Source organism: Pseudomonas viridiflava, assembly GCF_003702045.1.
GTDB classification, from domain to species: Bacteria; Pseudomonadota; Gammaproteobacteria; order Pseudomonadales; family Pseudomonadaceae; genus Aquipseudomonas; species Aquipseudomonas viridiflava_C.
Genome location: NZ_RBTP01000016.1, coordinates 1 through 57087, shown reverse-complemented (window position 1 = coordinate 57087; position 57087 = coordinate 1). Strand labels below are relative to the sequence as shown.

Annotated in this window: 52 protein-coding genes, 2 tRNA genes and 1 pseudogene; 17 read left to right on the top strand and 38 right to left on the bottom strand. The window is 60.3% G+C overall.

Annotated features, from left to right (window positions below; translation table 11 throughout):
- Window positions 1-49 precede the first annotated feature (49 nt).
- Window positions 50-967, top strand: a complete 918-nt coding sequence (locus tag ALP40_RS07390) for a LysR family transcriptional regulator (protein ID WP_122207651.1) — start codon at window positions 50-52, stop codon at window positions 965-967.
- Here ALP40_RS07390 and ALP40_RS07385 read toward each other — a convergent pair.
- Entirely contained in the window at window positions 964-1890 is a 927-nt protein-coding gene (locus ALP40_RS07385) for a LysR family transcriptional regulator (RefSeq protein ID WP_122207650.1), read from the bottom strand. The two genes, ALP40_RS07390 and ALP40_RS07385, sit on opposite strands and share 4 nt — an antisense overlap.
- 141 nt (window positions 1891-2031) lie before the next feature.
- On the opposite strand from ALP40_RS07385, the gene ALP40_RS07380 reads away from it, so the two are divergent.
- Entirely contained in the window at window positions 2032-2433 is a 402-nt protein-coding gene (locus ALP40_RS07380; RefSeq protein ID WP_122207649.1) for a RidA family protein, read from the top strand.
- A gap of 18 nt (window positions 2434-2451) precedes the next feature.
- Here ALP40_RS07380 and ALP40_RS07375 read toward each other — a convergent pair whose 3' ends face one another.
- From ALP40_RS07375 to ALP40_RS07355, 5 genes are all read right to left on the bottom strand, one after another.
- A complete protein-coding gene (locus ALP40_RS07375) occupies window positions 2452-2814 on the bottom strand; it encodes a hypothetical protein (protein ID WP_122207648.1) in 363 nt (120 codons plus the stop codon).
- 230 nt (window positions 2815-3044) lie between these two features.
- Window positions 3045-4280 carry a thiolase family protein gene (locus ALP40_RS07370; RefSeq protein WP_122207647.1) on the bottom strand — a complete coding sequence of 412 codons (1236 nt, stop codon included), beginning with the start codon at window positions 4278-4280 and terminating at the stop codon, window positions 3045-3047.
- Window positions 4277-6163, bottom strand: coding sequence for a feruloyl-CoA synthase (locus ALP40_RS07365; RefSeq protein ID WP_183136014.1), 1887 nt, complete (start codon window positions 6161-6163; stop codon window positions 4277-4279). The genes ALP40_RS07370 and ALP40_RS07365 overlap by 4 nt, the downstream gene beginning before the upstream one ends.
- A 151-nt stretch (window positions 6164-6314) precedes the next feature.
- Entirely contained in the window at window positions 6315-7763 is a 1449-nt protein-coding gene (locus ALP40_RS07360; protein ID WP_122207646.1) for an aldehyde dehydrogenase, read from the bottom strand.
- A 101-nt stretch (window positions 7764-7864) separates the two neighbouring features.
- The gene (locus ALP40_RS07355; protein WP_122207645.1) at window positions 7865-8695 is read right to left on the bottom strand and encodes a p-hydroxycinnamoyl CoA hydratase/lyase; all 831 of its coding nucleotides are present in this window, start codon (window positions 8693-8695) and stop codon (window positions 7865-7867) included.
- 214 nt (window positions 8696-8909) lie between these two features.
- On the opposite strand from ALP40_RS07355, the gene ALP40_RS07350 reads away from it, so the two are divergent.
- The gene (locus ALP40_RS07350; protein ID WP_122207644.1) at window positions 8910-9398 is read left to right on the top strand and encodes a MarR family winged helix-turn-helix transcriptional regulator; all 489 of its coding nucleotides are present in this window, start codon (window positions 8910-8912) and stop codon (window positions 9396-9398) included.
- Window positions 9399-9443: 45 nt separating this feature from the next.
- On the opposite strand, the gene ALP40_RS07345 is transcribed toward ALP40_RS07350, so the two are convergent.
- Complete coding sequence (locus ALP40_RS07345; protein WP_122207643.1) at window positions 9444-10766, bottom strand: OprD family porin; 1323 nt, start codon at window positions 10764-10766, stop codon at window positions 9444-9446.
- Between the two features lie 328 nt (window positions 10767-11094).
- On the opposite strand from ALP40_RS07345, the gene mhpT reads away from it, so the two are divergent.
- On the top strand, window positions 11095-12303 hold the full coding sequence (gene mhpT, locus ALP40_RS07340; RefSeq protein WP_122207642.1) for a 3-(3-hydroxy-phenyl)propionate transporter MhpT: 1209 nt from the start codon (window positions 11095-11097) through the stop codon (window positions 12301-12303).
- Between the two features lie 299 nt (window positions 12304-12602).
- Here the strand turns inward: mhpT and ALP40_RS07335 are convergent, their stop codons facing one another.
- The 3 genes from ALP40_RS07335 to ALP40_RS07325 all read right to left on the bottom strand — a co-directional run bounded on the left by ALP40_RS07335 (window position 12603) and on the right by ALP40_RS07325 (window position 15957).
- Complete coding sequence (locus tag ALP40_RS07335; RefSeq protein ID WP_122207641.1) at window positions 12603-13550, bottom strand: transporter; 948 nt, start codon at window positions 13548-13550, stop codon at window positions 12603-12605.
- Between the two features lie 86 nt (window positions 13551-13636).
- Entirely contained in the window at window positions 13637-14404 is a 768-nt protein-coding gene (locus ALP40_RS07330; RefSeq protein WP_122207640.1) for a coniferyl-alcohol dehydrogenase, read from the bottom strand.
- Window positions 14405-14475: 71 nt separating this feature from the next.
- Entirely contained in the window at window positions 14476-15957 is a 1482-nt protein-coding gene (locus ALP40_RS07325; protein WP_122207639.1) for a benzaldehyde dehydrogenase, read from the bottom strand.
- A 278-nt stretch (window positions 15958-16235) separates the two neighbouring features.
- Here ALP40_RS07325 and ALP40_RS07320 point away from each other — a divergent pair, with 278 nt between their 5' ends.
- Complete coding sequence (locus ALP40_RS07320) at window positions 16236-17993, top strand: sigma-54-dependent Fis family transcriptional regulator (protein ID WP_122207638.1); 1758 nt, start codon at window positions 16236-16238, stop codon at window positions 17991-17993.
- A gap of 165 nt (window positions 17994-18158) precedes the next feature.
- Here ALP40_RS07320 and treS read toward each other — a convergent pair whose 3' ends face one another.
- The 4 genes from treS to ALP40_RS07300 form a co-directional block, all read right to left on the bottom strand.
- A complete protein-coding gene (treS, locus tag ALP40_RS07315; RefSeq protein ID WP_122207637.1) occupies window positions 18159-20225 on the bottom strand; it encodes a maltose alpha-D-glucosyltransferase in 2067 nt (688 codons plus the stop codon).
- Between the two features lie 279 nt (window positions 20226-20504).
- The gene (locus tag ALP40_RS07310) at window positions 20505-21089 is read right to left on the bottom strand and encodes a LysR family transcriptional regulator substrate-binding protein (protein WP_122207636.1); all 585 of its coding nucleotides are present in this window, start codon (window positions 21087-21089) and stop codon (window positions 20505-20507) included.
- A gap of 32 nt (window positions 21090-21121) precedes the next feature.
- Window positions 21122-21370, bottom strand: coding sequence for a LysR family transcriptional regulator (locus ALP40_RS07305; RefSeq protein ID WP_122207635.1), 249 nt, complete (start codon window positions 21368-21370; stop codon window positions 21122-21124).
- A 300-nt stretch (window positions 21371-21670) separates the two neighbouring features.
- Window positions 21671-22276, bottom strand: coding sequence for a DJ-1/PfpI family protein (locus ALP40_RS07300; protein WP_122207634.1), 606 nt, complete (start codon window positions 22274-22276; stop codon window positions 21671-21673).
- 132 nt (window positions 22277-22408) lie between these two features.
- Between ALP40_RS07300 and ftrA the strand changes: the two genes are divergently transcribed.
- On the top strand, window positions 22409-23362 hold the full coding sequence (ftrA, locus tag ALP40_RS07295) for a transcriptional regulator FtrA (protein WP_122207633.1): 954 nt from the start codon (window positions 22409-22411) through the stop codon (window positions 23360-23362).
- A 164-nt stretch (window positions 23363-23526) separates the two neighbouring features.
- Here ftrA and ALP40_RS07290 read toward each other — a convergent pair whose 3' ends face one another.
- From ALP40_RS07290 to ALP40_RS07230, 13 genes are all read right to left on the bottom strand, one after another.
- The gene (locus tag ALP40_RS07290) at window positions 23527-24669 is read right to left on the bottom strand and encodes a serine hydrolase (RefSeq protein ID WP_122207632.1); all 1143 of its coding nucleotides are present in this window, start codon (window positions 24667-24669) and stop codon (window positions 23527-23529) included.
- Between the two features lie 3 nt (window positions 24670-24672).
- Window positions 24673-25827, bottom strand: a complete 1155-nt coding sequence (locus tag ALP40_RS07285) for an iron-containing alcohol dehydrogenase (RefSeq protein ID WP_122207631.1) — start codon at window positions 25825-25827, stop codon at window positions 24673-24675.
- Between the two features lie 16 nt (window positions 25828-25843).
- The gene (locus ALP40_RS07280) at window positions 25844-26488 is read right to left on the bottom strand and encodes a LysE family transporter (RefSeq protein ID WP_122207630.1); all 645 of its coding nucleotides are present in this window, start codon (window positions 26486-26488) and stop codon (window positions 25844-25846) included.
- 14 nt (window positions 26489-26502) lie between these two features.
- On the bottom strand, window positions 26503-28305 hold the full coding sequence (locus tag ALP40_RS07275) for an FAD/NAD(P)-binding domain-containing protein (protein ID WP_122207664.1): 1803 nt from the start codon (window positions 28303-28305) through the stop codon (window positions 26503-26505).
- A gap of 5 nt (window positions 28306-28310) precedes the next feature.
- Window positions 28311-30320, bottom strand: a complete 2010-nt coding sequence (gene sbnB, locus ALP40_RS07270; protein WP_122207629.1) for a 2,3-diaminopropionate biosynthesis protein SbnB — start codon at window positions 30318-30320, stop codon at window positions 28311-28313.
- A 5-nt stretch (window positions 30321-30325) separates the two neighbouring features.
- Window positions 30326-31648 (bottom strand): lysine N(6)-hydroxylase/L-ornithine N(5)-oxygenase family protein, encoded by a 1323-nt coding sequence (locus ALP40_RS07265; protein WP_122207628.1) that lies wholly within the window; start codon window positions 31646-31648, stop codon window positions 30326-30328.
- Window positions 31649-31700: 52 nt separating this feature from the next.
- Entirely contained in the window at window positions 31701-32660 is a 960-nt protein-coding gene (locus ALP40_RS07260) for an ABC transporter substrate-binding protein (protein WP_122207627.1), read from the bottom strand.
- Window positions 32657-33799 (bottom strand): FAD-binding oxidoreductase, encoded by a 1143-nt coding sequence (locus ALP40_RS07255; protein WP_122207626.1) that lies wholly within the window; start codon window positions 33797-33799, stop codon window positions 32657-32659. The genes ALP40_RS07260 and ALP40_RS07255 overlap by 4 nt, the downstream gene beginning before the upstream one ends.
- A 14-nt stretch (window positions 33800-33813) precedes the next feature.
- Window positions 33814-35313 carry a methionine--tRNA ligase gene (locus ALP40_RS07250; protein WP_122207625.1) on the bottom strand — a complete coding sequence of 500 codons (1500 nt, stop codon included), beginning with the start codon at window positions 35311-35313 and terminating at the stop codon, window positions 33814-33816.
- Window positions 35306-35698, bottom strand: coding sequence for a cupin domain-containing protein (locus tag ALP40_RS07245; protein WP_122207663.1), 393 nt, complete (start codon window positions 35696-35698; stop codon window positions 35306-35308). The genes ALP40_RS07250 and ALP40_RS07245 overlap by 8 nt, the downstream gene beginning before the upstream one ends.
- A 519-nt stretch (window positions 35699-36217) precedes the next feature.
- Window positions 36218-37183, bottom strand: a complete 966-nt coding sequence (xerC, locus tag ALP40_RS07240; protein WP_122207624.1) for a tyrosine recombinase XerC — start codon at window positions 37181-37183, stop codon at window positions 36218-36220.
- A gap of 119 nt (window positions 37184-37302) precedes the next feature.
- The gene (locus ALP40_RS07235) at window positions 37303-38298 is read right to left on the bottom strand and encodes an MDR family oxidoreductase (RefSeq protein WP_122207623.1); all 996 of its coding nucleotides are present in this window, start codon (window positions 38296-38298) and stop codon (window positions 37303-37305) included.
- Window positions 38299-38344: 46 nt separating this feature from the next.
- The gene (locus tag ALP40_RS07230) at window positions 38345-38989 is read right to left on the bottom strand and encodes a TetR/AcrR family transcriptional regulator (RefSeq protein ID WP_122207662.1); all 645 of its coding nucleotides are present in this window, start codon (window positions 38987-38989) and stop codon (window positions 38345-38347) included.
- Between the two features lie 320 nt (window positions 38990-39309).
- Here ALP40_RS07230 and modA point away from each other — a divergent pair, with 320 nt between their 5' ends.
- The 4 genes from modA (at window position 39310) to ALP40_RS07210 (ending at window position 42993) form a co-directional block, all read left to right on the top strand.
- Entirely contained in the window at window positions 39310-40077 is a 768-nt protein-coding gene (gene modA, locus ALP40_RS07225) for a molybdate ABC transporter substrate-binding protein (protein ID WP_122207622.1), read from the top strand.
- Window positions 40078-40758, top strand: coding sequence for a molybdate ABC transporter permease subunit (modB, locus tag ALP40_RS07220; RefSeq protein ID WP_122207621.1), 681 nt, complete (start codon window positions 40078-40080; stop codon window positions 40756-40758). It begins immediately after the preceding gene.
- Between the two features lie 3 nt (window positions 40759-40761).
- The gene (gene modC / locus ALP40_RS07215; RefSeq protein ID WP_122207620.1) at window positions 40762-41850 is read left to right on the top strand and encodes a molybdenum ABC transporter ATP-binding protein; all 1089 of its coding nucleotides are present in this window, start codon (window positions 40762-40764) and stop codon (window positions 41848-41850) included.
- Window positions 41851-41937: 87 nt separating this feature from the next.
- A complete protein-coding gene (locus ALP40_RS07210; protein WP_122207619.1) occupies window positions 41938-42993 on the top strand; it encodes a DNA topoisomerase IB in 1056 nt (351 codons plus the stop codon).
- A 26-nt stretch (window positions 42994-43019) separates the two neighbouring features.
- Here the strand turns inward: ALP40_RS07210 and ALP40_RS07205 are convergent, their stop codons facing one another.
- Window positions 43020-43412, bottom strand: coding sequence for a helix-turn-helix domain-containing protein (locus tag ALP40_RS07205; RefSeq protein WP_122207618.1), 393 nt, complete (start codon window positions 43410-43412; stop codon window positions 43020-43022).
- A 419-nt stretch (window positions 43413-43831) separates the two neighbouring features.
- Here ALP40_RS07205 and ALP40_RS07200 point away from each other — a divergent pair.
- A tRNA-Leu gene (locus tag ALP40_RS07200) sits at window positions 43832-43917 on the top strand.
- A gap of 478 nt (window positions 43918-44395) precedes the next feature.
- On the top strand, window positions 44396-44761 hold the full coding sequence (locus ALP40_RS07195; RefSeq protein ID WP_122207617.1) for a hypothetical protein: 366 nt from the start codon (window positions 44396-44398) through the stop codon (window positions 44759-44761).
- Between the two features lie 200 nt (window positions 44762-44961).
- On the opposite strand, the gene ALP40_RS07190 is transcribed toward ALP40_RS07195, so the two are convergent.
- The 6 genes from ALP40_RS07190 to ALP40_RS07165 form a co-directional block, all read right to left on the bottom strand.
- Entirely contained in the window at window positions 44962-46413 is a 1452-nt protein-coding gene (locus ALP40_RS07190) for an amidase family protein (protein WP_122207616.1), read from the bottom strand.
- A 16-nt stretch (window positions 46414-46429) separates the two neighbouring features.
- Window positions 46430-47662, bottom strand: a complete 1233-nt coding sequence (locus ALP40_RS07185) for an MFS transporter (protein ID WP_122207615.1) — start codon at window positions 47660-47662, stop codon at window positions 46430-46432.
- A gap of 10 nt (window positions 47663-47672) precedes the next feature.
- On the bottom strand, window positions 47673-48605 hold the full coding sequence (locus ALP40_RS07180; protein ID WP_183136012.1) for a transporter: 933 nt from the start codon (window positions 48603-48605) through the stop codon (window positions 47673-47675).
- A gap of 66 nt (window positions 48606-48671) precedes the next feature.
- Window positions 48672-49664 (bottom strand): helix-turn-helix domain-containing protein, encoded by a 993-nt coding sequence (locus ALP40_RS07175; protein WP_122207614.1) that lies wholly within the window; start codon window positions 49662-49664, stop codon window positions 48672-48674.
- Window positions 49665-49900: 236 nt separating this feature from the next.
- Window positions 49901-50119: a hypothetical protein gene (locus tag ALP40_RS07170; RefSeq protein ID WP_122207613.1), complete on the bottom strand. Its 219-nt coding sequence runs from the start codon at window positions 50117-50119 to the stop codon at window positions 49901-49903.
- A gap of 145 nt (window positions 50120-50264) precedes the next feature.
- Window positions 50265-51011, bottom strand: a complete 747-nt coding sequence (locus tag ALP40_RS07165) for an NADPH-dependent F420 reductase (protein ID WP_122207612.1) — start codon at window positions 51009-51011, stop codon at window positions 50265-50267.
- Between the two features lie 101 nt (window positions 51012-51112).
- On the opposite strand from ALP40_RS07165, the gene ALP40_RS07160 reads away from it, so the two are divergent.
- Both ALP40_RS07160 and ALP40_RS07155 read left to right on the top strand, forming a co-directional pair.
- On the top strand, window positions 51113-51478 hold the full coding sequence (locus tag ALP40_RS07160) for a helix-turn-helix domain-containing protein (protein WP_122207611.1): 366 nt from the start codon (window positions 51113-51115) through the stop codon (window positions 51476-51478).
- Window positions 51479-51517: 39 nt separating this feature from the next.
- Window positions 51518-51757 (top strand): hypothetical protein, encoded by a 240-nt coding sequence (locus tag ALP40_RS07155; protein ID WP_122207610.1) that lies wholly within the window; start codon window positions 51518-51520, stop codon window positions 51755-51757.
- Between the two features lie 46 nt (window positions 51758-51803).
- Here the strand turns inward: ALP40_RS07155 and ALP40_RS07150 are convergent, their stop codons facing one another.
- The gene (locus ALP40_RS07150; protein ID WP_122207609.1) at window positions 51804-52007 is read right to left on the bottom strand and encodes a hypothetical protein; all 204 of its coding nucleotides are present in this window, start codon (window positions 52005-52007) and stop codon (window positions 51804-51806) included.
- Window positions 52008-52276: 269 nt separating this feature from the next.
- Here ALP40_RS07150 and ALP40_RS07145 point away from each other — a divergent pair, with 269 nt between their 5' ends.
- From ALP40_RS07145 to ALP40_RS07135, 3 genes are all read left to right on the top strand, one after another.
- On the top strand, window positions 52277-52483 hold the full coding sequence (locus tag ALP40_RS07145; RefSeq protein WP_122207608.1) for a hypothetical protein: 207 nt from the start codon (window positions 52277-52279) through the stop codon (window positions 52481-52483).
- Window positions 52484-52588: 105 nt separating this feature from the next.
- Complete coding sequence (locus ALP40_RS07140; protein ID WP_122207607.1) at window positions 52589-52858, top strand: DUF6388 family protein; 270 nt, start codon at window positions 52589-52591, stop codon at window positions 52856-52858.
- A gap of 283 nt (window positions 52859-53141) precedes the next feature.
- Window positions 53142-53215, top strand: a tRNA-Cys gene (locus ALP40_RS07135).
- 227 nt (window positions 53216-53442) lie between these two features.
- Here ALP40_RS07135 and ALP40_RS07130 read toward each other — a convergent pair.
- The 3 genes and pseudogenes from ALP40_RS07130 to ALP40_RS07120 all read right to left on the bottom strand — a co-directional run.
- Entirely contained in the window at window positions 53443-55194 is a 1752-nt protein-coding gene (locus ALP40_RS07130) for a tannase/feruloyl esterase family alpha/beta hydrolase (protein WP_122207606.1), read from the bottom strand.
- Between the two features lie 402 nt (window positions 55195-55596).
- The gene (locus tag ALP40_RS07125) at window positions 55597-56997 is read right to left on the bottom strand and encodes an LLM class flavin-dependent oxidoreductase (RefSeq protein WP_122207605.1); all 1401 of its coding nucleotides are present in this window, start codon (window positions 56995-56997) and stop codon (window positions 55597-55599) included.
- 4 nt (window positions 56998-57001) lie between these two features.
- A pseudogene (locus ALP40_RS07120) lies at window positions 57002-57087 on the bottom strand (acyl-CoA dehydrogenase); the annotation flags it as partial.

The following is a 57087-nucleotide window of genomic DNA, read 5'->3' as shown; positions in this document are numbered from 1 at the left end:
CAGATAACCCATTATCTATAAATCAGATAGCCCGACCGACGGATAAGCCATGTCCCTGACCCTTCGCCAGATTCGCTATTTCGTCGCTACCGCAGAGATCGGGCAGATATCACAGGCTGCGATTCACCTGAACATTTCGCAATCTGCGGTGACCACGGCGATCAAGGAGCTGGAACACATTGTGGGCAGCCTGTTGTTTCAACGCTCGGCCCAAGGCATGACCCTGACCGATGCAGGACGGCACTTTCTCAACCGCGCCTACGTGATACTGCGTAGCGTCGACGATGCCCTGAACAGCCCGTTACCTGATGTGCGAGCCAGCGGGGTGTTGCGACTGGCCGCCAGCTACACCGTCATTGGCTACTTCCTGCCCCACCATCTCCAGCGGCTGGAGCATTGGCACCCGGACGTCTCGATCCAGGTGCATGAACAGGAGCGCCAGTCCATTGAACAGGGGTTGCTGGAGGGTTGCTTCGACATGGCGGTGGTGCTCACGGAAAACATCACCCACCCGGATATTGTGTCGGAAACGCTGTTCAACTCGGAGCGACGCCTGTGGCTGCCCAGCCATCATCCGCTGTGCCAGCGCGATGTCGTCAGCCTCGCCGACGTCGCCAAAGAGCCGTACATCCTGCTGACCGTCGATGAAGCCGAACAGAGCGCCATGCGCTACTGGCAAATGGCGCACCAGACACCCAACGTGCGGGTCCGCACCAGTTCGGTCGAGGCGGTGCGCAGCATGGTCGCCAATGGCAGCGGCGTGGCGATCCTTTCGGACCTGGTACACCGTCCTTGGTCGCTGGAAGGCAAACGCATCGAAACCATGACTCTGACCGACAAGGTCACTGCGATGAGTGTGGGCCTTGCCTGGCATCGTGAACGCCACTTCAGCCCCGCGATGCAGGCGTTTCGTCAGTATTTCCACGATGCTTTTCTGGCCCCGCAACAACTGTCGGCGCGTCGTTAAGGTCGCTCACGTATTCTGAGCGGCGCATGTTCGGCGAGCAGTTCGGCGACCCAGTCGATGAACGCCCGAACCTTGACGCTGACATTCCGATTGGGCGGAAACGCCACGTACATCGGCATCGAATCCATTTGCCAGTCTTCGAACAGCCTCACCAGACCACCGCTGGCCAAGTGAGGCCTGGCCATGTAATCAGGAAGCCAGAGGACGCCCATGCCCGCAAGTCCGGCAGCCAGATAGGCATTGCCATCGTCCACTGCCAGTACGTAACGGCCGTGAACATGCAGGCTCTCTTCGCCACGGCGCATGGCATACGGCAACGCCTTGCCAGTACGCGCCCACAGATAGCCGACGATACGGTGATGCGAGTTCTCAAGGTCCTGCGGATGGGCTGGCGTTCCCATTCGCTGCACATAACCAGGAGTGGCGTAAACGCCCAGCAGCAGATCCCCGACCCGTCGCGCGATCAGGGACTGATCGGTGATTTCGCCGCCGCGTAATACACAGTCCACGTTCTCGCGCACCAGATCGACGACGCGGTCGCTGGCGCCCATGTCGATCTGGATGTCAGGGTAACGCGCATGGAAGTCAGGCAACGCCGGCATCAGCAAGAGGCTGGCAAACGGGCTGGGCACATCGACCCGCAATCTGCCTCGGGGCAACGCGGCCGCACCAGACAGGCTGGTTTCGGCGTCGTCCATATCGGCCAGCAACCTGACCACACGCTCGTAATACACCGCACCGTCAGCGGTCACGTTGACCTTGCGGGTGGTGCGGTTGAGCAACTTGACCCGCAAACGTGCCTCCAACTGTTGCACCAGTTGCGTCACACTGGTCTTGCTCATGTGCAGAGTGCCTGCGGCCTTGGTGAAACTGCCGGTTTCCACCACTCGTGCAAACGCCTGCATCGCATCGAACCGATCCATCTTCGCTCCGTGTCCACGCCGGATTGTTTGCGATCAGCAAACAGTGATACCTACAGTTGCGCGTTTATCCGGTCAGCACAAGCACCTAAAGTCGATCCATCGTTAACGACCGGTCATTGCGACCTTCCGATGGAGACAACCATGACACAGCGAGACGTAGTATTTCCGGCAGGCCGCCAGGCCCTTTACGAACGCAACCGCTATTCGCCAGCGGTGCGCACCAACGGTCTTCTGTTTGTTTCAGGCCAGGTCGGTAGCCGCGAAGACGGCTCACCCGAACCAGACCTGGAAAAACAGGTTCAGCTCGCCTTTCGCAACCTGAATGCAATTCTGCAGGCAGCCGGTTGCACATTCGATGATGTACAAGACGTCACACTGTTCATCGTCAATCCGGACACCAGGTTCGAGTACATCTGGAACACCGTCGTGCCGCAGTTCTGGGGACAGGCGCCCTACCCGACCGTCACCGCGGTTGGCGTCACCTGGCTTTACGGTTTTGAGTTTGAAATCAAGGTCATTGCGAGATTGCCCGAGGGCCAATAAGAGCTATCAACGGCTGGCCTAGCGCTGGCCGCCTTTTCGATAGCCACGAATCGGCACGACACGGTGGTGGTCGTCAGGCACCGACGGATCCTCGAAACGGCTGAAAAACTCGCCGGATATCACGTCATCCAGGAACTGTTTCTGATCGTCCGTCGCACGCTGCACGGGTGAGTGTCCGCTGGCTTCAGCCCCGCTCAGCAAGACGGCCCGGCGCTCGATTGCCACAGTGATGAACGCCCTTCTTTCTTCATCCGACAGGGCCGTCAGGTGATCACACTGCCCCTCCAGCATCCGGACAGCCAGATCCTGCTCAAGCTGATCCTCTTCCGCGAACATCAGATGCCAGATGAAATCGAAGGAAAGTTCGGCGAGGGTGCGCATGGTCAGGCAATCGTGGCTTATAGAACGGTGAGCGTCGCGGTTCGGCACGGTTTGGTCAAGCTATAAAAAAGTATGACAAACGACATCATCACACCGTTTCAAAATCGTTGATCTGCGTCAATATTCAGTAGCGTTTTACACACTTTCATCTTGCTATTGGGCTGCTTCGGACGGGAACTTCGGACGGGAGGCGTCTCGCTACGAGCCACCTGTCAGCCAGGCGCAGGTGCTTACTCATGAAACGCAGGATTCTCGATCAGCAGCGCCATGCCCTGCCCACCTCCAACGCACGCCGCAGCAATGCCATAGCGTAGATTCCGGTCGCGCAACTGGCGAGCCAGGGTCATGACCAGCCGCAGGCCGGTCGCGGCCAACGGATGCCCTAGACCAAGTGAGCCGCCTCGCACATTCAATCGCTCAATGTCGAGTTCGAGCGTCCGGGCAACCGCCAACACTTGGGCTGCCTGCGCTTCGTTGATTTCGACGCGTCCGATCTCCTCCAGGCTCAACCCGCTGCGCTGTAACAGCAGCTGGATGGCCGGAGCTGGACCGATGCCCATGCATTCGGGCGCAACCCCCACCACCGAGCTGGCCAACAGATGCGCCAGCACCGGACGGCCCGCTTCCGATGCCTTGCCCACCAGCGCCGCCGCAGCGCCGTCGACCACTGCACAGCTGTTGCCAGCGGTCTGCACGCCGTTGGCATGGATGGCGCGTAGCCGCGACAGCGCCGCCAATTGGGTGGGACGGGGATGGCTGTCTTGCGACACGCTGTCCACGCCACGCGGCAGCTGGATCGTTCTGGGCTGATACCCGTGCAGCTCAAACTGCTCTCGCGTCACGGCCACGATTTCCGGAGCGAGCCACCCCGAGGCCTGAGCCTGCAGCACGCGTTGATGACTCAGTAAGGCGTAACTGTCCGCCTCTTCACGGCTCAACCCATGCTCACGGGCGAGATGATCGGCAGTGGCAATCATGTCCATGTCCGGGGCCGGGTCGTACAGCGCTTCCCAGAGAAAGTCCTTGAACTGCACACCGGCACCCAGACGAAATCCGTCGCGATGGGTATACGCTGCAATGGGGTTGCGCGACATCGATTCAGCCGCCACGCACAACGCCAATTGCCCGCCTGATTCCACATGCCGGGCCGCCTGACGAAGCAGCTCAAAGCCAGTGGCGCAAATACGCTGCACGCCAAGCGCAGGAACGCTGTACGCCACGCCGCTGTACAGACCGATGTGCCTGGGCAGTAGATAAGCGTCGAAACTGGCCTGCGCCATTGAGCCGGCCAGCACGGTGTCGACATTGGCAGCATCGACCCCGGCACGCGACACCACTTCCCGGCCTACCTTGATCCCCAGGTCGATAGGCGATACCTGCGCCAGTGCGCCGCCAAGATCGACCCACGGCGTGCGCACTGACTCGATGATGGCGACGTCATTGAACGCCGAGTACTGCCCATTCATTTCAAGGGACCGGCACGGATGACGTCCGGGTTCTCGCCGCGATAAAGCGCCTCGACTGTCGCTGCGCGCCATTGCAGAACGGCGCGCTGGTTGATCGAGCCCTTGTCGGTGATTTCACCTCGGTCAATCGACGCGGGCTCCGTGAGCAAAACGATCCACTCCAGGCGACTGGCATTACCGCTGGCATTACGATTCAGGCGAGCCAGCCAGTCCGTAAACCATTGGCGCACCGGGGCGCTGGCCAAGACCTCAGCATCGCTGGCGTCGGCCTTCAGCCCTGCCAGTTGCCGACAGTCATGCACCCGCGGGAAAACCAGCGCGCCCAGGCATTCGCGATCCGGCGCAGCGATCACCACGTCCTGTACATAGGGCGAACCATCCAGCACCGCACGATTGCGCATCGGGCCGACGCTGACGAACACGCCGGACGACAGCTTGAAGTCTTCAGCCAGTCGGCCATCGAACATCAAACCCAGCTCAGGCGCTGCAGGGTCAGCGAGCTTGATCGCATCACCGGAGCAATAGAACCCGTCTTCATCGAACACCTCGGCGGTCTGCTGCGGCGAGCGCCAGTAGCCTGGCATGATGTGCGGTCCTCGAAACCGACCTTCCAGCTTGCCGTCCACCGGCACCAGGCGCACTTCGCAGCCCGGTGCAGGCAGGCCGATGTAACCGGCCATCGACAATGGCCCAGTGGTGAAGGTGCAGGAAGGCGCGGCTTCGGTCATGCCCAGCCCGGCCATCATGCGGATACGCTCGCCACAGTGCTGCTCGGCCACGCGGTCAAGCCGGTCCCAAATGCTTTGCGAGAGGCCGGCCGCGGCGAAGAAGAACAGCTTCATGCGTGTGAAAAATCGGGCCCGCAGATCGGCGTCCTGTTCCAGCGCGTTGACCAGTTCCTCCCAACCTTTGGGCACGGTGAGGTAGGCCGTGGGCGAGATCTCCTTGAGGTTACGCAGGGTTTCGGCAAAGCCCTGGGCGGTGGGCTTGCCGTTATCCAGATAAAACGTTCCGCCGTTGTACAGCACGATCCCCACGTTATGGCTGCCACCAAAGGTGTGGTTCCACGGCAGCCAGTCCACCAGCACTGGCGGCTCTTCCCCGAACACCGGAAAGGTCTGCAACAGCATCTGCTGGTTGGCACACAGCATGCGCTGGGTTGTGACCACCGCCTTGGGTAGCTTGGTAGAGCCGGAGGTAAACAGGAATTTGGCGATGGTGTCCGGCCCGGTTGAGTCGAACGCGGCCTCGGCCTCGGCACCGCCAGGCTGTTCGAGCAGCGTGTCGAAACGAATCTGGCGGCGGCCATCGAGTTGGCCGCGCACCGTCATGATCGGCGTGTCGGCGGGAATCACCGCATCAATGGCGCGCTGGAAAGGTGCAGCGTCACTGACAAACACCAGACCCGGCTGCAGCACTTCGCAGACATGGCGCAGCTTGGCAAAATCCTGGGACAGCACCGAATAGGCTGGTGATACCGGGCAGTAAGGAATACCGGCGTACATGGCACCCAGTGCGATCTGCAGATGTTCGATATCGTTGCCTGAGAGCAGCGCGAGGGGCTTTTCGGCCGACAGATCGTACTTGAGCAGGCCTTGTGCGATGGCGCGCACGCTGTCCAGCATGTCGGCGTAACTGACGGTGCGCCAACCGCCCAGGTTATCGCGGGCGGCCAGAAAGGTCTGTTGCGGGCGAACCTCGGCCCAATGCACAAGCCGCTCGAGCAACCGTCTCGGCAATTCGGCCAGCGGCTCCAGTGCGCGCATGTGAAGGATGCCCTTTTCCTCGCGCACTTCAACGGCGGGATGGCCAATGCTCACCTGGCGGTAGCGAGGCGGTTTGATTTCGGGGTGCGGCGTTGAGGATTCTGGTTCGGAACTCACGAGCGTCTCTCCGTCAAGGCACGCGGCCACCGAACCGCACACGGCGGTTCGTGATGAGCGTGGCAGCGGCTGGCTGCGGCCTTGTTATTGTTATGACTGGCTTGTCACCGCAGCGCCCTGACTGAGGACGACCGGGTGGACGTGAACAGCGTCAGATCGGGTAATGCCGTGGACCGTTCTGCAACGTCACCCAGCGCAACTGGGTGAAGTGCTCAATTGATGTCTTGCCACCAAAACTGCCATAACCACTGGACTTGACCCCGCCAAACGGCATCTGCGCTTCGTCCTGAACGGTGGGCCCGTTGATGTGACAAATGCCCGACTCGACTCGCTGTGCCAATGCCAGCGCGCGGCTGGTATCACGGCTGAAGATGGCCGCCGAGAGGCCGAACTCTGAATCGTTGGCCAGGCGCAGCAGTTCCTCGTCGCCGTCGCCCCGAATCAATACCGCGACAGGCCCGAAGGACTCTTCGCGATACAGGCGCATGCTGTCGGTCACCCCGTCCAGCAAGGTGGGTTGCAGAATGCTGCCTTGCAGTTGCCCGCCTGCGATCAGCGTCGCGCCCAGATCGAGCGCGTCATCGATCAACGCCTTGATCCGCGTTCCCGCGCCGACATCCACCAGCGAACCCAGTACCGACGTGCTGTCGTCGGGATTGCCTGCACGCAGCGTTTCGATCTTGGCCGCCAGTTTGGCAACGAACACATCCGCCACTTTCCGATCAACGATCAGACGCTCTGTGGACAGGCAGATCTGGCCCTGATTGAAATAGGCCCCGAAAGCCGCTGCTTCGACCGCAGCGTCCAGATCGGCGTCATCGAGCACCAAAAAGGGTGCCTTACCGCCCAGTTCCAGCAATGCAGGTTTCAGATGGCGAGCCGAGAGCTCACCAACGATGCGCCCCACGTGAGTGGAGCCGGTGAAATTGACCCGACGTACGGCGGGATTGGCAATCAGCCGCTCGACAATCGCCGGAGCATCGGCCGGTGCGTTACTGATTACATTGACCACGCCATCGCCCAACCCGGCATCCTGCAACACCTGGCCGATCAGGCGATGCACGGCGGGGCTCAGTTCTGACGCCTTGAGCACCACCGTATTGCCGCACGCCAGCGGCATGGCGATGGCACGTGTGGCCAGAATCACGGGCGCGTTCCAGGGCGCAATGCCCAGTACCACGCCGCACGGCTGGCGCAGAGCCATAGCGAAATTGCCGGGTACATTGGAAGGAATGATCTCGCCGGTGATCTGAGTGGTCATCGACGCCGCTTCGCGCAGCATGTTGGCCGCCAACTGCACATTGAAGCCGTACCAATTGGCCATCGCCCCGGTTTCGCCAGCAGCAGCAATAAATTCGGCCATACGCGCCTGCAACTGCTCGGCCGCCTGCATCAGACGCGCACGGCGCTCACCCGGCGCCATCGCAGCCCAGGCGGGAAACGCCGCCTGAGCTGCGGCAACCGCCGCGTCTGCGTCTTCAAGGGTTGCTGCGGCGACACGGGACACGACTTCGCCCGTCACCGGATTGCGACGTTCAAACGTACGTCCATCGCGCGCGGGGCACGACTGGCCGCCAATCAACAGGGGCACGTCCAGCATGGTGATTCCTCTTTAGTTATCTTTGTCGGGAATACAGCTCAGCGTTCATACACAGTAACGGTGTCAGGCCATCCGGCATAGCCAGCCATGCCGGTGGTGAGTCAACGCTTGTAGGCCTGCAGCCCCGGCTTGATGCTCTTGTCGTCCAGGAACTGCTTCATCCCCTGCTCCCGCCCGCCTTCCTTGTCCAGCAGACGCGATTGATCAAGCTTGGCGTAGAGGTAATCCTCATTCTGCTCCCAGGTCAGCTCGCGGCAACGCTTGAAGCCGTGCTTGGCGGCGCGCAGCACAACCGGATTCTTTTCCAGCAGGTTGAGGGCCAGATCGATGGTCACCTGACGCAGTTGCGCCAATGGCACGCTTTCGTTGACGAGCCCCATTTCCGCCGCCTTACGGCCATCGAAGGTCTTGCCGGTCATGATGTAGTACAGCGACTGACGGTGGCCTACGGTGTCGGCCATCGCTTTGCTCACCAGGTTGCCCGGCGGAATGCCCCAGTTGATTTCCGAAAGACCGAAGGTTGCTTCGTCGGCGCAAATGGCCAGATCACACGCGACCAATGGGCTGAAACCGCCACCGAAACACCAGCCATTGACCATCGCGATGGTCGGTTTGGCGTACATGCGCAGCAGTTTCCATTGCCACTGGGACGCTTCGCGGCGGATTTTCTCTTGAAGGATTTCCGGGCCTGCATCCACTTCGCGGAAATACTCCTTGAGGTCCATGCCGGCCGTCCAGGCTTCACCGGCACCGGTCAAGACCAGCACGCCCGCCTCAGGGTCCTGTTCGAGTGTTTCCAGCACATCGACCATCTCCCGGTTCAGCGTCGGGCTCATCGCGTTGCGCTTTTCCGGGCGGTTGAGAATCACCCAGGCGATGCCTTGCTCGATCTCGACCTTTACCGTTGACCAGCGGCCTTCGTAAGTGCTCATGGCAGTGCTCTCTTGTTATTGACTGGAAGATGAGCCAAACCTAAACCGCAAAACTAGTTATGTCAATTAACTGTTATTAATATTAATTAACATTTTTAGCACTCCATTCGGATATGCTGGTCACATTCCTGAATGCCGATAGCCTTCATTCGAGAACACCGGCACACTGCCATGCCTTCACCTTACCCATCACCCTAAAGGACTGGATTTTTCAATGGCCAAGCCATCCGACATCGCCACCCTCTGCCCAACTCAGGCACAGGCTACCGACGCGTCGCTGCCCATGGACTCCGCACTGGACGATCTGATTGGTTACGCCATGCGTCGGGCACAACTCAAACTGTTTCAAAATCTCATCGCACGCCTGTCGACCCATGATCTGCGTCCCGCACAATTTTCGGCGCTGGCGATCATTGAGAAGAACCCTGGCCTCATGCAGGCGGATCTGGCCAAGGCCTTGGCCATCGAGCCACCACAGGTGGTGCCGCTGCTGAACAAACTGGAAAGCCGTGCACTGGCAGTCCGCCTGCGGTGCAAACCGGACAAACGGTCGTACGGGATTTTCCTCAGCAAGACCGGCGAAACCCTGCTCAAAGAGCTGAAACAGATCGCTGCTGAAAGCGACCTGGATTCCACGTCAGCCTTGAACGGCCAGGAACGCGAGGAGTTGCTGCGCCTGTTGAAGAAGGTCTATCAAGCCTGATGCGCACGCGTCGACGACTCGCCTGAATCGTCGGCGCTGTTTCGATCACCAGAGTGGCACCGCGTACTGGACCACGAAGCGGGTCTGGTTTTCATCGCGAAACGCAGCACTGGCCGGAAAATCGTTGCGGTAGATCGACTTTCTCGCCAGCAGGCTGATGTTCTTCAAAGGTCCGCTCTGGATCACATAGCCCAGCTCCATCTGGAACTCACGCTCTGTGCGATCGTCCGCGTTCAAGGCGGCTAACTCGATGTTGTCGCCACGCACGTAACGAAGGCGGCTGCGCAAGCCGACGATGCCCACGGCAGTAAAATCGTAATCGTAGATGGCTTGCCAGGTGTGTTCCTTGGCGTTGAGAAAGTCCGAACTCATGGTCAATTCACTCAACCCCATCAATTCGGTGCCAGACAAGTAAGGCGTCGCCGTGTCGCCACTGGAATGCATGTAGCCCAGACTCACGCTGTGACCACCCCACTTGTAGCCCACCAGCGCCGACAGGTTCTGGTTATCGACTTCGCCCGCCTTGGCCCTGCCCGTGTCCTGGCTGAAGAAGCTGCGCAGATCCGTGGTCAGCAGACCATTGCCCAACGGCAGTTGATGGAGCAAGGCCAGCGTGTTTTGAGTGTACAGATCGTCCACTTCGGCATGGTAAGCGCGCAGGCTGAGATGCGTGTTCACCTGATAATCGCCACCGGCGTATGCCATATGCGAGGCGGTGGCGGCACCGTTGAAGCGCCTGTTGGGCGAGGCGATGGCAAGCGCCTGATAGTCGGTTGAATCACGCTTGTTCACCCGGTCGATGTACCCCGCGTTGAACGTCAGGCCGTCCAGTTCCTTTGAGGAAAGCGTGGTGCCCCGAAAGGTCTGCGGCAGCAGACGGGATGGACTGGCAAACGCGAAGGGCAGAAAGATCGAAACATCGCCGGTTTTGATCGTGGTCTGGCTGAAACGCATCTTGCCGGTCAGCGCCAGTCGTGAATAGTCATCGGCCGCCCGACCGGTGCTGGCCGATACCGGAAGCAGCTCGGTGCCGCTTCGGTCTGGCGCAGAGTCGAGCTTTACACCGACCAACCCCCGCGCATCCAGACCGAAGCCCAGCTTGCCGGGGGTGAAACCGGACTCCACGTTCATCATGAAGCCCTGTGCCCATTCTCGGGCGGCGGTCTTGGCACCGTCGTCCTTGTAGTCGCGGTCCAGATAATAGTTACGCAACGTCAAGGTGCCGTGGCTATCGTCCCGCAGCCCCTCGGCCAGCAGTGGCGTCGGCACCAGACTGATGCCCAACAGCCCCAGCGCGACATTGCGTGTTGCCCCGAAACACGGTGAAGCAGGTCCCGCCCTCTCGGCATCCCTGGAAAGTGTTGGCATGTTCGATGTCCACTTATTGTTGTTGTTTTTTGACGTCGGCCGTTCGCTTCAAGCAGAGGCCGCAGCACAGAATTGAGATATCTGACGATGAACGTCAATCCAGAATGGCCGATAATCGAACGTTAAATCAGTTAACTACTTTACGATCACATGGATAACAGGAACGTAATTCTTTGTATTTAAACGTTTAAATCGATAATTTCAGCCACATCCGTTCACGCATTCTATTTTTAGTTATTTTTGTTACCTTAATCCTCACTGATGCACTGCGGCCCAAGGTGCAGGCGTCAGGCTGCTGACCACAACAAAAACAACAGTGAGGCTTGCCATGAATAACTCGTTGCGTCGTTCGACGCTGACCATCGTCTTGTGTTTTATCGTTGCGCTCATCGAAGGCTTCGACTTGCAGGCCGCGGGCACTGCCGCTGCGGGCCTGCGCAAGACCTTTGCCCTGGACCCGAAGATGATGGGATGGGTGTTCAGCGCCGGCATCATCGGCTTGCTGCCGGGCGCTTTTTTCGGTGGCTGGATTGCCGACCGAATCGGCCGCAAGAAAATCCTGGTCAGCGCCGTGCTGCTGTTTGGCGTGTTCTCCCTGGCAACCGCTTACGTCGAAACCTTTTACGGACTGTTGACGGTGCGTTTCATGACCGGGTTGGGCCTGGGTGCCGCCCTGCCCAACCTCATTGCACTGTGCGCCGAAGCGGTGGGCGAGCGTCATCGTGGGGTCGCGATCAGCGTGATGTATTCCGGCGTCCCGCTGGGTGGAGCGCTGGCGGCGGTGGTGGCGATGTTCACAAGTGAGCATTGGCAGACCACGTTCATCATCGGCGGTCTGGCCCCCTTGGTCGTCGTGCCGTTGATGATAACGCTGCTGCCCGAATCCAATGCGTTTCGCCGACAGACCGCGACAGCGCAGGTGCGTCATTCCACAGCCGATGCGCTGTTTAGTGAAGGCCGGGGGCGCACGACGCTGGCGTTGTGGCTGGGCTACTTTTTCACCCTGACCGTGATGTACATGCTGCTCAACTGGCTGCCATCGCTATTGATCGCACAGGGTTTCAGTAAACCTCAGGCCGGGATGGTGCAAATGCTGTTCAACATCGGCGGCGCACTGGGATCGTTGCTGGGTGGCGTACTGCTGGATCGTTGTGACGGCGTCAAAGTCGTGCTGTTCGTGTACGCAGGTTTGCTCGCAGCGCTGGCCGGCGTCGGCTTATCGGTCGGGATAGTGCCGATGGCAATCGCCGGATTCGCCGCCGGTGTATTCGTCATGGCCGCGCAGTTGGTGCTGTATGCGCTGGCCCCGCCGTCGTACCCGACTGCAGTACGGGCAACCGGCGTCGGCGCTGCCGTTGCAATCGGCCGATTGGGTTCCGTCGCAGGCCCGCTGGCGGCGGGTCAACTGCTGGGGGCTGGAGCTGGCACGGCGGGTGTGCTGCTGGCGACATCTCCGGGGCTGGTGATTGCCGCGCTTGCAGCGATGACCGTGCTGTCCCGCTCGGCAGGCGTTGCAAAGGTCAAGACGGCAACCTGATGGCCGACGCCGACAGTTGCTATACCGCCTACAAAACCGCATTACCGGCACGCCGCCTCCCACAAAGGGCGCTTATTCAACAGATGACGTGTCGTCTGGATCAAAACCGGCTGATGATCATACCCATCGCTCTGCGTGGGCACGCTCCCCCTCCCCTGACACTCCACGTATCAACTGGCGCTGGCTCTCGATCCCGAGAGCCAGGCGCTGGGCGTAAGGTCACCGTTGTAACCTTACGCCGCAATCGTCGGCGCTCCCGCTAGCGTGTTGGAAAAGCGCGCTCTGCCAACACAGCCCCCCTACAACTTATGCAGGAAATTCAGCACCACCTTGTTCCCTTCCGTTCGGTTTTCAGCGCCTTGTTCGAAGTAGCTGTTGACCGTCAACACGTTTTCCTTGTTGAACGCGTACAGGAATCCCGGCCCGATGGCCCAGACTTTTTCCTTACGTCCACTGACGTCATGCCCGTCCACTTGGGTGTCGGTGAACTGCTTGAGCCAGTAGCCATTCAGGCCCACTGACAACTGCTCGCTGACGGCGTATTGCAATGTCAGGTTGGCGTGCAATGCCTGGCCGGCCTGAGTATCGGAGGCGTTGCCAAAGCCCGCCTGCGGGTCGTCGTTCTTACCGTTCCACAAGTACATGAAGCGTCCGCTGGCCGACCACTTGGGTGAAAACCAGTAGGTTGCGGCGTAGTACGGGTTGAAAGACCAGAAATTGCTTCCGGGGTTGATCGAACGATTGCGGTCATACGAGCCCACTGGAATGGCAATGTCTGCCTCGACACGCTGGGTCAACAGCGGACTTCCATCGGCATTCGATATCGTGGGCAGTTGCAGAAACGGACCTATGATCAAATCCCCAAACCCTGCCCGTGAACTGAGGGCCGAGTTGCCAAGGCCGTCATCCACATCAACGTGAGCCAGAGAGGTGTTGATGGCCGTGATGCCCGGCATTGCGCCGTTGGCCAACGGGGGGGCGACGTAAATGAGCTGGGTGGTCAGCGCCAGCACTTCGACTTCCTGTTTGGGCAACTGAAGTTTGTCGCCATTGACGTCGTTGAAGCGATCGGCCTTGGCGAAGTTCATGTACTCCTCCAGATACCAGCCAGGCCCTGCGGGCGCGGGAGAGCCGTCATAGAAACTGGTATTGCCCAGGTTAAGGCCGGGCAAGTCGTAAGCGTGGGCGTTAATGGAAAGGCCGACCAATGATGCGGCCACGACGGTACGCAAGACAGACTTCTGCATCTTGAAATTCCTTTGGCTTTTTATTGTTGTTCTTTCAAAGCCCCGACCTCACGGCTGTGTGATCGGGGTGTATCAACCGAGTCCGTTCAAACGTAAGTAGCTGCCAGCCCTCCATCGACCGGCAAGTTGACACCGTTGATCCAGCGCGAAGCGTCGGAGCACAGGAATGCGATCACTTCGGCAACTTCGTCCGCCTGCGCGGGGCGCGTCATTCGAGCGCCGTCACTGGCGACGCGCGCCTCGCCCAGCATGCTGACGAAATCACCCAGAATGGGCGTGAACACCGGGCCCGGCGCCACGCAGTTGATGCGTATCGACTGATCACGAAACAGCGCCTGGGATTGCTGGAATGTCCAGACAATCAGCGCTTCCTTGAAGTATTGGTAGCAGGTGTCCTGCGCAACCGGATTGGCTGCCAGCCACTCCAGCCCCTCGTGATAGCCGTCCGTCGCGGACAGGGCCTTGTGCAACTCAAGACGCTCAGGCCATTGCGCGCCAAGAACGGAAGCCACATTGACGATGCTCCCTGCGGGGGCGATCCGAGGTATCACACGCTGGGTGAGGTGACGCAACCCCAGATAATTGACCCTGGCTACCATCTCGGTCGGCGCAGTGCCGGGCACGCCGGCAATATTGCACAACGCGTCGATCTGCCTGGGCAGTTGTTCGACCAGCGCATTGATGCTGTCGGGATCCCCCAGATCGGCCTTGAAAAAGCGGTTCACGGTCAGTTGCGGTTCATGACGATCGACGCCAATGACGGTGGCACCTTGAAAGCGCGCCAGTCTCGCCAATTCGGCACCGATGCCGGAAGAAACACCGGTGACCACCACGGTCTTGTTATTCAGGTTCATAGTCGTGCGCTCTTCTTATTGTGGGTTGACGCCTGCATTGTTCAGCGTGTCGGTATTCACGTTACCGGTACTCAGAACGGATAAACCGGGGGCTGGTTCTTGACCGTGACCCACTGCCACTGCGAGTACTCATCCCAGTCGGACGGGCTGCCTACGCTACCACCATTGCCCGAGGCGCCGCGCCCGCTGAATGAGTTGATGCATTCATCGGCCACGGTTTGATCGTTGATGTGCAGCAAACCGCAGTTGAGACGGTCGCCGATGGCCATCGCGCGCCCCACGTCTGGCGAGATGACTGCCGCTGCCAAGCCGTATTCGCTGCGATTGGCCAGCTCGATCGCCTCTTCATCCGTGGCGAATGTCGCGATCACTGCGACCGGCCCGAACACTTCTTCCTCAAAGACCCGCATGCCGGGTTTCACGTTACTCAGTACGGTGGGGCGATAAAACAGGCCGTCGTACTCACCCCCGGTTTCAAGCTGCGCGCCAGCCTCGATACTTTCGCTGACCAGCGCATGCACATGCTGCACCTGACGCGCGTTAATGAGCGGCCCCAGTGCCGCTTCGCCGCGCGCCGCATTACCGACAGTCAGTGCGCGCGCCTTGTCGGCCAGCTTGCGCGTCAATGCAGGCGCAATGGACTCATGCACCAGAATCAGCCCCGTGGCCATGCAGATCTGCCCTTGATGCAGCCAGGCTCCGAACGCTGCGTTGCTGGCGGCCAGGTCCAGATCGGCATCTTCAAGGATGATCAGCGGGTTTTTGCCGCCCAGCTCCAGCGACACCTTCTTGAGGTTGCGCCCTGCGGTCTCCCCCACCTTGCGCCCTGCTGCGGTGGAACCGGTGAAGGTGATCATGTGCACATTGCGATCACTGCACAGTGCTTCACCCGCGTCCGCAGCGCCGGGCAGTACGTGCAGCAGACCTTTGGGCAAACCGGCTTGTTCGAACAGGCGGGCGATCAGAAAGCCGCCGCTGACCGGGGTCTGTGGATCGGGCTTGAGTACCACCGCGTTGCCCGCCGCCAATGCTGGAGCGACCGTGCGCAGCGACAGCACCAGTGGAAAGTTGAACGGTGAAATCATGCCGATCACGCCATGCGGCACGCGCCGCGCATAGGACATTCGCCCCGCTGCACTGGGTAGCATGACGCCGTGGCCGTGGGCCTGGGACAGCATACCGGCGGCCTGTCGCAGCAGCACGATGGCTTCACGCACCTCGTGCTCGCCTTTGTGCAGGCTGCCACCGGTTTCCCGAGCGACGTACAACGACAACTCGTCGAACGAGCAGACTGCCACGTCGGCGGCCAACAGAAAGATTTCCGCCTTCTCACGAGGCCCCATTGCGGCCCATGCGGGTTGGGCCAGCGATGCTTCGCGACAGGCTACGGCGATGTCGGCGGGGTTCGCCATTGCGGCATGCATCAGCAGCTCACCGGTGGCCGGCTCGATGACAGCGCGCAAGGGGGCTGATGAAGGTATCCAGTTGCCATTGAAAATGCAGTTGGCAACGACTGCGGGCTGCAACAGAGAAACAGGCTCAGACACTGACATAGTGAAACTCCGGCTTTTATGGTTGTAATCGCTGCGCCCTGGACGGGTTCGCATGCGCCGTACTCACTCCAGAGCAAGCGCTGTGCCGTGTCTGCCATCATGCTGTCATGTTTTTTCGAAACCGCTCTGCCTCGGGCATCATCGGCCTGTTCTTTCAGTGATCCCGATCACATCCGAATGAATGCATAGTATGGCGGGCTTGTTCATTTGATTAAGTTATGTTTAATAACTATCTCATCGCTTCATCATTTCGATCACTGCTGGCCCGGGGCATAACAATGACCAATCCTCATCGCCACGTTCATGAACACGCACCTGCAACAGAACGCTTCGCCCCCAGAGGCGACAGCGCTCAATCGAACGCCAGCCAGTCCCCCACGGCCGAAGAACTGACGGGATGCCTGTTCTTTTCGCCCGATGACGGCCGTATCTGGCTCAACGATCAGCGCATGCTCCTGCTGCACAGCTCGTCTTTCGGCACCCTGCGCCGCGAAATAATCGAACGTCTGGGCCTTGAGCAGGCACGCGGCATGTTCACCCGCGCCGGTTACCTGTCCGGCGCACGCGATGCCAGGCTGATCCGCGAACGCTGGCCGCATGCCGATGCCACGGCCGTTTTCCGTGCCGGTACACACCTGCACACGCTGGAGGGCATGGCCAAGGTCGAGCCGCTGCATTTCAAGTTCGATGCCGAGTCCGGGTTTTACGAGGGCGAATTCCTCTGGCATCACTCCTGCGAAGCCGATGAGCACCTCGCCTCCTACGGTGTCGGTCAGGACCCGGTGTGCTGGACGGAAGTCGGCTATGCCATCGGTTTCGTCAGCGGCCTGTTCGGCCAACTGGTGATCTTTCGCGAGGTGGAGTGCCGCGGCATGGGGCACGGTGCGTGCCGGGTGGTTGGTAAAACGGCCGAGCAGTGGGGCGATGTCGAGCGTGACCTTGGCTACCTGAGTGTCGTTTCGCCTACCGCTCCCCTCCATCAGCCGCCAGCATCAACTGCCCCCTATCAGCCTGGCACGCCTGCCGGGACAGAGCACCCGCTGATTGGTGCCAGTGCAGCGTTCAATGCTGCAAGCCAGGCGCTTCAGCGCGTCGCGATGACCCCGGCCACGGTTCTGATCAGTGGCGAATCCGGCGTGGGTAAAGAGATGTTTGCGCGTCAGTTGCATCAGCTCAGTCGTCACCGGGACGGGCCTTTCGTGGCCCTCAACTGCGCGGCCATCCCGGACAATCTGATCGAAGCCGAGCTGTTCGGCGTCGAACGCGGTGCTTACACAGGCGCCACCCATTCACGTCCCGGGCGCTTCGAACGCGCCAACGGCGGCACCCTGTTTCTCGATGAGATCACCTGCCTGAGCCTGGCCGGACAGAGCAAGCTGTTGCGCGCCCTCCAGGAACGGGAAATAGAACGCGTAGGCGGCGGGCATGGCATCAAGGTCAATGTCCGGGTCGTTGCGGCGACCAACATCGATTTGCGCGAGGCCGTGGCGCGGGGTGATTTTCGTGAAGACCTGTTCTATCGTCTGAACGTCTACCCGATCGCCCTGCCCCCGCTTCGCCAGCGTAGGGATGACGTGCCACTGTTGATCAACGCGTTTCTCAAGCGGTTTTGTGCCGACTATGAGCGAACCCCGGCGGGGTTGACGATGCGCGCCTTGAAAACCCTGTTGCGCTATGACTTTCCGGGCAACGTGCGCGAACTGCAAAACCTGATCGAGCGCGGCCTGATTGCCAGCGAAGACGGCCAGCCTATCGACCTGATGCACATCTTCCGTAATGAGCCGCTGCCAGAGGAGTCGTATTCGCTGAATCATCAGGGAGCTTTGTCGCTGGGCTCGCAGGCTGAACAAACGCCCGTGCCTACGCTGCTGGACACGCTGAGTCAGGCTGAGGGGTTTTCCATCGACGACCTTGAACAGCGTCTGATCAATGAGGCCATAGGCAAAAGTCAGGGCAACCTGGCCGCTGCGTCACGACTGTTGGGGCTCAGCCGTGCGCAGTTTGCCTACAGACTCAAAAAGCATCGAGGGGAGTGAAGACAGGCGCGAGACGTCGCAGGTCACTGCGAAATCTCGCTAGATGCTCTGTGGGAGCAGACTGGAAGGTGTTCCGTTTACCCGCAAAACAGCGTTTCAGCAACTGAAGGTTCAGGGGCTGAAGCGCAGCATTCGCGGACAAGTCCGCTCCCATCAATGCCTGTATCAAATCATCGGCAAGGTGCTCACAACCCGCAACGCCAGGCCTTCATAAGCATCCAGCGTGATGGTGAATTCACCCTGCTCGGTGAGATCGCCTTCCACACGCTCGTTGATGATGTCCACCACCGGCCCCGGTGCGATGTCGGGCAGGTGAAGGGTCTCGACAATGGTTTCGGCGCTGAAGTTGAGCGCAGTGATCTGCGTCCCCTTACCCGCTGGAAGCTCATGCACCATCACCAACAGCCCAGGATGCTCTACATCGGGAATCAGAATCTGGCGACTGGCAGCGATGTCGTAAGCGCGACGCACCGCCAGGATCTTCTTCAACTGCGATGCGAAGGAGTCGGGACGTTTCAACTGGCTCACGAGGCTGCCATACAGCGATCTCGCACGCGGCATGCCGCCTTCGGACAGCTCGGCGTCCGGGTCGAGGTCGGCCAGGTCGTAGGCGCCGCGATGCACCCAGCGGGTGTCTCCGTCTTCCATCAAATGCTGAACCTGCTCGGCCGGCAGGGTCAACGCCCCCACCAGGTCCCAGCCAGACAAGGCAAACACACCGGGCTGCATCGCGTTGTACATCACCAACAGCAAGTGAATGTGCTGGATCTGCTGGATGTCGGCGTCAGTGATCAGGCTCAGGTCACGAATGCCCAGCGCCGCAGTGATGATGCTCGCGGTGGTGCAGGACACGCCGTTGGTGACGAATTTCAGGTTGTACGGCGCATGCTCGCCCGTCAGCCGCTCGTACATCTCTTCACGAATGTGCTCGCGAAGAATGTTGCCGGGGAAGGTTTGCCCTTGATAGAGGTAGGTGTCGTGGGCATGCAGTGTCCAGAAATGCACCAGCTCCAGCGTCAGCTCGTCATGGTTTTGCAGCGCATGAATCAGCGACGCAGGGTCGATACCGAACGCGTGGACCTGACGCAGCATCAGGCGCAGGAACTCCGTCGTGCCGGTCAGCAGCGCATGCTGGTAGGCCGGTCGCGTGATGAAGTCGTAGGACAGGTCAGCGCCGCCATTGCCCATTGACGCGATATCGTCCAGCGTCAGGTTCAACTCCTGGAAACTGAAACCGCCCGCTTTGCGAATTGCGCCGGCCAGCAGTTGGTTGCCGGTGATCGACAGGGGATGACCTTCCGACCAGGCCGCACCTTCGGCACGACGCTCGACGCCCAGGAACCCGTTGGCATCCAGCCGCAGCACGCGCGCACCGGACACATCGATCGCGTGCAGCGCGTCACCAATGATCATTTGCTGCGCGGCAAAACTGGGGTCCAGCCAGTTCAGAGAAGGCTGACCTTCCTTGAAATAATGCAGGTACACCCAGCGCCGGGCCTTGCCATCGACGCCTTGCACCACATCGGTGGCACTCCAGTCGGTTTCCTTGACGCCGGGCTCGAAGAAAATCACCCGTTGCAACTGACCCACGATGTAGTGCTTGTCGCGCAGTTGGTCAACGACATCGGGCGTCAGGTTGACCGCATCGCGGCCCACAGGCACGTCAGGCAACAGTTGCCAGTCTTCCTCGCGAATCTCGACCATGTGGTAAAGGCCCGGGTAATCCTCGTACGCCATCTCGGCAAGCCTGAAGTCGGCGCCCTTACCGGTGTGCGACGGGATCACGTCGTCAATGATTACCGCGTTGTGAGCCGCCGCAATGCGCGTCAAGCTCAACAGCTGGCCGTCAGTGCCCAAATCGGGGTCGATGCCGAAGCTGATACGGTCGAAATTGCCATCGATACTTGGGGTGCGGGTACGGCCCTGCAAACCGCCAGACAGCTTGAGCGGTCCGTTGTGGATGCCTTGAATACCGATTTCCGACAGCGCATGCCACAGCGTCTCATCGCCCAACGCCTCAAGCACCGAACAGCCTTCACGTGTGACGATCGACGCCGGGTACGCGGTGAACCAGACCGAGGAAATGGCCGACGCGTCCCTCGGACGAGCCTGTGCGAACGGCCGCTGCCAAAGCCTGCCCTGCCCTGAATAGGTCTTGGCGCGTTGCCGCGCAGCGTTCAGCATCGATTGCTCGACCAGCCAGTCCACGTACTGCTTGTCCGGTATCGTCATAGCGTCCAGTTATCCTCTCGAATCGGCGGCGTTGGACGCTTGCGAACAAGCGCCCCGAATGTATTACCTATGGGTATGAGCCCTGTTAGAGCGATTCGTTGCATCGCAAGAAGCCTCTATCTCTCTGATACAGGCTATCGCGCACCAAACAGAGAGTCCGAGGCAAGCGACGTGCTCGCAAAGAGATCAGCCCAAACGCTGCACAGGCGGCGGTTGTAAAAGACATTCGCGAGCAAGCTAGCGCCCACCTAACCTGAACTGTCCAGGCCCTATGCGTGCTCAATACCGCTGAGCACCCGGCACACGCGGCTTCTTCAAGGCCTGGATCACCGCATTGGCGGCATTGGACAGCAGCGAGGTCGGTCGGGCGACGACGCTGATGTGCCTCATGATCGTCACGGGCAACGGAATCTGCTCGAATTCCCGCAAACGGCCACGCAGCAATGCGCTGGGCAGGATGGAAATGCAGTGCTGCTTGCCAATCAGCTCAAGCAGCGTTTCAAGGCACGAAAGCTCGCCGCGGTGGCTGAGCCGTACTTGAGCGGAGGCCAGCTGTTGATGCAGCCGGTCCACGCCAGGATGCCGCCAGGCCACGTAACGTGAGGTCTGCGAGAGTTCAAGAAACGTGCGCGGCGCAGCCTGGGAGCCCTTGGCGGTCACCAACACATAGTGATCGGACCAGTGATGATGCTCCAGGTAATGCTCACTCAACACCGTGCTGGGCAAAATCAGGATATCCGCGGTTTCCTTTATAAGGGGTTCGAGCGAGGGATGCTGTTCGCTGCCATGCAGCACATTGAGATGGATATCCGGGTAATGACGGGCAAGAAAATCCAGCGCTGTGCCTAAGCTGGTTTCCTGAATGTGGGTGTGATAGTGGAGGGTTACGCTGCCACTTACCCCATTTTTTTTAGTTGTTCAAGCGTCGCCATGATGCCGCTCAGGGTCTGTGAAATCACCTTGCCATCCGGCGTCAGCGTGCACCCGGAACGACTGCGGATAAACAGACGCTTTTCGAAGAAGTCTTCAACTTCCTTGATGGCGTAGCTGATGTTCGACTGACTGCAGCCCAGAATGGCCGCAGCTTCCGAGAACGAACCGTGCTGAGCAACGGTTTGAACGATTTTGAAGAAATGGGTTTTCATCTGTCCTGCACTCTGGATAGGGCGATAGTAGGTGCATCTGTCGCTGACGGGAGAGAGTCGAAAATGAAAGAACCCCCGAGAACCGGCCCTTGTGCACACGTATCGGCAGCACGAAGAGATCGGTCAGTCGGGGGTACATGCAACCGCTTGAATTTCTGGGAAGAGCCATGCCTACATGCGTCAGTGCGCATGCCTTGATGGCAGAACCCCAGACAAGGCAGAAAGTCTGTCAGTCACTCTGGGTATCAGGTCCGATGTTTCCTGAAAGCGTGGCAAATCACGGTGGGCGCAGGGCCTGAATCAGTCGTTCTCGGTCCAGTCGAAATCCAGTTGCAGCGCAGTACGCTCGGCCAGTTCACGGCTGTGCAGACGCTCGACCAAGTGCAGGCTCATGTCAATGCCCGCCGAAATGCCCGCCGAGGTCACGAACGAACCTTCGTCCACCCAGCGCAGGGTGCTCAGCACGTCGACCGCGGGGAACATCTCCTTGAGATCGGCAATGTCTTCCCAATGCGTGGTGACCTGCTTGCCGGCCAGCTTGCCGGTCTTGGCGAGCATGAACGCGCCGGTACACACCGCCGCAACCACGCGCCCCGGCTCAGACTGATCGCTGATCCAGCGAATGACATCGGTTTTTTCCAGTTCGGCGTTGACCACGCCACCGGGCACGATCAGGCAGTCCATCGCCGGGTGATCGTTGATCGAGAAATCCGGATCGACCTTCAAACCTGCCCGTGCGCGAACCGGGGCAGTGCTGCGGCCGACGGTGAAGACATTGAACAACTGCTTGTCGTTACGGCTGTTGCGCGCATGCATACGGGTGGCGGTGGTGAACACTTCGTAGGGGCCCGCGAAGTCGAGAACTTCGACGTCGTCGTATACGTAGATACCAATATTGAGGGACACGAAATGGCTCCTGGGTCCAATTGCCGGACCACATGCAAGGTTAAGGATTCACCTGAGTGACAGCGTGCAGGTTACCCAGTAGCATCAGCACGAACCACTGTCCGAAATGCCAATATCCGGTAACATCGCGCCATGAAAAATCATCTCGTCGTCGCCCTGATCTATAACCAGCTCTGCACGTTCGAATTTGGCTGTACGGTCGAGGTGTTCGCCTTGAAACGGCCCGAGCTGGGTGTGGCCTGGTATGAATTCGCGACGTTCCCGGTAGATGACGGCCCGATTACCGCCGCAGGTGGAATTACCATCGTGCCGACACCCGGCGAAGTGCTGCTGGAAAACGCCGACACCATTATCGTGCCTGGCTGGCGCGGGGTTGAATCCCAAGTGCCTCAGCGTCTGATCGAGCAGCTTCAGGCCGCTCATGCCCGCGGGGCGCGCATCTGTTCGATCTGCACCGGCGCGTTCGTGCTGGCGGCTGCCGGACTGCTCGATGGGCACAAGGTCACCACTCATTGGCGTTACACCGATCTGCTGGCCACCATGTACCCGGGCCTGACCATCCAGCCCAACGAGCTTTATGTCGATCAGGGCACCATCGTCACGGCGGCCGGTTCTGCGGCCGGGCTGGACATGATGCTGCACTTGGTCCGCAACGACCACGGCTCACGCGTCGCCAACATGGTGGCACAGCGCATGGTGATTCCTCCCCATCGCGAAGGGGGCCAGTCGCAGTACGCCTCCCGGCAACTGGTGTCGGCCAGCGACGGGCCGATTTCAAACCTGATGGACTGGATTCGCAGCGACCTTAACCGGCCGCACACGATCAAGGAAATGGCCGCTCGCGCCGCCGTCAGCACCCGCACCCTGCACCGCAGTTTCATGGAAAGCACGGGGCTCACGCCTTACGACTGGTTGCTGGGCGAGCGCGTGGCGTATGCCAAGGAATTGCTGGAATCGTCGAAGTTGCGTTTGAATGAGGTGGTGGACAGGACCGGCTTCGGCTCCGAAGAGTCGTTCAGACGGCACTTCCGCAATCTGGTGGGGGTCAGCCCGAGCAGCTATCGCAAGCAGTTCGCGCGGGTTTGATTGCGATTGAGCGCTTGCAGCAGGCACAGACTGTGGAAGGCAACTTGCCGGCGATGACGTCAGGCCAACCACTGCCATGTGGCCTGTGAAACCCGAATCGCCAGCAAGCCGCCGCCCACAAGTTACCCCTGTCAACTTTTCTCCACGCCTGGAGCGTCCGCCTTTCAGGACCGATAAACCGCGCCTACCAACGCATCCGCGAACCCGCCCCAAGCGCCCGCCACAGCGGTATTGGTCAGTACGACCAGGCTGGTGTCCGAGACCGGATCGACCCAGTAATGACTGCCATACACACCACACCATGACCAGGTGCCCACGCCCTGCCGGTGTCCGGCGGCCACTGGGTCGGCGAGGATCACCGGCCCCAGTCCGAACGTCCAGCCAGCGCCCCTGCTCTTGAGCGCCACCTTGCCGATGGCATTGCCCAGTAACGCCGCCGTACCTATGGAAGACAACAGCGGCGCACCGCCCAACCGCAGGCATTCCAGCAGTTTCAGATAATCATCCGCCGTACCCAGCATGCCTGCGCCGCCCGACTCATAGGCCTGCGCATCATAGACCCGGCCAGACGAAACCCTGGCCACGCCGCTGTCGAGCATCAGGCGGTCGTCGTCACCGATACGGTCGGGAAAAACGGCACCGTCCTTGTAGGCACGTGCCAAGCGACCCCGATCGTGCCTGAACGACGTCGACTCCATGCCCAACGGTTTCGTCACCTGCTCGGCAATGACCTGCGACAACGTAACACCCGTGCTCTGCTCGATCACCGCACCCAACACATCGGTGGCCAGTGAATACGCCCAGGCAGTGCCCGGCTCGAACAGCAAAGGCAGGCTTGCCAGTCGGCTCAGGTTTTCGTGCAGATCAAAGGCCACACGGTTCAGACCGTCCGACACACCCGCCCGCTGATACGCATTGCCGCACGGTTGTTCGAAGCCATAACTCAGGCCCGCGCTGTGCGACAGCAGATGACGCAGGGTAATCACAGGCTCGCGGCCATCACCCAAGCGAGGCCGAAAGGCGGGCAACCAGTCCGTCACCGGCGCCTCCAGGCTCAGTACCTGTTGTTCGCAGAGCCGCAGCACCGTCACCGACGTGAGCAACTTGGTCAGCGACGCCAAACGAAAACGTGTTTCGCGCGTTACACAGACGCGCCGTTCACGGTCAGCCCAGCCCCGCGCGCTGGCGTACCGCAGAGTTCCCGACTGCGCCACGAGCAACACACCGCCGACGATCCGCCCCGAATCGACCCAGCCTTGCCACACCTCGGCCAGACGGTAAGCCACCCGTTCGTCCACCTGCGTCATGGATCACTGCCCCTTCACCGCCCGGCTGAAAATCCCGGCATACACCTCAGCCGAATGACGAATGGGATTGGTGTGCGAACAACCGTCGGCGAACGCCATCTGCCCGACGCGATCCGCCTCACGATCGTCGATACCGATGGCGGCCAGCGTGTGCGGAATACCGATCTGCTCACGCAAGCTCAGCACCCACTCCATCACGCCGCTGAAGCCGGGTGTGGGCAACCGCAGGTAAACCGCCAGATCGTCCATTTGCGGCAGCAGCGCCGCGCGGTTAGCCTCCAGCACATAGGGCAGCAGAATCGCGTTGAGCAAACCATGATGCTGGTCGTACAGCGCACCCAGACTTTGCGCAATCGCATGCACGCCGCCCAGCCCCCGCTGAAATGCCGCCGCGCCCAGGCTGGACGCCACCAACATCTGCTGGCGCGCCTCCAGGTCCCGTCCGTCCGCGACGACGCGAGGCAAGTGGGCCTTGATCATCTGCATCCCTTTGACCGAAACCGCTTCGGCCATCGGGTGCCAGACCGGCGAACACCAGGATTCCATGCAATGGGTCAAGGCATCGGCACCGGTCGCAGCGGTCAGGTGAGTCGGCAGGCCCAGTGTCAGGTTGGCGTCCAGAATCGCGATACGCGGCATCATGCGGGCGTGCAGGATGGTGCGTTTGACCTGCGCCTGCTCGTCCGTGATCACCGACGCCCTGCCCACTTCCGAGCCCGTCCCCGCCGTAGTGGGCAACGCGATGACCGGGGCGATGCCCGAGGCATTGGCGCGCAGGTGATTGTGGCCGATGTCTTCGAAGTCCCACAGCGGCCGGGTCTGCCCCGCCATCAGGGCCACCGCCTTGGCAGCGTCCAGCGCCGAACCGCCGCCGAACGCGATCACCCCGTCGTGATCGCCTGCCTTATAGGCTTCCAGCCCGTCAGCCACATTGGTGCCGGTCGGGTTGCCCTTGACCCGGTCGAACAGGTCGCAATGGCCCAACTGCTTCCGGCAATCGTCTACCGCGCTGCGGATCATGTCGGTGCTGCCCAGAAATTGATCGGTGATCAGCAGCGGGCGTTTGATACCGGTCACCCGGCAGGCATCAGCCAGTTCGGCAGCGCGTCCGGCACCAGCGCGAATGGAGGTAGGGTAATGCCAGTCATTGTTGTGCATGCTCATGCTCCCTGGATCAGTTGATCAAACCGGCGGGCAACAAACCGATCAGCAGACGGATACCGAAAGCGATCATGAAAAACCCGGTCACGATGTCGATGGCCTTCTTCATTCGCTGATAACGGACCTGCACCGCAGGGATCGAGAACAGCGTGGCCAGCAGCACGAACCAGGAAACCGCCAGAACGGCGATGATCGATACGCCGGCCGTGCGGACCCACATCGGCATGCCGGGCGTCGTGACGGTGGTGAACACGCTGGTGTAAAACGCCAGTGCCTTGGAGTTGGTCAGGTTGGTGAACAGGCCGAAGCGATAGGCTCGCGTCAAACTGCCGATGCCCAACGCACCAATGTCACGGGGTTTGGGCTGACTGCCCGCACTGCGCAAGCTCTTGGTGCCCAGCCACGTCAAGTACGCGCCGCCGAGCAGTTGCAGCGCCGGTTGCAGCCACGGCAGCTGCTGGAAAATCAGGCCCAGACCGGTGGCGGCCAGTAATGCCCAGAGGATGCTGCCGGAGGCTACACCCAGTCCGGCGCAGATGCCTTGTTGCCGGGACTGGCTGAAAGACAGTTGGGTGATGACCAGAAAATTCGGGCCGGGGCTAATGATCAGGACAATGAAAGCGCCGGCAAGCGCCGTCAGCAGAGTGATCTCGTACATGAAAGCAGTTCCTTTTAAAGAGGTGAAAAAGAGGTCTTGGAAAGGGAGTCGCACCGACTGACGGAGAGCGCAGCGAGGCACGTCTGGGCCACCTGCCGCGCCTCGATCAGCGCACGGCAGGTCGGGTCTGGCGTGGGTATGTAGTGGTTGTAGAAGGTGCAGCCTTCGACACTCGGGCCCAACGCCCAAAGCATTGGGTGGACGGTGCCGTCTGCGCGCACGACCCGCCCGGAAGGGCCGGTGTCGATGCCATCGGCGGGGTACGCATGAGCCGGGCGAATAAGGCCCTGACGCAGCAAGCCGTTCAGCAGCGGATCACGACTGGCAGACAGGCCGCGATGGCCCACACGTGCCGGAATCAGCGTGTCGTAAGGCACCGGCGAGCAGGACGGGTCATCCATCGGCGGCAGGATCGTCACGACACCGGCCTGAATCAGCGCCAGCAAGTCTTCGTAACGCTCTTTCTGCGGCCCGCCGACCAGCCGGTTCGACAGAGCGGCCCACGTGCCGTAAAACGCGAGCGTCGATTGCTCGGTCAGGCCGTTGCGATCCGCCACGAGCCGCAACAGATCGCGATAATCGCGCCACACTTCCAGCGCCTGACGAATCGGGCTGTCCACAGTGCCCAATCGACTCAACGCCAGTTCGCGCTCGATCCAGTGCTCGAACCACTGCGCATATCCTTCTTTATCGCCAGACCCGCGTTCGGTGGCCAGCCATTGCTCCGGTTCGAAATCGCCCCACTGTTCTGCCAGCGCCTTGAACAGCGCCGGGCGCGACGTCGAATCAGACGCACGACGAAGCGTTCGCTGTAGCGACAGCAATGCCTGCGGCGCGTCGAGCCGCGCTGTGGCTTGCCAGAACACCGCACGCATTTCGTCCTTGATCAGCGGCAGTACATCGCTCTCGAAGTCCAGCCGCCCGGCCGACCGCTGTTGACGAAGGCCGACGATGGCCTGGGCGGTGAAGAAGGTCCTTGGCAACGCAGCATGGACAGACGCCTGCCACTGTGGCCGGGCATGGAACGGCAGGCCGGAGCGCGAGTACAGCGCTATCGCAGGCTCCAGTCCAGAACGCAGATAGCGCCAACCCGCAACGCCCGGATCGCGCACATAACGTCCACCGCGCCCCTGGGTCAGCCCGGCCAGCGTGTCCATCGCCGTCAGGCCCAGCCCTTCAATCAACACCGAGTCACCAATGGCAGGTGTCCCGTCTTGGGCCGATGAATGCCCGCACGTCAGCACTACCGCATCAACGTCCAGCTCGCGAACCGGCGTTTGCAGGCGAAACCCTGCATCAGAGGACCGCTCACGACAGCCCGTGACCACCTCGGCGTGATAGTGCACTTCGACCTGCGCGGGGCACTGCCGAATCAGATAGCGGTAACTGTCCTGTAGATAACGCCCCAGCAGTTTGCGCGGCACGAAATCACCGAATTCGACCGGCCTGCCCTGCCCCATCTCGCTGACATGGCCGCGCTCATCGAGATGGATGGCGTTGGCCTGGCACCACTGCAAAAATGTCCAGCCTGCGGGCTCGCAGGAAGGAAATGCCGACGAGAACGCCGAGAGCTGACCCGCCATTGTGTTGAGCATCAGGTAGTCGGGTTGTTCGGCATGGTGCAAGCCGCTGCCGGGCGATTGAGGATCGAACACCTCGATGCGCAACCGGCCCGCACCGGCCGTGCGGCTGATACCGATCAGTTGCTCCAGAACGCCCAGGCCTCGTGAACCCATGCCAATGATCGCAATTGAGCGCCGTTCAGGTTCGGACGGCCGGACAGGCCGCTCGACCCGGTCAAGAGAAAGTGTTTGCATGCCCATCACCAGCGGTTCGATTCGAAGAAAAACTGCGGCACCGGCAACGCACTGCCCTCGGCCACGGCTTGGCCGTAAATCCGTTGCCCGACAGCCAGATCGAGCACACCCAGGCCGAATGGCGAGAAAATCGACGCCCGATCCGGGCTCAGTTCCACTTGCCCGGTCATCAGTTGCGCCAGTGTGCCGGTGATGAACGAGCGGTCCTGATACTGCTGCACCGCCAGCTCCGGCGACGTCTGGGCCTTCAGGCAGTGCTCGACGTCATCCAGAATGTTGTTGGCGTCGGCAATCACCTCGGGTCCCAAGTCACGCAGCGAGATGTTCAGCACCAACTGTCCCGGACGAAACGACGGTTCCAGCACATAAGGACTGGCCGCCGTGGTGGCGAACACCACCACATCGGCCTGCAAACTGCTGTTCAGATCAGCCCGTTCACTGGTCAACTGGTGGCCATTCACGGCGTGGTGGACCAGCGCCTGCGCCGATTCAGGGTGCAGGTCAAACACGCTCACGGCGTCCAGCGTCCAGCCGTCACTGATGAACATGTCCAGAATGGTGCGCGCAATGAAGCCTGCGCCCACGAACGCCATTCGCCCGACGTGCTTGCGATGGCGGTTCATCCAGCGGGCACCCAGCACGGCCGAAGCCGCGGTGCGCATGGCACTGATCCGCGAGGCTTCCAGGCAGGCGAAGGCGTAGCCGGTCTGCGGGTCGTTGAGAATCAGCACCGCCGACGCACGCTGAAGACCTGAATCGGTATTGCCGGGAAAGCTGGAGATCCATTTGATGCCACTGACCGGCTGCTCCCCGCTCAGGCTGGCGGGCAAGGCGATGATGCGGTTGGCTGGCGCCTCGGGGAAACGCAAAAAGTAGCTGTCGGGGTTGATCGTCCGGCCGGCTTCGTGGGCCAGATAAGCCTGCTCGACGTCATGGATGCAGGCTTGTGGGTCAGCCGCCAGCAGCCGCGCAACCACCTCGCCATCGATCACATGAAACGGCACCTTGCGCAGGCGCTCGGCCGCCAGGTAGGTGGTCCAGTGCGGCATGATCGGCATGTCTGCCAGGGTTATGTCGAGCACATCGCTGCCGAAATGCCGCTCGACCCACTGGTCGTCATACAGCGTGTCCAGATAGCGCTCGCCCCAGTCCGGCGACAAGGCCACCACCACTGAACCGGGCTCGATGCGCTCACGCCAGGCGTGCACCGCCGCCACCACCGTGGCCGTCGAACCGCCGACCAGCAGGCCTTTGGTGCGCGCCAGGATTCGACACATGGCGACGGTGCGCGCTTCAGGGACCATTTCCAGCGCATGCACGCCGTCTGCATTGAAAATGGGCGGACGCTGGCTGGTGCCCAGGCCCGGGATGTAGCGACGGCTGGCGGGCGTGTTGAAAGTCACCGAGCCAACGCTGTCCACGGCAATGATTTTCGTCGCCGGGTGATGCTGCCGAAAGTGCTGCAGGCAGCCCATTAACGTGCCGGTGGTGCCTGCACCGACAAACAGGTAATCGACGTGCCCGAAATGCTGGGTGATGGAGCGCGCGGTGGTGCGGGCATGGGCGCGGGGGTTGGCGGCGTTTTCGTACTGGTTGAGCCACACGTAGCGCGGGTCGCTGCCGATCTTTTCGCGAATCAGCGCGATGCGTGTGCCGAGAAAGCCGCCGTTGTCATCCGGCGTCTCGACGCGGATCACTTCGGCACCGTAGGTGCGCATCATGCGAATGTTGTGGTTGGAGCTGTTGGGGTCGACGACGCAGGTGAAACGAATCCCGCGTTCGGCGCAGAGCATGGCCAGCGCCACACCCAGATTGCCCGACGAAGACTCGATCAGAATCGTGTCCGGCCCTATCAGGCCGCGTGTCTGCAGGTCATCCACCAGGCCAACGGCGGTTTTGAGTTTGATCGAACCGGCGGGGTTGAGCGACTCCATTTTCAAGAAGAAGTCATGCCCCAGACCCGACACTTTCAGAAAGGTCCGGTCGTGAACGATGTCGCAGATTGTGTCGTACATGAAGGTCACTTCCACTGTGCCATTAAGGGTGCATGGGCCGTCTGCCCGACGGCCTGCTCAAGCCCGTTGGCGATGCGCTCGGCGCGCAGGGCCATGAGGGAGAACGACTGGCTGTCGCTGATGCCGTGACTGCGCTCGGAAAGACCGTTGACCCAGATATTCACGTCGCAATCGTCCTGTAGGGCGACGTGGTAGTCCCGGTCGATCAGCAGACCGCCATCCAGATCCGCCTTCAGCCAGGGTTGCAGCCCGCTGAGCAGCGGCGGAATCAGGTACTGCTCGTAACCGGTGCCCAGCACCACGGCATCGACTTCCAGGACCTGAGTGCGCTGACTGAAGGTGTCTGTGAGCGCAACGCGATAACCGGTTTCAACCGGTTCGATGGACGAGACGACGCTGTAGGCATAGGTCTGCAAGCGCTTACGGCCCGCGATGGCATCTTCGTACGTCAACGAAAACAGCTTCTGGCTTTCGTCCGGGTCGATGCCTGCGTAGTTGGTCGAGCGGCTCCAGTCCAGAAACCGATGCCGCGCCGCGTGGCCGAGGCTGTGGAAGTAATCGACATGGTCCGGGGCGAAGACCCGATTGGGGAACTGGCCCAGTTGCGTGAGCTTGAAACCGGCGGAGCGGTGCACGGAATGCACGTCGATTGCCTCATCACGTGACACCAGTTCCAGCACCGATTCACTGGCGCTCTGCCCCGAACCCAAGACCAGCCAACGTTTGGGCAGGGCGTTGCCGAAGGCTTGCAAACGGGTCAGAAACTGCGAGGTATGGAAGACGTCAGGGCCGATCAGCGATTGAAACGCAGCCGGAATACGCGGCGCGCTACCGCTCGACAACACCACATTGCGGGTGGTGAAGCAGGCATCGGGGGTGCGCACCTTCAGCTCGCACAGCCGACCGCCACGGATCACCGGGGCGATTTCCGTCACTGGCGTATTGAAATAGGTATGGGCGTCGACCTGATCCGACACCCAGGCCACGTAATCCGACCACTCACGGCGGCTGGCTGGCCGGCCGAGCAGGCCGAAATCGAACAGCCGGCCTTTGCTTTTCAAGTACATGGCGAACGAAAAACGGCTGCGTGGATTGCGCGGTGTCACCAGATCGCGAAACACATGGTGGTTGATGTCAGTCCCGGCCAGCAGCAGTTCGCGGTGCCATTGGGTGTCTTGTGCAGCTTCGAGGTAACGAACAGAAAGGCTTGCCGACGGACCGTTCACGTCCTGCGCGTCTGCAAACGCACAGGCCAGCGCGATGCCCGCCGGGCCGAAGCCGATGCACACAGCGTCCGATTGATAAGGGTGTGGCGTTGAATGATCCATGAAAAAATCCCGTCCTTAGCGTGGGTGTAAAGCGTTGAAGCGGTTGCGGATATCAGCGAAGTGCCGGAGTCAGCCCCTGCGGGCCCAGCCTCCAGACACGGTTGAATGCGCCCCGGTGTTCGCCCTGATCGAAGCGGACTGCGCCCAGCGGGGTGTTAAATGTCGTGTGGGTCAGGGCGTCCAGCAGCTGTTCCCGACGCCGGGTGGTGTTGGCCAACACCGACAGCACGTAAAACATCAGCAGGCTCTCCCGGTAATAGGTCGGCGGCGGGACGCCAAACAGCGACCGGTGCCAGGCATCTGCGGTCACGCTGTCTGGCGGATCGTCCGGCACGCCGAAACCGATGACATAGGTGTTGCGGTCATCCGCCGACGCACGGCCCAGATGTGGCGAGGCTGCGTCGTCGGTCAGTACCAGAGGCCGTGTACTGCCTGCCTGACGCCGTGCCCGCCAATGCTCGCGGCTGGTGCGCAGACGCCCGGCAAACACCTCGACATCGGCCTGCTCGTACTCGCCCACCAGGCACAGCCCCGCTGACTCAAGCGCAGCGTCAATAGCCCGCACCAGCGCCTGCCCGTGCGCACTGCCATCCGCCTGAAGATGCACCGTCTGCCACCGACGCGCCGACAACCACTGCGTGAGGTCTGCGGCCAATTGCCGATCCGAGGGACAAAGGCGAAACACGTTGAGGTGCTCGGCCGTCAGCCGATCAATCGTGGCCGCCGGCGTCAGCAGCGCGATACCGGCCTGCTGATACAGCGGTGCTGCACCGATAGCGGCATCGGACGAGAAATGACCGATGACCAGATCGGCCTCCCAGTCGATCATCTGCTGCGCCACGTCTGCACCTCGGCAGACATTGGCACCGTCGTCGAGGAAGTGCCACTGCACCCTACCCAGCCCCGGTATGATATTGCGCGCCACGGCCATCGCTCTCAGAAAGGTCCGGGCATGGGGCGTGTCATCCGGGTCGAACAAGGCGCTGACCCCGACTCGCAACGCGGCGCTCATGGCTGAACACCTTGTCGAGGGCTGCCTTTCATCAGACGCCCGGGTGACAGCGCCGACCAGTCAGGGCAGCGTGAAGACTGCCCCGACAAGCGATGGCGCAACTGATCGAACGCAATGTGCGCAACGCCCGGCGCGAACTTGAAGCCCAGTCCAGACATGCCGGCCGCTACATAGATCGGGCTCTGCTCATCGCAAAAGCCCAGCACCGGCCGACCGTCGGCGCTGTAGCTGTCGAAGCCCGGCAACACGTCCAGCACGCGGACCTGTGCGGCCCAGGTGTCGGACAGCTGCACGACCCGCTTGCAGGCGTCTTCGGCATGCCGGGCATCCGGCGGCGCCAACTGCTCCGGCAGAACGCTCTTGTCGCGCAGGCCGCATCCGGTCTGCACGATGTTGCCGGTCAAAGGGATACCGTAGCTCTGGGTCACCGCATCGATCACCGGCATGGACCAATCACTGCCAGTCATCACCCGCGCCAGCGGGATCGAGCGCGCTTGCAGCTCCAGTTGAGGCACAAGGCGCTGAGTCCACGCCCCGGCGGCGACCACCACGGCGCGGCACCGCAAGGTCACGTCGCCCAACTCGATGTGCACCCGATCACGAGACTGGCAATCGATTGACTTGATCTCACGGTGTTCCAGGAGCAAACCCCGCTGACGCACCACCCCACACAACGCCGCCACTGCCTGCCGGACATTGCCAACGCAGGCATGCGGCTCGAACAAGTTGATCCGTGCTTCGTCCGCACAATGCGGATACTGGCTGGCGTCCAGCTCGCGACGGGTGAGCAGACGCATCGGATAGCGTTCGCCTCCATACTGCTCGATGGCACGGCACAGGTTTTCCCGTTGCTCGTGGGCAGCCCGGTAGATCACCCCGGTGCGGCTCAGTGCCTGAGCGTAGGAGGACGCGAACACGCCCTCTTCCATCAGGCCGATGGAATACGCCGCCAGCGCCATTAACAGCGGATCGTCGTCGTACAGGCGCACCAGCCCGCCCGAATACCCGCTGGCTCCCAGGCTGCCTGCCGCGCCCTTGTCGATCAGCGCGACCGACATTCCTGCACTGCACAGCTTGGCCGCGATACTGGCGCCGGTAATCCCGGCACCGATGACCGCAATTTCGTAATCGATGAACATCGTGGTGAATCCGTTCAGATGGAGTATTCAGCGGCCGAGCCGGACAGGACCGTGGCGTTGACCCGTTCCTGGGGCAAATCGAAGGCGGTGACGATCCGGGCGGACATCTCTGGAATCAGTGCCCTGCCGATCACGGCAATGAACGCCGCCAGATGGCTCACCGGGCGGCCTTCCGCCAGCCGGGCGCGGGTAATGGCGATCACATCCAGCAGCACCTGGGCCATGCCTTTCATGGAGAAGTGTTCAGGCTCGCACGCCTTGGTCCATTGCAGCCGCAGCGCCTCCAGCAATCCGGCATCCGCGCCGCAGATTCCGCTCCACCAACTGTTGTCCCGCCGCTCACCTGCCGTGAGCAACGCCGGGAAGAACTGCCCGAAGACACCTTCACGCCAGTGCAGGAAGTGCTGCAGGCGAAAATCTCCCTCGCTTTGCTCTGGGGCAATGCTGGCCAGGTAAAGCCGGGCGCTGTCGGCGCAAGCCTGACGCGCCAGATCCCCAACCCAGATCGCGTGGTTGCGGCTGGTCGACAGGTTGAGCCCGTCGAGTTTGAGAAACTGGTTGGGCACGAAACGCTGCTGGACCCTGACGTGGTCCATGACCGATAGCTGTGCGGGGTACACGACGGCATGGCTGAAGACGCAATCGAAGCCGAGAAAATGCACCAGCGTGCCCTGCCCCGACTGCCAATACTGACGAAACAGCTCAGGGCGACCGATGCGGTCGGCGTACTCGCGAAACGCCGCCATGTAACCCGGCAACCCCATGAACCAGGTGTGCACCCGACAGGAGCCGTCAGGTTGCAAATCCAGGCCGCCATCGTGCGGACGGGTGACGCCCCAATCGTGGACGTGATCCAGCGTGTCGCGCAGCCAGGCATTGAGCGGGCTGCGCCATTGGTGGTCGAGCAGACGATCACGCAGCGCAGGCTTGCAGGCTGCCAGTTTCAAAAACGCGCGGTGTGCGGTTTTCCACTGTGAAGGCTCCTTGCACAGTTTGCAGTGCAAGTCGCCCATCAAGTGCGCATCCGGCGCCTGGGCGCAGTTTTCGCACTGACTGGCGTCCGACTCCGCGCCGCAGTAGTTGCAGGTGCCCCGCGCGAAGGCTTCGTAACCCCACACATCGCAGTCGGGACAATAAGGTTCGCTCGAATCGCGAAACTCGATCAGCCCTGCGTCGCGCACCTTGTCGAACACCTCGGCCACGGCCTCAGCGAACCAGTGGTTGCCGTAAGGCCGCATCCAGTTGTCAGGCTGGATGTTAATCGCAGCCAGCGAAGCCTCTATCCGGTCCGAATTGCGATGGGCAAGTTCCACCGGATCGACACCAGTCTCCAGGCCTTTGCGCAGCATGTACGACTGGTAATCGTCCGAATAGGACAACAGCACGCATTCATGACCTCGCTGCCGTTGTACGCGGGTGAAGACATCCGCAGCCAGAAACGGACCTGCAATATGGCCGATGTGCAGATCACCATTCGGCGTGGGAGGCGTGATGGTGACAATGTACTTAGTCATTGAGGCACCCCGTGGTTTCGCAGTGCTGCTCGACGAAGGCGTTGACGTAGTTCATGTCCCACCACACCACGTAGAAATGAAAGTCCTCATCGGAATCATTGATGACGTAGTGAGGGGTGTGTTTCGGAATTGCCGCGATATCGCCCACGTTGAAGGGCATGACCTTGCCGCCCACCACCAACCGGGCGCAGCCCTTGATGGCGATGAAGATTTCCTGATCAATCTGGGTATGCGCCTCGCTGCTTGTACCCGGACGCACGACACACCAGCCGCCGGCGAACGGCATCGGGTAGCCGTCCCAAGGCAGCAGACGACTGCCGTCGAGCCCATACTCATGTACCAGGGCATCGAAGTTGGTTTTGCGGTGTATATCGAACTTTTCCATGCTCAGACCCGTGTGCTGTGAATGGGGCAAAGCATGAAATGTGCGCATAAAACTGGCTATCCGATCCCTCGATACGTGGCGTGCACAGTATCGATTTTTCGGATCGTTCAGCGCGTCGCGGTGTAGCGCCAGGGTCTTCAGACGCGCCGAAGACTCAGGCCGTTGGCAGGCGTTTTTCGCGTTAATTAAAGTGTTTCTGGAATCGCTCGATAACAACGCAACGTCATTGCCTTCGCGCTGGATAGAGGCCTGTTCAGATGATGAAACGTGCACTGGTTGTGCGCGTTAGAGGTCGGCTTAGTGCAATGAGGCAGCACGTTACGCACGGTGATAGTCACTATCGACAATGCTGATAATCGGTTTTTGTTGATGAGTGGTAACGTTGCCGTCGATGACTGAACTTGTTTCAACGTACGGCGAATCCGCATCGCGGTACCGACGAATACTTGCTCTTCTTCATCACTCCTTTGGTTAGATATTTAGGCCACCCCACCTCACGGTGAGGTGGCCTTTTTTTGCCTAAAGATCGAAGCGATCCACGACATTGCGCCGCTCATTTTCACTGCGCATGTCGTAGCTGGCGGTGGTTGCGATGTGGGTGTGATGGGCCAGCTTCTGAGCAATCGACAGATCGTACTCTTCGATGACGCGCGTGATGAACGAACGGCGAAAATCGTGAGGCATGATGTTGACGCCCACCTGCTGTCCGCGTTGTTTGGCAATGAAATAGATCGCGTGCTTGGTGATCCGCTCGCGGGTGATGTTGCTGCCACGGCGTATCCGATTGAACAGAAACGGATCATCGGCCTGCCCCGGTGGCAGACAGGAGCGGCGCAGTTCAAGCCAGTCATTCAACGCGCCGAAGGCCCATTCGGGCGCGTACTTGACCAGTTGTTTGTTGCCCTTGCCCATCACCCGCAGGCTGCGTTCGGAAAAATCGACTTGATCAAGATCCAGATTGACCGATTCCGATTTGCGCATCCCGGAGCCGTACAGAATCGCAATGATCGCCGCGTCCCGTCGACCCTGAGGCCTGGGGTCGGCGGCGCAGGCTTCCATCAGTTCGCGGATCAGGGTACGGCGGATGTTTCGCCCCTTGTGCAGGCGTGTGCCACTGACGGGCTTGATTGAGCGGATCTTCAGCAAGTGATCGTGGCTGATCAGGTCGTGCCGCCAGGCTTCGTTCATTACCCCACGGATCGCATTGACGTAAAGCGACGTGGTATTGGGTGCATAGTCATCTTCACGCAACGCCGCCACCAGCGCAGTGATATGGCCCGGTTGCAACGTATGCCAGGGGATTTCGAACAGATCGACATCGGCCAGCCCAAGACGGTCGGCAGCGTCTTGCAGCACGTACTTCATGGTCAGACGGCTGGACGGCGCAAGACGGGCAAGATAGAGCTGCAGCGGGTTGCTGACGTCTGGCAGCGAAGGCGATTGCCGGACGCCTGCAGCCTGGTCGGAAGGTGGATCATGCGACATGTCGAGCAAGGCCTTTGTAATGCAAGTACCAGCGAAACAGCCTGGCACTTTTCGATCTCTTCAAAGCACCGACTTTAACACGCTCACTGGTGCAAGCCTTGTGCTTAACGCCTTCTCGCCTACCAGCCGGTATCGACCACCACCCGACCGCGCACCTGCCCGGCAATCAACTGAGGCGCGATGTCGATGACTTCGCTCAACCCGATCTCATGGCTGATCAGCGGCAGCAGCGCAGTGTCCAGATCGCGGGCCAGTCTGGCCCAAGCCTCAAGGCGGTCGGCACGAGGACGCGTAACGCTGTCGATCCCGGCGAGCGTCACGCCCCGCAGAATGAACGGCGCAACTGAGCCTGGGAAATCCATTCCCTGTGCAAGGCCGCACGCAGCGACAATGCCGCGATACTGAATCCCGGCGCAGACATTGACCAACGTGTGACTGCCCACTGAATCGACAGCCGCCGCCCATTGCTCTTTAGCCAGCGGACGACCGGGCGCCGAGAGGGTTGCCCTGTCGATGATCCGCGCCGCGCCGAGCGTGCTGAGGTAATCGCTCTCGGCCACGCGTCCCGTTGAAGCGACCACCTGATAGCCCAGTTTCGCAAGGATGGCGATAGCGAAGCTGCCCACACCGCCATTGGCGCCCGTCACCAGCACTTCGCCGTCTTCAGGCTGCACACCATGTTTCTCCAGCGCGATCACGCTGAGCATCGCCGTGTAACCTGCCGTGCCGATGGCCATCGCCTGGCTGGGTGTAAACGCTTCAGGCAACGGAATCAGCCAGTCACTGTTCAGGCGGGCCATCTGCGCAAGGCCGCCCCAATGCCCTTCGCCTACGCCCCATCCGTTGAGCAGCACCTTGTCGCCCTTCTTGAATTCGGAGGATTCGGTTTCAACGACCGTTCCGGCCAGATCAATGCCCGGCACCATTGGAAAACTGCGAACGATCGGGCTCTTGCCGGTCAGGGCCAGTGCGTCCTTGTAGTTGAGCGTGCTGTGGGAAACCTGCACGGTCACGTCGCCTGACGGTAGGCTGGCCGGGTCCAGTTGCGTCAGCTTCACGTGGTAACCGGACTCGTCCTTATCAATCACAATGGCATTGAAGGTGTTCGAAGGCATGGGTCGCTCCAATTTAGACCGATCGTCTTTAAATAGACGAAAAAGCTCATTGCGGCAGTCCGCGAAGAAAACCGGCAATGAACGTGTTCAACGGGGTGTCGCTTTTGACCAACCGGGCGCGCAACACTGCGCCTTCCCAGCCAATCCAGAAAAATGCGGCCAGCTCGTTGCAGTTCGCGTCGCGGGCAAGCTCGCGATGATCCTTGGCCGCCTCAAGGCATACGGCGAGTCGCGCCTGCCAATCCAACAGCGTCTGCTCCAGCACGCCCCGAAAAACTTCGGGTAAGACGCTGATCTCCTGCCCCAGATTACCCACCATGCACCCGCGCCGATAATCATGACGGGCCATGCCCGCCTTGGCGCTTTGTACAAAGCCCACGAGTCGTTCCAGCGGCGACAGGCGTTCATCCAGCAAGAAGCGATCAAGGCGCTCGGCGAAGTAACGGCAGTACTCATCCAGCACAGCACGGCCAAACGCTTCCTTGCTGGGGAAGTAGTGGTAGAACGAGCCTTTGGGAACGCCCACTTCCTTGAGAATGTAATCAATGCCGGTCGCCGAGAAACCCTGCTCCGTCAGCACTTCAAGGCCGCGACGCAGCAGTGTCTCACGGGTTTCAAGGTTGTCCCGGTCCACTTTGGGCGGACGGCCGGGACGACGGGGCTGAACATTCTGGGTAGGTAAAATAGTCATGCAGAGGATATTAGACCGATCGTCTTTTATGTCAACCAGAGGGTACGCAATCGCCATTTTTATCTGAAGCGTCGACTGCCGGATCCTGATTGCCAACCGCTAATGGCGTATTCAAATGACGGGCCTCCTTACGTTAATGATCAGAAGCCCCGCCTGTTTGGGCACAGCCAGACTCATCCGGAAGTGGCCAAACAGGCGCTGTGGATACTGACCTCGCCCTAAATCATTACTTCCGGAAATCAGCAGGTTCGCTATATATTTGAATATATAGCGAAACGTCTCCTGCACGGCGGCGCGCCCTCAACCACATGGAGCTGTACATGCACGCGTCCCCGCTGCGAACCTTTTTGAAGTCCACTGTCATTGTTATATCCGCGTCGGGGGCGCCCTGCGTCTTGGCCGACGAAGTTCAAGTCGCTGTTGCCGCCAACTTCACAGCGCCCATCCAGGTTATCGCCAAGGATTTCGAGCGCGATACCGGTCACAAGCTGGTGGCGGCCTTTGGTGCGACGGGTCAGTTCTACACCCAGATTAAAAACGGTGCGCCATTCGAAGTATTCCTGTCGGCCGATGACGTCACGCCCAAAAAACTCGAGCAGGAGGGCGCTACCGTCTTGGGCTCGCGTTTTACCTACGCAACCGGGACGCTTGCGCTGTGGTCGGCGAAAGAAGGCTACATCGATGCACGGGGGGACGTACTCAAGGGCAATGAGTACCAGCACCTGTCCATCGCCAACCCCAAAACCGCGCCCTATGGCCTTGCCGCCACTCAGGTGCTGAACACATTGGGACTGACCGACGCCACCAAGGCGAAAATTGTCGAAGGCCAAAGCATTACTCAAGCCTATCAATTCGTGTCCACTGGCAATGCGGAGCTGGGTTTCGTTGCCCTGTCGCAAATCTACAAGGACGGCAAACTCACCGGAGGCTCGGCCTGGATCGTACCGGCAGCGCTGCATGACCCCATCAAGCAGGACGCCGTGATTCTTGAAAAAGGCAAGGACAGCGCTGCCGCCAAAGCGCTGGTCGAGTACCTGAAAGGCCCGCAAGCGGCGGCCGTCATCAAATCGTTCGGATACCAGTTGTAAATGCCACTGGGAAGCGCCGATATCGCGGCGATCTGGCTGACCCTGAAGCTGGCGTCGCTGACCACCGTGATTCTACTGATCGTCGGCACACCTGTCGCACTGTGGCTGGCGCGCACCGACTCGTGGCTCAAAGGCCCGGTCGGGGCTGTCGTCGCCCTGCCCCTGGTGCTGCCGCCGACTGTCATCGGGTTTTACCTGCTGTTGCTGCTGGGGCCTAACGGGGCCGTTGGTCAGTTGACGCAGAGCCTAGGGCTGGGAACATTGACGTTCAGCTTCACCGGGCTGGTCATCGGCTCGGTGCTGTACTCGATGCCTTTTGTGGTTCAGCCGTTGCAGAACGCTTTTTTCGCCATTGGCACCCGACCTTTGGAAGTGGCCGCGACCTTGCGCGCCGGTCCGTGGGATACCTTCTTCAGCGTGATTCTGCCCCTCGCCAAACCCGGCTTTATTACCGCTGCGATTTTAGGGTTCGCTCACACCGTCGGGGAATTCGGGGTGGTATTAATGATTGGCGGCAACATTCCGGAGAAGACTCGCGTGGTTTCCGTGCAGATTTTCGACCACGTCGAATCGATGGAGTACCTGCAAGCGCACTGGCTGGCTGGCGCAATGCTGGTGTTTTCATTTCTGGTGCTGCTGGCGCTCTATTCCAGCGGAAAATCCAGAACGGGATGGCGTTGAGTCATGGCCTCATCGATTGACATTCGCCTGCAGATGGCCTACCCCGATTTCCAGGTGGACGTCGACCTGACCTTGCCGGGCTCAGGGGTCACAGCCCTGTACGGCCCGTCCGGTTCGGGCAAGACCACTTGCCTGCGCTGTATCGCGGGCCTGGAAAAGGCCAGTCACGGCTTTATCCGGATCAACGATGAAGTCTGGCAAGACAGCCAAAAAGGCCGCTTTCTCGCTGCGCACAAACGCGCGATCGGCTACGTCTTTCAGGAGGCCAGTCTGTTTGCACATCTGTCCGTCAAGGACAACTTGCAGTTCGGCCTCAAGCGCATCGCGCCCCAGGAGCGCACGCTCCAGTTGTCTCAGGCTGCCGAGTTGCTGGGGATCGATCACTTGCTTGAAAGGCATCCAGAGAAGCTGTCAGGCGGCGAACGTCAGCGGGTTGGCATTGCCCGGGCGCTGCTGACCAGCCCTCGCCTGTTGCTCCTCGATGAACCCTTGTCGGCCCTGGACAGCAGGCGCAAACGCGAAATTCTGCCGTATCTGGAGCGTCTGCACAGAGAGCTGGACATCCCCATGTTGTATGTAAGCCATGCACAGGACGAAGTCGCCCGGCTGGCCGACCATTTGGTGGTGCTCGAAGCCGGTCGCGTGCTGGCCAGCGGACCTATCGGCGAAACACTGGCGCGCCTCGATCTGCCGCTGGCGATGGGCGACGACGCGGGCGTCGTGATCGAGGGTGAAGTCAGTGCATACGACGAGCATTATCAGCTCCTGACCATCAGGCTGCCTGGCAGCGAGCTTGCCATGCGCGTTCCCCATGCACGGATGCAGCCTGGTACGACCTTGCGTATCAAGGTCCAGGCCCGGGACATAAGCCTGAGTCTTGAGCCTGATCACCAGAGCAGCATTCTCAATCGGTTGCCGGTGGTGGTGATCGAAGAAATGGTCGCCGACAATCCGGCACACGTGCTTGTCAGGCTGGATGCGGGCGGCACGCCATTGCTGGCCCGCATCACGCGTTATTCCAGCGATCAATTGCAGCTCCATCGAGGGCAATCGCTGTGGGCGCAGATCAAGGCGGTGGCGGTGCTGGCCTGAAACCGGCAGTGCATGGCGAAGCGCAAATAAACGGCACCACCGCATCGGGCAGCGGTCAGTGTTTTTAACTGCCTCTGGAATTTCGCCATGCCTGACTCGACGATCATCAGCCCACTCGCCAGCGACCTGCATTACGTAGACGACACCCAACCGGGTTTCACGCGCAAAATCCTGCGCGGCAAGTTCGCCTACTTCAACACCAAGGGCGAGCGCATCAAGGACGAGGCCGAGATCAAGCGCATAAACGCACTGGCCGTGCCGCCCGCCTACACCGACGTCTGGATCTGTGCCGATCCCAATGGCCATTTGCAGGCTACCGGTCGCGACGCTCGGGGTCGCAAGCAGTATCGCTACCACCCCCGCTGGCGCGAAATACGCGATCAGGACAAGTATTCGCGCATGATCGAGTTTGGCCACGCCCTGCCCAAGGTGCGCAAGCAAATCGAGGCGCAACTGGCGCAGCCTGGCATGGGCCGGGAAAAAGTCATGGCGACTGTCGTCTCACTGCTGGACGCCACGCTGATTCGTATCGGTAACAGCCAGTACGCCAAGGAAAACCGCTCTTATGGCCTGACCACGTTGCGTAACAAGCATGTGGAAGTGAAAGGCGGTCAAATCATGTTTGAGTTTCGCGGCAAGAGCGGTGTCGAGCACTCCGTCACGGTGAAAGATCGCCGCCTGGCCAATGTGATCAAGCGCTGCATGGAGCTGCCTGGACAGAACCTGTTTCAGTACCTGGACGATGATGGTGTGCGCCACACAGTCACCTCATCGGACATCAATGCCTACCTGCAAAGCCTCACCGGATCGGACTTCACCGCCAAAGACTATCGGACCTGGGCTGCGAGCGCGCTGGCGCTGGCCACCCTGCAGAAGCTGCACTGGGAACCTGAAGCTGATGCCAAAAAACATATTGTCGACATGGTCAAGGCTGTTTCCAAACAACTGGGCAACACGCCTGCCATCTGCCGCAAATGCTACATCCACCCGGCGGTGCTTGAGGGTTTCCTGCTAGGCAATCTGGCAAAGCTTCCGCGCCTGAGGCAACGCAAAGGGTTACGCCTTGAGGAAGTCGCGCTGGCGAGCTATCTGCGCACCCTGGCAGACCGCATCGAGGCGCAGGCCGCCAAAGTTAAACCCTGACGCTTTCTCAGCAGCTAGCGGCCCGGTCACCGCTCTGCGGTAACCGGGTCCCTCAGCGCAGTGTCCTGAGGCTGTCTGCTTGTATCGTACGTCGTGGACAGCTCCTCAATCGTCGTCACCAGATGCCTGACCGCGTGCTGGACCTCGATAAAAATGTCGTCCGGCGGGTGCCCTGCACCACTCATGCGATTAATGACAGTGTCCAGTTCCATCCCGGCCATGCGCTTGCAGGTCAATACGTAGAGAACGTCCACGCCTACATTGGCGACCGCCGCCAGGTAATCGGCCTTGGGCACCCGCTCACCACTTTCGTATTTTCCCTGTGCATTGGCGGCCACTCCTCCGAAGTGCCCCAGTTCGCGCTGTGAAAGCCCCAGACGCTTACGCTCCTGCTTCAACCTTGTGCCTATGCCACTCATCGTCCTGACCGTCCATACCCGCTTGCAAGTCCACTGTTCAACATCAGCCTTCGAAACACCTCGTACTGCCCATAGTGACCAGAACTCTGACAGTGCCTGTCATCGTGGCTGATGACGCATGGACGTTTCTCCTACATCGATAAAGGATTTCAACTGGCACTTATCGGATCGCCGCTTGCAGACCTGCGTAATATGTCCGAAAAGCTGTCAGCCTGAGCACAGCTTAGACCCGCCTCTATCGACGTGGTGGCATTTGTTCAGGCACAGAAAACCCGCGTATTTGGCTTCGGCACATCGTAGCTTCATGATTTACCGGGGAAATTTTCGACGCCCGTCAGTCACATCTTGTCCCATCTGACGCACCTGCAAGCTTGCTTCGCGGTGGCGAGGTGTATATATTCCCCGCTCTTGGCGCTACCGCCCCGATGGCGAAATTGGTAGACGCAAGGGACTTAAAATCCCTCGTCCTCTGGACGTGCCGGTTCGACCCCGGCTCGGGGCACCACATATAAAACAAGGGCTTGCGTGCTTTCAGTGCGCAGGCCCTTTGTTTTGAAATTGCCGCAATTTCAGAATCTTGCCGCAATTCTTGATTTTCCCCCTCCTCTGCGTCCTGCCGACGAACACCACTCCCCAAATCCGAAACTGTTGAGCAGCCGTTACGTGATGGTCAACGGTGATCGCTCACGATTGGCTGATTGTTAAGGAGACGCGATCAATGCCGATAGCCTTCTACTGCATGTCGCAGTGCAAGGAGGCTGTATGAAAAAAATCCTTATCGCCGGACTCGTCGTATTCCTTTCAGTCGTTTCAGTCTCTGCCTCCGCGTGCCCAAAAGGCACGCACCCAACAGGCGGGACAGGCTCGCATCATAAGGGCGGGACGTGTAAATAGAACAATCGGGAAGCACCGGATTGTCTCGCTGAGTTCAGGGAACTATCGCTACACAAAATACCCATGCCCAACACAACGGAATCTGCTTCATGCACGCCCCTAAATTCCTATTTGCCGCCTTCGCAAGTGCGTCTTTTTTTGTACACGCGACCCCAGCCACTGACGAAAATGTGGAGTGTTCGGCGTATTTTGAAATTTTGTCAGTTGCTGGAGACCAGCCAGATATCACCCGGCCGCAAGCATCGAAACTGTTCTATGTGTTCTTGGCACGCGCTGGTGATACCCCGGAAAACCAAGATGCCGTCGCCCACAAAATGGTCGAACTTTCCAAAGAGGTGCCGCGAGGAAAGATGACCTCAGCCTCCATCGCGCCGCTCAGAGCCAGGCTTGACGCCAAATGCAAGGCCTTACTGACCCCATCATCGCCTGACGCCTCTTCACAGCAGCGCAGTTGATAATTCGATGTATTCGCAGCATCTCGACCTTAATTTTGCACCTTCAACTGACCCAGAGAGCCATGAGCGGGAACGCCTCATCTTCGCTCGGGACTGCGCAGCCCAACGCGGGGCAAGCCCGCTCGCCACAGGTTACTGGTTGCCGTTCTATCTCTTAATTGACCGGCATTGGGTCAAGGGCTGCCAATCCAACCGTTCGGTCAGCGCGCGGCACAGGCATTGATCGGCGGTATCCGCCGCCGCCAGGGCTGTGCCCGCTCCAACTGTGCGGCGAGGGCGAACAGGGTATGTTCCTCACCAAAACGAGCGGCGAAGTGCGCGCCCATCGGCAGGCCGGCCGCGCTCCAGTGCAACGGTACCGACATCGCCGGTTGCCCGCTGGCATTGAACAGCGCGGTGAACGGCGAGTAGCTATGGAAGCGCTCGATCAACTCATCCAGGCTCAGGCGGTCGTCCTGCAGGTCCAGCTCGCCGATCGGTAAGGGTTCACGGGCCAGGGTGGGTGTCAGGATCAGGTCGTAGTCCTGCATGAACACCGCCAGTTGACGGCCCAGGGCATGGATCCATTCCACTGCGCCGGCGTACTGCGCACCGCTGACCTCGCCCTTGCTGCGCAGGATGATCCGGGTACGGGCTTCCAGTTCCTCAGGCTGCACTGGGAAGCCACGCATCCGGCCCAAGACGTCGACATAGTGACGGGTGCTGGCGCCAATGATGGTAAAGACCTGATCGAGAAACTCCGGCAGCACCACTGGCAGGTTCACCGGCTCGACACGGTGGCCAAGGGATTCGCACAGCCTGGCCGCCGCGCGCACGGACTCCAGCGCCGTGCTGGACGTCGACCACGGCCCGAGTTGCTCCACCAGCGCGATACGCAGCGGCTGTGGATCACGTTGCAGTGCCGAGACATAGGGCTGTGCCTGCAGGGGCGCGGCATACGGCGCGCCCAGGTCGATACCCGCCGTCGCATCCAGCAACGCGGCACTGTCCCGGACCGACAAGGTGATGGCATGGGGCGTGCCCATCCCCGCCCAGCCTTCGCCAATCATCGGCCCCGAAGGCAACAACCCGCGACTCGGCTTGAGGCCGAACACCCCACAGCAGGAGGCCGGCACGCGCAACGAGCCACCGCCATCGTTGCCATGAGCAAACGGCACGACGCGCGCCGCCACCAGAGCCGCCGCGCCGCCGCTGGAGCCGCCCGCGCTGTGGCTAAGGTTCCAGGGGTTGCGGGTAGCACCAAAGCGGTTGGACTCGGTGGAGTACGAGGTACCGAATTCGGGCGAGGTGCTGGTGCCGGCAATCACACAACCGGCACGGCGCAAACGCGTCACGAGTTCTGCGTCGAAGTCGGCGCGCGCGCCTCCCAGCGACCAGGAACCATTGGTCATGGCGGCGCCGTTGACCGGTGAGAAAAGGTCCTTGATCAAGGTCGGCACCCCGGCAAACATGCCGTCACCGGGCCGTGCTGTACGTGCGGTCTCACGAGCCGAATCGTACAGGCGCTCGGCCACGGCGTTGAGCTGCGGCTCGACCCGTTCGACGCGGTCGATGACCGCCTCCAGCAGCTCGCCGGGTTGTAGCTCGCCGCGCCGGAGCCACTCGGCCAATCCCGTGGCGTCCTCGGTGTCCAGCAGGTTCTGGATGTCCATGTGCATGTCCTCTTGATTACGAATGACTTGAGCCCAACGTTCGGGTGAGCGCCTTGCGCCGCGCTTGCAGACCGGCCAGCGCCCAAACCAGGGCCGAGGCCACACTGGCGAGCGCCAGCCACTGGATGGAAAGGCGCAGGTCGCCCGAGTAGGCACCCAGCAGCGCCACCACCAGCGGGCTGACAAACTGGCCGACATACAGGCAGGCAGTGAATCCGCCCAGGCCGCGTCCGCGGGTGCTGGCGCTCAGAGCATTCATGACCGGCGCCATCGCGTTGGGTACCAACAGCCCGGCGCCCAGGCCGTGAACCAGTATGGCCAGCAGTAATGCGTTGTAGTTTTGCCCGCGCGTCAGCAGCCACAGCCCCACCCCCAGCAATGTCAGCAACACTGCATTGCAGCCGGCGACACCGATACGACGTCGCAACAGCGGCCAGGCTAACGAACCACCCAAAGTCGACAGCAGGCTCAGGCCCGCCGCCAGTCCGATCAGGGTGCTGGAGGTCACGCCCATGCCCACCAGCAGAACCGGCGCCTGGATCGGCACGACAGACGTCAGGACCATGCCGCTGAAAATCAGCAGGTAACCCAGCACCAGGGGCAGGATCGCCACCCTCCCTGCATCGGGCATGTCGATCGGCTGCCGGCTGGCCGCAGGCTCCCACAGCACTTTCATCATCGCCGGCACCAGCAGCAATGGCAGCAGGTACAGCAGAAACGGCTGACGCCAGGAATGTTCCCCCAGCACCCCGCCCACCACGAAGAACAGCGCGCCCACCAGACCGATGGTCACCACTTGCCGGTTGATATAGCGCATGCGCTCCTCGCCGTGCCAATAGTCGGCGATCAGCGCGGCGCAGCAGGTCATGACCGCGGCTTCGGCGCAGCCGAACAACATGCGTATACCGACGATGGCCGGCAAGTTATCCAGCACTGCCGGCAGCGCGCCGAGAACGCCATACAGCAGGGTGGCGATGATCAGCAAGGTCTTGCGCCCGACCCGGTCGGCCAACCATCCGGCCAGCGGCGCGCACAACGCAATCGCCAGTGCCGGCCCGGTGACCACCAGCGGCACCAGCAAGTCAGCGTGCGCGTCCAGCGGGCCGAACTCGGCGCCAAGCTTGGGCAGGACAGGTGCCACCATGACGGCGCCCATGATGGTCAGGCTGCTACCCAGCATCAGCACCAGCCCTTCACGGCGTCCGGTGGCCTGGAGGGGTAATGTGGAATCAGAACGTAATGGGTTCATGGTCAGCCCCTTAGAAACTTTGAGAAATACGCAGTGCCACGGTGTAACCCTCGGCTCGATTGCGGGCAGCGGTTTCCTTGTAGACATGCAGCCAGATGGGTGGCAGGCCGGGCTTGAAGTAACTCACCGCCGGCCCGACGGCCAACGCCCGTGCGCGATTGCCCGACTGCAGCCCCGGCGCGTCGTCATCGCTGAACTGGCGGTAGTAGTAGCCGCCCAGGCCCAGGGTCCACAGCCCTACATGTTGGCCGACGGCAAATTCGTGGCGGTATTCGACACCGTTTTTGTAGTCGGTCGCAGGGTTGCGAGTGTTGACGTCGACCTGAAGGCTTGATGACACCTCAAAGCCGCTGTCGGTGATGTAAGTGGCGTTGACGGTCGGCGAGAACGTCCAGTGATTGAGCCCCGGAGAAATCAAACGATTCTTGTCGTAGTCCCCGGTGGGTACCTGGATCTGCAGTTGGGTGTTGATGAACAGATTCGACGAAAGATTCCATTGCAGGATCACTGGCGAAAATTGCACATCGGCCAGTCGAAACGGATCGGCTTCCAGGCTCAGTGGTCCGGCCGGGGTCGGCACCTTGAGGGAAGTGTCCATTTTGAAAAACGGCACCACTGCGCTATAGCCATAAGTTGCGCCTAACAGGGTGTAATCCGTCAGGTGTATATAGGCTAAGCTGATGGATAAAACATCCAATGAAAGATGGTTGTCGACTGAGCGCCCGTCACGATCTTTCTGCACGTTGGCCGAATAAAACCCGGTTCGCAGCCCCAGGGTCCCGTAAGGCGTGGCTGGCGGCATCATCCCCGCGCCGAAGTCATAGACACCGACCGCCGTGGTCGGCGCGCCGTTTTCGGTGGCCTGAACGCTGGCGCAGCAACCGAGCATTCCCAGGGTGAACAGCGCCATGCGTGCGCTGCTTGCATTATTGTTATTGATCATCGGATGCCCATTCCATCAAGTGGTAGGGTCATCCTATGCAGCACCGCCGTGAGCGGTTATCCGTTTTCAGCAGAGTTGGGTGCGGTGCAGGGTTTGTGAAGGGCTTTCGCCGAACAGGTGACGGTAGTCACCGGAGAAGCGGCTCAAATGCCAGAACCCCCAACGTGCCGCCACGGCGTGCACACCTCCCGATTGCGGGCTCGCTCGCAGTTCGCGCCGCACCGCATTGAGGCGTAACGCACGCAGATACGCCACCGGATTGATCCCCAGGGTTTCCTGGAAACAGTACTGGAGTTTGCGTCGGCTGGCGCCGATGTGGTTGCACAGGTCGAGGATCGACAACGGTTCGTCGAGGTGGCTCAGCGCATAGTCAAGGGCCCGGTCGACCATCCTTTTACGCGCGGTGGGGGTTAGGGGCGGCGCTTGATCCGGTGCAATCAGTTCCAGCATGTGCAGCATCACCGCATCGCGTATACCACGGCGGATCGAGTCGTATCCGAGCAACGCTTCACGGTCCGCGTCGCACTCCGCCAGCTCATCGAACAACGCCGCGAGTTGACGTTGCACAGGCGAGTCGCTCAAGCGGTAACACTTGGGAAGATCGGTAATCCGAAAAGGGCTGCCCTGACGCTCCAGGGCATGCTCCAGTACGCGTTCGTCAATCGCCACATTGAGTAAATCAAGGTGTGGAGGCGTGTGCAGCTTGGGCAAGTTGTAGCCGTGGACAACCAGCAGGCTGGGGTCGTGAATCGGATGCCCCGAGCAATAGACCGGGCCGTCGGCACTCAACGGCACGCTGAACGCAATTGCCCCTTCCCAGGCCGCTCCACTCTTGGTCATGGCTTGATTAGAGCGGTCGCGTGCCAGTTGCATCCAGCCCAAACGGAACTCGGTCAACTCGCCTTTAAAGAGGCCCGGCGATAACTGATCATAGTGAAGCTTCCAGCCAGGCATGTTCCCAGCGTGCTCATCGATGTCACTCGTCAGGAAACGCTGGAGGGGCGATGCCGACCGCACCATGTTGGAACCCGCCGGGACCAGATCATTATTGTTGTTCATGGACCTGACCTTTTTTAGTTGCAAGGCTTACAGGTCACCCTACACAGCAAGTTCCATTCCGAACACAGGACAGGCCACGAATATGTGCCGAAAATGGATAGTGAGAGAGCAAACGCGGGTCGTCAGCGGGACCGCCTAATGCCAGTCAGTCAAGAGATAGAACGGGCAACCCTTAACCTGTGGCGATTTGCTGAGCAAGGGCTTAGCTGGCGGGCCTGGCATATAGGGCTGCGCACCTACAGACCTGATACCTCATCATCGTCGACCGCGCCTACTCGAAGCTCTCGAACACCGGTCGCGGACCAAAAGCGAATCACAGCACCCTTCCCGCCCGCCATTATCTGAGCCTGCTCAATCAAATCGGCCCGGTTGCTGGAGCGCATGATCGGCTTATAGCCGTGGACCTTGTACAAGACCCACGTTTCGCCCTCAGCTTCAATACGGAAAACATCCATTGGATTGTCGTCCTGGGATTTATCAGTCGAGTCCCAAAACGTGGCTCCGTTCCCATAAAACGCCGGGTGAACCCCATTCAGTACCCGATGCGGATGAGTTAAACCTGTTAAATCGGGTTGTTGTATCACGCGCCATCGGCAATCGTCAGCCCTGCGAATTCAAAGAACGGTTCATGGCCACAATATCGTCATGCTCGGGGTTCGGCCCGAGTCGCTTGAAGTGCTCCGGAAGTTCATCCCGTTTCGCTGCCGCCCGCTCCTTGACCGCCGTCAACAGCGCGGCGCGCATGGTTTCGGCGTCGTAGTCGCAGCAGTAGCCCGGTGTGGAGGGTTGTTGCCGCCATGACTCCTCAAGAGAACCACTGTCGAGGGGATCGAAGCCGATCTGGTCTACCAACGACATGACGGTTGCTTTGGCCTTGCAATCATCACCCGCTACCGCCACTGCCAAACGCCCCGGCGTCCCTTTGGCAGTGCTCAAGCGTGCCAGTGAGTGGGCCAGAATGTTGTTGACCGCCTTGATGACCGGACGTCCGATCTGGCGGCTCACCCAGATGCTTTCGGTCATCCCCTGATCAATTTCAGCGATCCGGGGGTCGCGTAGGCCAGGGTAGTAATTACTGGTGTCGACCACCGGGACGCTGTCGGGCACCGAGGCAAACAAGTCTGAAGGAAGCGTGCTCAAGGCAGGTAAAGGTATGGACAGAACGATCACGTCCACTGCGCTCACCGCACCCCAAATGTCCACCGGTTCGACGCCCGTCTCTTCAGCAAAACCACGAACGCCGTTGACGCCCCTCGAATTCGCTACGCGAACTTCATGGCCAGCCGCTTTGAGTGTGCGGGCGATGGTGCTTCCGATGTTACCAATGCCAATGATGCCGACTTTCATGGATAGCCTCTTTAGTCGCAAATCTTGCACCGATTCTAGGATGCTGGTGTGATTAGGGTAAGTACCTACCAAAAAGTGGGTAACACACACATGAGGAAGCTATGGCACGGGAATGGAACTGCGAAGACCCGCAAAACCGTCGTGACTGGGCGGCGGCAACCACAGAAACGCTTCGTGTGTTGGAGGGAAAGTGGAAAATCATCATTTTGTGTCAGCTTTTCGCGGCAAAAGGAGCGCTTCGGTTTTCGGATCTGGAGAAGTTGATCGACGGGATCAATCAAAAAATGCTGATTCAGCAGCTAAAACAGTTGGAAAAGGACGGGATCGTTCTGCGCACGGTGTACCCGCAGGTACCGCCCAAAGTGGAGTACCAACTTACGGCAATGGGTCACGCACTCGGGCCATCGATCCAGGCACTGATCGAATGGGCAGAGATGAGGCGTGAGAACGTTTCTCAGGGCTGTTAGCCTGAGGCCTTAATCTTTGGGCAACACAGGTAGGCACTCATGACACTCAAGGAGATGAACATCCCGCTCACCATCAAGTCTCAGGCCGCCGAATTGGTGCGAAGCATCGAGATGGCCGACGGTCTCCTGGAGCTGGCCACGGCTGGCGGTAAGACGGAAGGCTTTTTGGTTGGCCTGAAATGCGTGAACGCATTGTCTGTAGAAGACACTGCAACGCTTGAAGCCATTTTCGATCAGGCAATGGAGCGCAAGATGGCTGAAACCCGCAAGCAGCGGTAGCAGGTTAAAAGACCCCACGCTGGCAGGGTCTCCGCTCTGTCGTCGGTCAGGTACTGCTGCCCAACGACGGAGCTTCGGTTTCATCAACAGGGGGATTCACCGGCATGTCCGGGTCATCGCTCAAATCGTTGCGCGCAGTGTCTTGGTCTTCACTGTCGCCGCTCTCCCTATCGGGATAAGTGTTTTCTTCGCTGCCTGGCTCGGCGGGTCCCGGGTATGCGCTTTCAGGGCCGTTGTCTTCAATTCCCATGCTTGATCTCCAGCTTTCAACGCAGGGTATCTGCGCCTGTAACTGTGAGGATTGCGCCCGACGCTAAGTGCCTGCAAACAGACAAGCGGCAATCAAAAGGCGCTAAATACCTCCCTCATTCAAAAAGCGATCATCGGCAGCCAACCGTTGCCATATATGGCTCGCAGCTTGCAATGCACAGGCTGACTGCGCCGGAGCGATGTATTTCTGACGTGTCAGCCATTATCAGCAATGCAGCAATACGCCGCCCCATCATCAGGAGATGCACCGTGTCGACGCTCAGTGAAATCGCAGCCAATCACGCGAAAAACACATTAGCACTAGAAGCAGAGGCGGCCCGATTGAGCATGGCCTGTATTTCTATTGCGCAGGTGGTTGCACCACCGTCGTTCACGGCGCTGGAGCAGATGCCCGCACACGCCATTGCGGCCATTAACGAAGGCCTTCACATTCAGACGAACAGCTATTCACTGTGACCGTGGAACCCGGTGTGCAGGCACCGGGTTCACGACGAACTGCACGCAACCTTCGATCAGGTCTGCCGATAGAGGTATCGGTGGATCATTCATGGAGAGAAACACATGCCTTTCACGGACACCCAGATCAATCAAGCGCTGGAAATTTTCATCCGTCGTGACGAACAGCTTCAGAAGGAGCTGGCCAATTTCAACCGTCACCCCGGCGGTCTGTTCATCAGCGAACGTCGTGCCGAGCACGCCCGATCGGCGTTCCTGCGGGCTGCGCAGGAGCGCGATACGACGCCTCATGATTTCGCACTGAGACTGCTGGCCCGCACGCCCTCCGAGTTGGAGCAGTTGCGCGAAGAACGGCGGATGCGGATGGCCAGTTGACCCCATCCGCTCCACTGCCTAAGCCTGAGGGCATTTCGACATCGAAAGTCTGGTGGAACGCAGCGCAACGGCAGATGCCTGAGAGCACATCCCCTTCCAGCACTGGGTGAATTATTTTCGCCTCGTTCTTGACATGCCCTTCGAACCAGTACAGAATTGCGTCCATTCCCGATTGGGGAATTGAAAAAAACCCTTTAGATTCAATGGGTTGGAAGACAAAGAAATATCTTTTCTTCTACAGTTTAAATACGTTTGATGCAGCGGTAACGCATCGGATGTTTGAGGCCGAGTAGCAAAATGGTTATGCAGCGGATTGCAAATCCGCCTACGCCGGTTCGATTCCGACCTCGGCCTCCACTCTTGAAAACCCCGTCAGTTACGATTGACGGGGTTTTTTATTGCCTGTCATAACGTGTGTGCGTCATAAAAAGCGTATCGCTTAATGTGCTCATCCATGCTTTGCAGCACTGGTCTGGCATGAGCGCACGCACCACGACCCAAGGCAGGCGTGGTTGCGGGCACTCATGGTAAAAACCGGCAACGCGCTGGAGTGATCCACTGCGTGTCAGGTCGCCTCGTCGTGCTTAGCGCACCAAGGGCTCGTAAGGCTGGAAGAACCCGCTCCCGATCCACTTCGGTGTCTTTTCGGTTGTCAGCGGCTCGGAGCGTTGGTAGCTGTTGGCCCGTTTCGAGTAACCCTTGTGGTCGTACTCGGCCATATACGGATAAGGGAACACCTTGCGCGTGCGACCACGGTTGGCGATGTCTTCTTTGGTCATGAACGCTGGCAGGTTCGCAGCCACCGGCTTGGTGCCGCTGGCCGTGGGTGCGCCAACGCTGCCGCGCTTATTGGGCCGGTCCTGAAGCGCAACGATCGCGCCAGGTGCCTGCCCCTTCTCGACCCAGCTCATGACCGGCGTCAGCAGGTCGATCAGGCTCGGCCCCTTCCCGCTGCCGCAATGATAGACACCCGGCAGCAGATACAAACGCTCGAACGACTCGGTCCGGGCCTTGCCCATGCGCGCTTCGACCGCCTCGTGATAGGCCAGCGTATTGAGCGGCGAGATGTGCGGGTCGGCCCAGCCATGCCAGAGAATCAACTTGCCGCCTCGGCTGGCGAAGGCCGTCAGGTCAGGGTTGGTCGCATCGTACAGCGCGTGCATCGGACGAAGCCGTTCGAAGGTGGCTCTGTCGAAATGCAGATCGGCCAGCTTGAAGTCGGCGCCGGGATTGCGCTCGAACACCAGATTGCGCAGGGACTCCAACGCGATCTTTTCGCTGAAGATCGGCTGATCAGCGGAAACCGGTACGAATACCCCTGCCCACGCCAGCTCCGAACCGGGCTGTGGGCCGCCCACTATCAGTCGTTCGCCGCTGACGGGGTCTTTCGGGCCATCATAAAAGCGCCGCACGGCCTCCACTTCTTTGGAGGTCAGGCATTTGCTGGTATCGGCCGAGACGCTGCACTGCACCGTAGACGCGTCGAAACGGCAAATTCTGGGGTCAGCGATCAGGCCATCGATTTGACCGTCCAGCACATCGCATTGGGCCAGCACCGCCTTGTGAAGAATGGGCAAACGGGACGCGACGACAATCGGCTTGCCATCCGGCCCGCTGTTGGAGCGCGCCAGCCAGGCGTGGTACAAGGCGTTCTGTGTCTGAAAATTCAGGGCAGCCGCGCCAGCCACGATTCCATCGAAATCGTCCGGATAGCGCTGGGCCTCGATCAGCGCCTCGCGACCTCCGTCGGAGCAGCCGCTGAAATAGGCGTATTTAGCCTTCTGGCCGTAAAACACGTTGATCAGCTGCTTCGACGCCAGCGCCGTCAGATGGACGCCGCGATGGGCAAAATCTGCGCGTTTCTGCGGGTCGTCGCCAAACGAGGTGTCCGAGGCTGGGTGCCCCATATCAGTAGAGGCCACGGCAAACGCGCCGGTTTTGAGGGGCTGACAGCCTTCGGCGGCCCCCACCGTCGTGTCGATGCGACCGCACAGGCCGCCGCAGCCGACCTGCAGGTAACGTTGCGCCCACGTGTTGGTGGGCAGCTCCAGCTTGAAGCCGATCTGCGGTGCAAGCAGGCCTTCAACGGCGCAAACCGGTACACCGTCACGCGTCGATTCCCCGGCTGAAACCACACGGCTACCGGATCCGCCTATATCAGCGAGATCGACTTGGGTCAGCGCAGCACAGGCGCTGACCGGTTTGACCACGGCCAGTGTGGCGAGGGTGTCGTTGGGATCCGAGGACGGTGTCTTGGCCAGCGCCGGGGTCAGAAAAAAGACAGAGGTGACCAATAGCGCAAACACGCTGGAACAACTCGACATCGTGGGTCTCATGAGAACTCCTGTTCATGAAGGATCAAGACTGCAGCACCGCATCATGGAGACGACATGTGCCGCAGTTGTAGGTAAAACGTTTAAGCGGCTTAACGATTCAACAATTAGCCGGACAAATTGTCATGGGTTCCTCCCTCCGCCCATGACCCGGTAAAGCGTGACATGGCAGCTCTGGCAGAGCCAGACGCAGCGAATTCAGGTGATGTCAGACGCGGAATAGGGAAATGTGAAAAGGCGCAACGCAGCGTCTGGCAGTAAACGATGGGCTGGTTGGATTGTGGGCGGGCGGCTTGCAGGCGATCTGCCGGGAACCGGCAGCAAAAAAGGCACAGGCGGTGGATTGGTTGCAATGAAGGGCTGCTGCGCAGCCCATTGTTGCCATCCTGGATTAACGATTGGGGCTCAAGCCGACTGTGGTTCTCGCGTGCGAGCCAATGCCGCCAGATCCCGAAATGCCGCGCCGGGATGAGGCGCTTGCAGGCGCGGTCCAGCGTCGAACAGCTTTTCGCGCAGCGTGCCTTGGGCGTATTCGGTCTTGTAAACACCGCGCTTCTGCAATTCGGGCACCAGCAAGTCCACTGCGTCGATGAACGTTTCGTGGGTCAGCGCGTAAGCCAGGTTGAAGCCATCGACGTCGGTTTCTTCGACCCATTCCTGCAACAGGTCGGCCACCGTTTCAGGGCTGCCGACAAACAGTGGGCCAAAACCACCGATGCCGACCCAGTCGGCCAGCGCCTGCGGAGTCCAGATGGCGTCGGGGTCAGCGGTGGAGAACGTTTCCACCGCTGACTGAATGGCATTGGTATGCACATGCTTGAGCGGCTCGTCGGGCCTGAACTGGCTGAAGTCGATACCGGTCCACCCTGAAATCAGCGCCATTGCGCCTTCGTAACTGACCCAGCTCTTGTACTCCTCGAACTTGGCTTTGGCCTTGGCATCGGTCTCACCGAGAATCACGGTCTGCAGGTTGAAGATCAGCACGCTGGATGGATCGCGACCGGCTTCGGCGGTACGACGGCGAATGTCGGCAACGGTTTTTTTCAGCAGCACCTTCGACGGCGAGGCGACAAACACGCATTCGGCATGCTCGGCGGCAAACTGCTTGCCCCGGCTGGACGCACCGGCCTGATAGAGCACCGGCGTACGCTGCGGCGAAGGTTCGCACAGGTGGATACCGGGCACCTGAAAGTGTTTGCCGACGTGACGAATCTCGTGAATCTTGCCCGGATCGCTGAACACGCGTCGCTCGCGATCTCGCAAAATCGCGCCCTCCTCCCAACTGCCCTCCCAGAGTTTGTAGCAGACCTCCAGGTACTCCTCGGCAAAGTCATAGCGGGCGTCGTGTTCGGTCAGGGTCTTCTGGCCCAGATTCTTCGCGCCACTTTCCAGATAGGAGGTCACGATGTTCCACCCTGCCCGGCCCTTGGTCAGGTGATCCAGGGTCGACAGGCGGCGGGCGAACGGGTACGGGTGTTCGAACGACAGCGATGCAGTGAGCCCGAAGCCCAGGTGCTCGGTAACCAGTGCCATTGGCGGAATCAATTGCAGCGGATCGTTGACCGGCACCTGCGTGGCCTGACGAATCGCCGCCTCACCGTTGCCGCGATAGACATCGTAAATGCCCAGTACGTCGGCGATGAACAGGCCGTCGAACTTGCCACGCTCCAGAATCTTCGCCAGGTCGGTCCAGTACTCCAGATCCTTGTATTGCCAAGAACGGTCTCGTGGATGAGCCCACAGGCCCGGTGATTGATGGCCGACGCAGTTCATGTCGAAGGCATTGAGGCGAATTTGACGAGACATGCCATTACTCCCGAAGCTGGGGCGGCGCGACGCCGTTGAGGCGGTGGTTGCCCAGCACCTGATAGTGCCAGCGCAGTGGTTCACGACCGG

Excerpts from the sequence above, each read along its gene's own strand:
- modC (WP_122207620.1), top strand. The coding sequence starts at position 40,762 with ATGGCCTCATCGATTGACATTCGCCTGCAGATGGCCTACCCCGATTTC.
- ALP40_RS07375 (WP_122207648.1), bottom strand. The coding sequence starts at position 2,814 with ATGCGCACCCTCGCCGAACTTTCCTTCGATTTCATCTGGCATCTGATG.
- ALP40_RS07260 (WP_122207627.1), bottom strand. The coding sequence starts at position 32,660 with ATGAGCGCCGCGTTGCGAGTCGGGGTCAGCGCCTTGTTCGACCCGGAT.
- treS (WP_122207637.1), bottom strand. The coding sequence starts at position 20,225 with ATGACGATACCGGACAAGCAGTACGTGGACTGGCTGGTCGAGCAATCG.
- ALP40_RS07170 (WP_122207613.1), bottom strand. The coding sequence starts at position 50,119 with ATGGATGTTTTCCGTATTGAAGCTGAGGGCGAAACGTGGGTCTTGTAC.
- modA (WP_122207622.1), top strand. The coding sequence starts at position 39,310 with ATGCACGCGTCCCCGCTGCGAACCTTTTTGAAGTCCACTGTCATTGTT.
- ALP40_RS07265 (WP_122207628.1), bottom strand. The coding sequence starts at position 31,648 with ATGGATCATTCAACGCCACACCCTTATCAATCGGACGCTGTGTGCATC.
- sbnB (WP_122207629.1), bottom strand. The coding sequence starts at position 30,320 with ATGTACGACACAATCTGCGACATCGTTCACGACCGGACCTTTCTGAAA.
- ALP40_RS07370 (WP_122207647.1), bottom strand. The coding sequence starts at position 4,280 with ATGAATGGGCAGTACTCGGCGTTCAATGACGTCGCCATCATCGAGTCA.
- ALP40_RS07255 (WP_122207626.1), bottom strand. The coding sequence starts at position 33,799 with ATGTTCATCGATTACGAAATTGCGGTCATCGGTGCCGGGATTACCGGC.
- ALP40_RS07275 (WP_122207664.1), bottom strand. The coding sequence starts at position 28,305 with ATGCAAACACTTTCTCTTGACCGGGTCGAGCGGCCTGTCCGGCCGTCC.
- ALP40_RS07280 (WP_122207630.1), bottom strand. The coding sequence starts at position 26,488 with ATGTACGAGATCACTCTGCTGACGGCGCTTGCCGGCGCTTTCATTGTC.
- ALP40_RS07350 (WP_122207644.1), top strand. The coding sequence starts at position 8,910 with ATGGCCAAGCCATCCGACATCGCCACCCTCTGCCCAACTCAGGCACAG.
- ALP40_RS07155 (WP_122207610.1), top strand. The coding sequence starts at position 51,518 with ATGACACTCAAGGAGATGAACATCCCGCTCACCATCAAGTCTCAGGCC.
- ALP40_RS07245 (WP_122207663.1), bottom strand. The coding sequence starts at position 35,698 with ATGGAAAAGTTCGATATACACCGCAAAACCAACTTCGATGCCCTGGTA.
- ALP40_RS07165 (WP_122207612.1), bottom strand. The coding sequence starts at position 51,011 with ATGAAAGTCGGCATCATTGGCATTGGTAACATCGGAAGCACCATCGCC.
- ALP40_RS07235 (WP_122207623.1), bottom strand. The coding sequence starts at position 38,298 with ATGCCTTCGAACACCTTCAATGCCATTGTGATTGATAAGGACGAGTCC.
- ALP40_RS07130 (WP_122207606.1), bottom strand. The coding sequence starts at position 55,194 with ATGAGACCCACGATGTCGAGTTGTTCCAGCGTGTTTGCGCTATTGGTC.
- ALP40_RS07150 (WP_122207609.1), bottom strand. The coding sequence starts at position 52,007 with ATGGGAATTGAAGACAACGGCCCTGAAAGCGCATACCCGGGACCCGCC.
- ALP40_RS07185 (WP_122207615.1), bottom strand. The coding sequence starts at position 47,662 with ATGAACCCATTACGTTCTGATTCCACATTACCCCTCCAGGCCACCGGA.
- xerC (WP_122207624.1), bottom strand. The coding sequence starts at position 37,183 with ATGTCGCATGATCCACCTTCCGACCAGGCTGCAGGCGTCCGGCAATCG.
- ALP40_RS07320 (WP_122207638.1), top strand. The coding sequence starts at position 16,236 with ATGACCAATCCTCATCGCCACGTTCATGAACACGCACCTGCAACAGAA.
- ALP40_RS07190 (WP_122207616.1), bottom strand. The coding sequence starts at position 46,413 with ATGGACATCCAGAACCTGCTGGACACCGAGGACGCCACGGGATTGGCC.
- ALP40_RS07330 (WP_122207640.1), bottom strand. The coding sequence starts at position 14,404 with ATGAACCTGAATAACAAGACCGTGGTGGTCACCGGTGTTTCTTCCGGC.
- mhpT (WP_122207642.1), top strand. The coding sequence starts at position 11,095 with ATGAATAACTCGTTGCGTCGTTCGACGCTGACCATCGTCTTGTGTTTT.
- ftrA (WP_122207633.1), top strand. The coding sequence starts at position 22,409 with ATGAAAAATCATCTCGTCGTCGCCCTGATCTATAACCAGCTCTGCACG.
- ALP40_RS07385 (WP_122207650.1), bottom strand. The coding sequence starts at position 1,890 with ATGGATCGGTTCGATGCGATGCAGGCGTTTGCACGAGTGGTGGAAACC.
- ALP40_RS07345 (WP_122207643.1), bottom strand. The coding sequence starts at position 10,766 with ATGCCAACACTTTCCAGGGATGCCGAGAGGGCGGGACCTGCTTCACCG.
- ALP40_RS07125 (WP_122207605.1), bottom strand. The coding sequence starts at position 56,997 with ATGTCTCGTCAAATTCGCCTCAATGCCTTCGACATGAACTGCGTCGGC.
- ALP40_RS07250 (WP_122207625.1), bottom strand. The coding sequence starts at position 35,313 with ATGACTAAGTACATTGTCACCATCACGCCTCCCACGCCGAATGGTGAT.
- ALP40_RS07140 (WP_122207607.1), top strand. The coding sequence starts at position 52,589 with ATGCCTTTCACGGACACCCAGATCAATCAAGCGCTGGAAATTTTCATC.
- ALP40_RS07360 (WP_122207646.1), bottom strand. The coding sequence starts at position 7,763 with ATGCTGGACGTGCCCCTGTTGATTGGCGGCCAGTCGTGCCCCGCGCGC.
- ALP40_RS07175 (WP_122207614.1), bottom strand. The coding sequence starts at position 49,664 with ATGAACAACAATAATGATCTGGTCCCGGCGGGTTCCAACATGGTGCGG.
- ALP40_RS07380 (WP_122207649.1), top strand. The coding sequence starts at position 2,032 with ATGACACAGCGAGACGTAGTATTTCCGGCAGGCCGCCAGGCCCTTTAC.
- ALP40_RS07325 (WP_122207639.1), bottom strand. The coding sequence starts at position 15,957 with ATGTCAGTGTCTGAGCCTGTTTCTCTGTTGCAGCCCGCAGTCGTTGCC.
- ALP40_RS07390 (WP_122207651.1), top strand. The coding sequence starts at position 50 with ATGTCCCTGACCCTTCGCCAGATTCGCTATTTCGTCGCTACCGCAGAG.
- ALP40_RS07335 (WP_122207641.1), bottom strand. The coding sequence starts at position 13,550 with ATGCAGAAGTCTGTCTTGCGTACCGTCGTGGCCGCATCATTGGTCGGC.
- ALP40_RS07195 (WP_122207617.1), top strand. The coding sequence starts at position 44,396 with ATGCACGCCCCTAAATTCCTATTTGCCGCCTTCGCAAGTGCGTCTTTT.
- ALP40_RS07305 (WP_122207635.1), bottom strand. The coding sequence starts at position 21,370 with ATGAAAACCCATTTCTTCAAAATCGTTCAAACCGTTGCTCAGCACGGT.
- ALP40_RS07210 (WP_122207619.1), top strand. The coding sequence starts at position 41,938 with ATGCCTGACTCGACGATCATCAGCCCACTCGCCAGCGACCTGCATTAC.
- ALP40_RS07355 (WP_122207645.1), bottom strand. The coding sequence starts at position 8,695 with ATGAGCACTTACGAAGGCCGCTGGTCAACGGTAAAGGTCGAGATCGAG.
- ALP40_RS07205 (WP_122207618.1), bottom strand. The coding sequence starts at position 43,412 with ATGAGTGGCATAGGCACAAGGTTGAAGCAGGAGCGTAAGCGTCTGGGG.
- ALP40_RS07180 (WP_183136012.1), bottom strand. The coding sequence starts at position 48,605 with ATGATCAATAACAATAATGCAAGCAGCGCACGCATGGCGCTGTTCACC.
- ALP40_RS07290 (WP_122207632.1), bottom strand. The coding sequence starts at position 24,669 with ATGACGCAGGTGGACGAACGGGTGGCTTACCGTCTGGCCGAGGTGTGG.
- ALP40_RS07160 (WP_122207611.1), top strand. The coding sequence starts at position 51,113 with ATGGCACGGGAATGGAACTGCGAAGACCCGCAAAACCGTCGTGACTGG.
- ALP40_RS07285 (WP_122207631.1), bottom strand. The coding sequence starts at position 25,827 with ATGCACAACAATGACTGGCATTACCCTACCTCCATTCGCGCTGGTGCC.
- ALP40_RS07230 (WP_122207662.1), bottom strand. The coding sequence starts at position 38,989 with ATGACTATTTTACCTACCCAGAATGTTCAGCCCCGTCGTCCCGGCCGT.
- modB (WP_122207621.1), top strand. The coding sequence starts at position 40,078 with ATGCCACTGGGAAGCGCCGATATCGCGGCGATCTGGCTGACCCTGAAG.